The sequence below is a fragment of the Buttiauxella sp. JUb87 genome (assembly GCF_004361975.1).
Lineage (GTDB): Bacteria > Pseudomonadota > Gammaproteobacteria > Enterobacterales > Enterobacteriaceae > Buttiauxella > Buttiauxella ferragutiae.
Window position 1 is genome coordinate 283,809 of sequence record NZ_SNVY01000002.1, and the last position, 57,671, is coordinate 341,479.

A 57,671-nucleotide genomic window follows, 5' to 3' on the forward strand; every position below is an offset into this window, starting at 1 on the left:
CCCAGCAACAATCCTGGTAAAATACCCGCGATAAACAGTGTGGCTATAGAGACCGTACCGCCTGCCGCCAGGGAGTAAATCACCGAGTTATGGCTCGGTGGGATCAAAATCGCCTGCACCGATCCGCTCGCCGTGACCGCTGCTGCATATTCGCGCGGATAACCCTTTTTCTCCATTTCCGGGATCATCACGCTACCGATGGATGCGGTATCCGCCACGGACGATCCGGAAATTGCGCCGAAGAACGTAGAAGCGACGATATTCACCAGTGACAAACCACCACGAATAAACCCAACGAAGATATAAGCAAAGTTCACCAGGCGGCGGGCAATACCGCCTTCCGCCATAATCGCCCCGGCCAGAATGAAGAACGGTATCGCCAGCAGGGTAAATTTATTCACCCCACTGGTGATTTGAATCATGATCGCTTCCAACGGTAAATCTATCCATAACGCCCCGACAATGGCGCTTAGCCCAACGGCAAAGGCCACAGGCATTCCCACTGCAAGCAGCACCGCAAGTGTCGCTAATAAAATAAATGCGTCCATGTTATCCCCTGGTCTTAACCGTGATTACCCAGCAACACGATTGGGCGGTTCTCTTGAGAGCCAAACAGCAAGCGCTCGACAACAAACAGAATGAGTAAGATCGCGCCCACAGGCAGCGGGAGGTAGGTTTGGCCGGAAGTGAGGAGCGGGAATTCAGCAACTGGCTGTTCCCATAAATCGGCGCACAGGTAGAAGCTGTAATAGAACATCACCAGCGAGATAAGCAGCATCAGCAGATCAACAATGCGTGCGCAAAACGTCTGCAACGCCAGTGGCAGACGGTCTGTCAGCATATTCACTGCTATGTGCGAACCGGCGCGGTAACTCACCGCCGCGCCGATGAACGTGAAGGTCACCATGCAGATAATCGCTACCGGTTCCGGCCAGGACTCCCCACGGTTCAGGGCATAGCGCGAGAAAATGCCAATCGGAATAATCACCGTCATCACTAACAGTGAAAACCCCGCAATAATCATCGCCAGCAAATAAACCTTATCCATCAAATCTGAGTAGCGTTGGGACATAAGATCCCCTCCACGCAAGGGTTAGCGATAATAACTACTGAACTTCAGCAATAGCTTTCATCAGGTCCTGATGCTTATCGCCATACTCTTTGCGCACCGGCTCAGTGGCTTTCACAAACCAGGCTTTGTCGATTTCGTGGAACTGAACGCCACCGGCTTTCATTTTTTCCAGCGCTTGTTTGTTGTAAGCATTCCACAGTTCACGCTGTTCCATTTGCGTAGCACGCGCCAGGGTAAGGATTTTTTGCTGCTGGTCAGGCGTCAGTTTGTCCCACTTCACTTTGGAATAAAGCAGCATTTCTGGGGTAATGAAGTGGCCGCTCAACGTGTAGTTTTTGGCGACCGGCATGTAGTTGTGGGCAATAAACGTCGGTGGGTTGTTTTCCGCGCCGTCGATAACGCCGGTTTGCATCCCGCTATACACTTCGCTCACGCCCATCGCCACCGAGTTTGCGCCCATGTCTTTTAGCGTTGCCAGTGCCACCGGGCTACCCTGAACGCGGATTTTCATCCCTTTAAGATCTTCAGGTTTCACCACCGGATTTTTGGTAATCAGGTTACGCGTGCCGGAGTCCATCCAGCCGAGGAACACCAGGCGGGATTTCGGGTTATTCGTCAGCTTAGCGCCAATCTCTTTACCTAAATCGCCGTCAATCACTTTGTGCATATGATCTTCATCGCGGAACACATACGGCAAGGTAAAGACTTCAACATCCGGCAGGATCGCCGCAACCGGTGCCATCGACACACGGATCATGTCGATCGCCCCCATCTGCGCCTGTTCAATCATCTGTTTTTCATCGCCCAGCACACCGCTCGGGAACACTTTGATCTCTAAATCACCATTGGTTTCTTGTTTGAGTTTTTCACCCATATGCTGCACCGCGACCACATTCGGATAACCTTCCGGATGAACGTCGGCAGCTTTAATCACCTGGGCGCAAGCCGTTTGAGCAAACAGAACGGACGCGGTAGACAGACATAAACCAGCAAAAGCAGGCAGAAAGGTCTTCTTCATTGGGTCGCTCCAGCAGAGGTAGAAATTTGAGATAAGAAGTAAAACAATGTTTTAATTTGTAGATTAAAAACTAGACTACGTGGAGAAAAGCGAGGGTGAAGCACTTCACAAAAAGTGACAAAAAATGAAATTGGGGTTCAAAGCAGATGTAAAGCGGGTTCAGAAGCCCGAAGCAAGACGCCAGGGGCTGAAGCGGTTTTATTGCCCTTTACGCAGCAAGTAGCGATAAGGCAATGATTCCACTTGTTTAGCAATAAGCTCGTGTTCCATAAAAACACAAAACCCGGGGATGTCACGCGTGGTCGCGGGGTCATCAGCAATGATAAGTAACGTTTCACCGGCCTGCATATTGCGCACGGTTTTACGCACCATCATCACAGGTTCGGGGCAGCGCAGGCCCAAAGCATCAAGAGTGTGGTCAGGATTGGCAAAAAGATCGGTCATCAGCGGTCTCGTATTTAACAAACCGCGCTAGTTTACCCCCGGCAGATTATCGCGCAAGTCACGTGAACGATTGCGCTAAAATTAACCATTGCAATGCGGGGTTAAAGCAGTATCATCGCCCCCGCTTTAAAAAAGACCAGGGTTCCCTCACCCCTTTCACTAAAAAGGCTACAAAATGACGCAGTTCAATTCTACTCAGCGCACTAAAGCGCTGTTCTGGCTATCGCTATTCCATTTGCTGGTGATTACTTCCAGTAACTATTTGGTGCAATTACCGGTCGCGGTTTTTGGTTTCCATACCACCTGGGGCGCGTTTAGCTTTCCGTTTATCTTCCTCGCAACCGACCTGACGGTACGCATTTTTGGTGCACCGCTGGCTCGACGCATTATTTTTGCCGTGATGCTGCCCGCGCTGGTGATTTCCTACGGTATTTCCGCGCTGTTTTATATGGGTACCTGGCAAGGGTTCGACGCACTTTTGCATTTCAATTTGTTCGTCGCCCGTATCGCTGTTGCCAGCTTTATGGCTTACGCATTGGGGCAGATTCTGGATGTGCACGTGTTTAACCGCCTGCGCCAGAGCCGCTACTGGTGGCTTGCGCCAACGGCATCCACGCTCTTCGGAAATATCAGCGACACACTGTCATTCTTCTTTATTGCTTTCTGGCGCAGCCCGGATGCCTTTATGGCGCAACATTGGGTAGAAATCGCCATCGTCGATTACTGCTTTAAAGTGCTAATCAGCATTGTATTCTTCCTGCCGATGTACGGCGTGCTACTGAATATGTTGTTGAAACGTTTGGCAGATAAGTCTGAAAGTTCGGCGTTGCAGCCGGGTTGACGGTGGTTGAATTATCTTGTGATAAGATGCTGAAATCAGCCGCGAAGGCTTGCTAACGTAAAGGAAGAAGTCATGGGTAATCTGGTAAAATATGTCGGTATTGGCCTGCTGGTATTAGGCCTGGCCGCTTGCGATAACAATGACAGCAAAACAGCCACTGCGAATGAAGCGGCACAAAGCAGCGCAACCGGTCAGCCCGTCAGTTTGCTGGATGGGAAAATCAGCTTTGCACTGCCTGCGGAGATGACTGACCAGAGCGGTAAGCTGGGCACTCAGTCAAACAACATGCACGTCTACTCTGATGCATCTGGTCAGAAAGCGGTGATTGTGATTGTTGGCGATGATACTTCTGAAGAGCTGTCAGCTCTGGCGAAACGTCTTGAAGATCAACAGCGTGCCCGTGACCCACAGTTGCAAGTTGTGACCAATAAATCTATCGAGATCAAAGGCCACACGCTGCAGCAGTTAGACACTATTATCTCAGCAAAAGGCCAGACAGCTTACTCGTCGGTTATCCTGGGTAAAATTGATAACCAGCTGTTAACTATGCAAATCACACTGCCTGCTGATAACCAGCAACTGGCGCAAACGGCTGCTGAAAACATCATTAACACCATCACCATTAAGTAATTATTTTCTGTTACTGCTGTGATGATGACACGGCCTCCGGTTGCTCAATCGGGGGCCGTTTTTTTAACTGCCACGCCATCAGTAATGCGATACAAACCAAAGCCGCCGCGGCCAGGTAAATCACCGAAACACCCGCATACGCCATCACGAACCCCGCCAACGGCCCGGTAATCCCCAGCGATAAATCCATAAACACGGTGTAAGTTGCCAGCGCGCTGCCCTGATTTTGTTGCGGTACCATCTTCACCGCCACCACGCCAAGCGCCGGGAACACCAGCGAGAAACCCGCCCCTGTCAGGAATGTACCGGCTTTTGCCATCCACGGTTCAACCGCCAACCCTACCAGCAGCAAGCCAATAATCTCGACCGAGAAACAAATCATCGCCACGTTCAAACCGCCCATGCGGTTAATCCCATTCGGGAAAAGTAAACGCGTGCCGACGAAAGCACAGCTAAACAGCGTGAGCGCGAAGGCTGCGCCGTCCCAGCCTTTGGCATCGTAAAACAGGGTGATAAACGTGGCGATCACCCCAAAACCTGCCGATGCCAGCGCGAGCGCCATTCCGTATGGCCACACACGCCCAAGCACCGCACGAAATGGCAGTGGTTTGCCTTTACTGGCTTTCACCGCCGGGCGCGGAAGCGCCAGCAGCACGGCTATCAGCGCCACTGCCATAATGATTCCCGCTAACAGTTTAAGGCCGCCAAGGTGATAGAACAGCACGCCAAGCGGTGCGCCCATCGCCATCGCGCCGTAAGTCACAATACCGTTCCAGGAAATCACCCGTCCAATATGCAGCGACCCGACGACACCCACGCCCCAAAGCGTTGAACCGGTACCCGCAAAACTCTGCCCAATCCCTAAAATGACGCGCCCAAGGCAGAGCAACAGCAGGCTAACCAACGGCCATGCGCTACCAAACGCCGCCAGCATGTAGCTCGCACCACTCAGGAAGCAGCCGCACAAACCGAAGATAACGATTTTTTTTGGGCCAAGAATATCGGCATAACGTCCGGCATGCGGGCGGCTCAGCAGTGTGGCGAAATACTGGAGGCTAATCACCAGCCCCGCCCAAAACGCGCTGTAGCCCATCACGTCATGAACGTAACCCGGCAATACCGCGAGCGGCAGGCCAATCGTCATATAGCTGGCAAAGTTGAACATCACTACAGAGACAATCTGTAGGTTAAGACGGTAACTGCTTAATGCGGGAGTGGGGGTGAGATCAGGCATGGTCATTCACTTTTAAAACAGCGTTCCTCAGTATATACACTTCGGGTTTCACATTTCAGCACCAGTATTTCAGAGTTGCCCTGCCGTGAGAAAAAAACGAAGCGCTACACTAAGAAGATTCTCCGCGCATAGGATCTCCCGATGGTCGCTCCTGAACCCGATAAAACCGGGCTACATATTCTGCTAAAACTTGCCGCACTGGTGGTTATTCTCGCCGGGATTCATGCAGCGGCAGACATCATTGTCCAGCTCTTGCTGGCACTGTTCTTCGCCATCGTCCTAAACCCGCTGGTCACCTGGTTTATTCGCCGTGGCGTAAACCGACCCCTGGCTATTTCGATAGTGGTCTTCGTGATGTTGATTGTACTCACCATGCTGGTCGGGGTGCTGGCCGCGTCAATGAGTGAATTCATCGATATGCTGCCGAAATACAACAAGATGCTGACGCAAAAGGTGTTTGAGCTCGAAAAGATGTTGCCGTTTATGCACCTGCGATTATCGCCCGAGCGCATGTTGCAGCGCATGGATTCCGAGAAAGTGATGTCGTACGCCACAACGCTGATGACCGGGCTTTCCGGCGCGATGGCCAGCATTTTACTGCTGGTGATGACCGTGGTCTTTATGCTGTTCGAGGTGCGCCACGTTCCGTATAAACTGCGCTTCTCTCTGGCCAACCCGAAAATTCATATCGCCAGCCTGCATCGCGCACTCAAAGGTGTGACGCATTATCTGGCACTCAAAACGCTGATTAGCCTATGGACCGGGTTGATTATCTGGCTCGGGCTGGAGTTGATGGGTGTGCAATTTGCGCTGATGTGGGGCGTATTGGGCTTTTTGCTGAATTACATCCCTAATATTGGTTCGGTTATTTCCGCTATCCCGCCAATGATTCAGGCATTTTTGTTTAACGGCACCTACGAAATGGTTATGGTCGGCTCACTGTTCCTTGCGGTGCATATGGTGTTGGGGAATATTGTCGAGCCGCGCATGATGGGCCGTGGCCTCGGGATGTCGACCTTCGTGGTCTTCCTTTCGTTACTGTTCTGGGGCTGGCTGCTCGGCCCGGTGGGCATGCTGCTTTCAGTGCCGCTCACCAGCGTATGTAAAATTTTGATGGAAACCACTCAGGGCGGCAACAAGCTGGCCTTGTTACTGGGTCCTGGTCGTCCCAAAACTCGGTTACCGGGATAGGCTCAAAATTAGCCAGGTGGTAAGTTAACGTTTATTCAGGGTAAAGAAAAAGGAGTGACAGACCCATGCCAATTACGCTTGCCACCATCAAACAACCCGAGATTTACCTCAACGTGCCGAGCGTTGTGTTAAATGACCAGACCCTTCAACAACGCCGCAGCAAAATTTTGCAGGCAATGGCGCGACAGAACCTGGATGCGCTGGTCATCTATGCCGACAAAGAACATGGCGGGAATTTTGAGTATCTGACCGGTTTCATCCCGCGCTTTGAAGAAGGTTTGTTGGTGCTGCATAAAAGCGGTGAAGCGGTGCTGGTACTCGGTAATGAAAACCTTAAGCTCGCCAGGCACTCCAGAGTTCCAGCCCGTGTGGTTCACGCTCCGTGGTTTTCATTGCCCAACCAACCGATGGACACCACGCTTTCACTGAGCGAAGTACTGCAACAGGCCGGGCTTCGCGAGCAACATCGCGTTGGCATCGCGGGCTGGAAACTGTTCACCGGAACCCACGATAACAACCCGTCACTGTTTGATATTCCGACATTTATTTTCCAGGCACTTCAGGCCGCACTCACTTCCGAATGTGAGCTGCTCAATGCCACCGGGCTGTTTATTTCACCGCGTGATGGCGCTCGTATCATCAATAACGCCAACGAAATCGCCCATTATGAATACGGCGCAAACCTGGCGTCGAGTGCAGCGCTAACGGCACTGAATGCGGTTGAATTGGGTAAAACTGAAAAGTCGATTGCGGCATTGTTGGCCGCCGACGGACAAGCTAATAACGTTGTGACTATTGCCGCAACTGGCGAGCGTTTTGCCAACGCCAATTTATATCCTGCCGATAAACAGATTCAGGCTGGCGACAAATTCTCGCTCACCGTCAGCTACAAAGGCGGTTTAACCAGCCGCGCGGCATATGTAGTGAACAACGCCAGCGAACTTGCTGAAGAAGTCCGTGATTATCTCGATGTGGTCGCCATCCCTTATTACCACACGGTGGTGAACTGGCTGGAACATATGCGCGTCGGTGTGAAAGGCCACGAAGTCTATGAACTGATTGAAGGTGTTTTGCCGAAAAATGAATACCACTGGCACCTGAACCCTGGCCATTTAGTTGCCGATGAAGAATGGCTCTGTTCACCGATTTACCCGGCATCGGATATTCCTTTATCCAGCGGAATGTTGCTGCAAATCGACATTATCCCATCGCGCCAGGGTTACGCCGGAGCCAGTATTGAAGACACTATTGCTCTTGCCGATGAACCTTTGCGCTTGCAATTAGCCGCACTGTATCCAGAAGTTTGGCAGCGTATTCAACAGCGTCGCACCTACATTCGCGATGTATTAAATATCAAACTTCACGACGATGTGTTGCCGTTATCCAACACAGTGGGTTATTTACGCCCTTATTTGTTAAATAAAGAAATGGCGTTAATTTGCCAATAACACTTTCGCCTGACAATAAAAACCTGATGGATGACGAGTTCACTCTTTATCCATCAGAATAAGATGAATTAAAAAATAATATTATAGCCCTGACAATTGAAGACATTTAAATATGCTTATTTTTAGAATAAAGCAGATAAAACGTTCTATGCTTTAGAAGTAACCATCAGCATTTTAGATCAAACATAATGCATTAAAATACTTTAAAATCAGCTAGTTATATACATTTAACCATAAAAAACATATAAATTTTAACGCTATTTTCTGCAAGGTGACGTTATGCGTAGCGACTCATCAAGAAAGTTTGATGCAATAAAGAATTTCGATTTGAACTTATTAATCGTGTTCGAGATGGTGTATTTACACAAAAGCATGACCAAGGCTGCAACCAAAATGCAGGTTACGCCATCGGCTATCAGCCAATCCTTACAGAAGCTGAGAACCTACTTTGATGATTCATTGTTTATCAGAGAAAATAATCTTCTCAGAGCCACATTGCTTGCCAACGAACTCCATCATCAGATAGAGAAAAAACTCGAACCTTTTATTGATTACGTGGGGCATGTTGTCACTTCTGATACCAAAACCCATTATGTTATTTATTGCTCTAATTATTACTCATGGAACGTCTTCCCATTATTGGTCAATAACATCTATGAAAATAATGAAAACTACAGTATTCAGCACGTCAACCAATATGGCGTAGAAGTCACAGATGACGATATTTTATCGAAACAATATGCTGACATTGTGCTGGATATCAATGAAAACCATAATCCAGCCTATTCCAGCGAGGTGGTTTATCACGACTCATTGATTTTTATTTGCAGTAAAAATCATCATCTTGCCAACGGACCAGTGGACTCTGACTCACTACAAAAAGAAAAATACATATCAATATCAAGCAATTCACTGGCAGCCAGAAAAATTAAAAACACCATCGAAATGCAGCACGGGAAATTTTCCTATCAATTTTCCACACCGTCATTAACGACATTATTTTCCGTGGCAGAAAATTCCTCTTTACTGGCTTTAGTACCCTTTAAAGCTTATGAAAAATTCAAGTCGACTTATAATCTTTCAGCGGTGGCGTTTAAAGATGAGTTTATTATTCCCGATATCACGCTGTATATGACATACAAGAAAAAGTCGCTGAAAAATAAAGCCTTCTCATCGATTATCAAATCGATCAAAGGCTTATTATAACGGGAAATAAAAGGGTGGATGTCGCAGGCGGATTAACGCTGCGACATCCACGTTCTATCAGAAGCTGTATTTCACCCCCACCATGGCCGAGGCATCGCTGTAACCTTTATCCCCCACCTGGACGCCCACATTGCCCCACAGATTGAGCCGTGAGTTAAGCTGCCCTTCCACACCGGTTTTAATTTCCCCGATATTTCTGGCACCGCTTTGCGTCAGGCTCACGCCATCCATACGCGTACCGAAGCTCTGGGTGTTATGTATCCAGTTCACTTCGACAAACGGCTGGAAGGTACGGCCCTTGCCGTCATCGATTTTATTGTGCCCTTTCAGGTAAGTGCGCACACCCAGACGGGTCTGAACGTTGCCGTCGCCTTCACCACTGACGCGTGTGCCGTTGCTTTCACGGTGGTCATCAGCTTCAACACCCATCCAGATGGCCTGCGCCTGCGGCTGGATAAACCATTCATTCAGCGAACCCTGGCTGCCAGCAAATTCACCCAGTTTATGCGTATAACCCATCTCCAGCGACGCCGTGATACCGCTGGATTTGTAGGACTCACCCTTAATGTCCTGGCCATTCACATCGTTGTTGAACCAGCCGTACTGCGCCCAGCTGTCCACATACGCGCCCTGACGGGTTTCATCATTCTGATACCAGGTGGCATACAGCCCGGCACTGTAACCATCCACCGACCCTTCGGCACGGTATCCGGTCACACTCGAGCGGCTTTTACTGCTGCTGGTCCCGTAACCCGCCATCACCCCGAGGTGCAGGCGTTGCAGGCCATCCGGGCTCCACTGGGCGATATCACCACCCAGTTGCGTGACGTAACGGTTGCTCTGGGTTTCGATTTGCCCGCTGCTGTCTTTCCAGCGGTTTTGCCCGCCAAGCTGGCGCAACCACATGCTCGTTACTTTCTGCTCGCCCGTCAGCGCATCGGTGTACTGCGTTTCACCCAGGCGGTCATGCAGGCTGGTGATAAACATAGTGTTGGCTGCCGCCAGATTAGCGGTGTAAGCCGCCGCTTCCGGACGCACCGTCGGCTGGCCTTTTTTCTCAGGCTCTGGTGATGGTTCGCCTGGCTTCGCAGGCTCTGGCGGTTTCGCCGTGGTATCCAGGCTGGTGAGGAACCAGTCAGCGCCTTTTTTCACCAGGCTATAATCATACGCCCCAGCGACAATACGCCCGGATTTGGTGAACGTCCCGTCAGACTGACCTTTCACTTCCACCACGCGGATCCCTTCCACCGTCTGCGCGCCGCTGCCACCCGCATTGTTGACCTTCATAAAGGTGTTGCCGCTGGTATTGCCGTTCACCAGCAGTTTATCGGTGACTGAGTTGTCACCCCCCAGCACGGTGTTCAGCACCAGAGTGCCACCCTGGCCGTTCCAGTTGTTCGCCGTCAGCGTGCGGCCTGCGGCCATTGGCGTGCTGCCCGGTGCCACATAATTCAGCGTACCCGCAAGGTTAACGTCATCAACCAGCGAATCCGCCGTCATGTTCCAGGTACTGGCGCTATCGATGTTCACATCCGTCGGATCAATCCAGCCGGTCAGGCTGGCACCGTTGCGCAGCGACAACGCGGTGTTGTCTTTGGCAATGATGTTACTGACCAGTTGCGCACCGCCCTGTGAGCCGTCGAGCGTCAGCTCGCCCTCATCAATCAGGGTGTTACCCGTCCAGTCGGTTTTACCGGTCATCACCACTTCACCGGCACCGCGTTTAACGACTTCGCCCGTGCCTTTGATGGTGTTATCCATCGTGCCGGTTGCGCCATCCAGCACCAGTTTACCGGTGCTGGTGATTTCGCTGCTGCCCAGACCGTCAACATGATTGAGGCTGACCGTCGCGCCAGTGGCGACAGTCGTTGCCGCCGTCAGCCCATTGTTCGCACCCTGCACATCAAGCGTGCCGCCATTGACGTTGAGTTTGCCGCCACCCGCTAGTGTGCCTGCCGAAGTGCCGCCATTGCTGAGGTCCAGCGTACCGCCATTGAGATTCAGGGTCGAACCCGTTTCACCGTTCAGCGCGCCGAGTGTCTGGGTTTTGCCGTTCAGATCGAACGCACTTGCGCTCGCCAGGTTTAACTTGCTGGTCTGGCCCAGCGCGTTATCACTGCCCGCCTGCAACGTTCCCGAATTAACGCTGGTTTCACCGCTGTAATCGTTGGTGATGTTAGTCAGCGACAGCAGGCCGCCACGGGCGTCGATAGCCAGATTACCGCTGCCGGTGATTTTCGCCGACATGTCCGCTGAAGCGCCGTTCGCCGCCGTATCCTGCGCCAGCGTCAGCGTCTGGTCTGCCTGCAGATCCAGCTTCGTCAGGCCGTAGTTCACATACAGACCATCGCTCTGCGCGCCGGACGTCAGACGGTAGTCATAGGTCCCTTTCGCCACGGTATTGCCGTTCTGGCTGACGTCAATCTCACGTGCCGCCGTGATTTTCACACCGTTCTGATCCACCAGATCCAGGGCGCCGCCGCTACCGGTGACCGCGCCGGATCTGACCAGTTGCACGCCGGTTTCGCCCTCATCCTGCATCAACAGATTAGTGGCATTCGGCGTGTCCGGCGCGCTGGCGGTCAGCGGCTCCGGCAGTTTCACCATCACGGTGCCGGTGCGGTTGATGTCCAGCGCACCCGCGGTGATCAGGCTGGTTGCCACACGCTGGTCCGGTGCCGTGGCGTTGAACCTCAGGGTGCCGCCATTCAGCGTTAACCCGCCAATCTGCTGATCGCCGTCACCCACCGTGGTCACGTTGCCAGTACCGACCTGTAATGTCGCACGAGTTAATGCTGTGGTGTTGTCGCCTGTCAGATCAAAGGTGTTGTTGGTCAGGTTTGCGGTACCGGCAAAGTTTGCGCCCGCACCGCTGCCGAAGCTGAACGCATTCCCGTTGTTTGAGGCATTCAGGGTGCCCGTTCCGGTCAGCACGTTGTCAAAGCTGAACGCTCCGGTGGTCTGTGCATTAACGATGCCGCTGACGGCAATGTCCACGCTGCCGCTGCCCAGATTGGTGGTGCTGCTGGTTGTGGCACTGTCCACCGCCAGCGTGCCGCTGTCGGTCACATTCCAGTTGCCGGTGTACGCGGAGTTATCCGCCGTGACGGTCGCCTGCGCGCCGCTCACGGTGGTGGCTCCGGCACCCGCCAGCTGGTTATCAAAGACACTGGCTGTAGCGAGTGCCAGCTCAAGCCCGGCTGCCGCGTCAACATTCACCACGCCCGTTCCTGCACCATCGGCGTCGGTCAGTTTCAGCATTCCAGCAGAAATCGTCGTACCGCCACTGTAAGTGTTGGCGTGAGCGATGGTCAGCATGCCACTGCCGTTTTTAGTGACGTCACCGCTACCGCTAATCGCGTTATCCAGCGTCCAGTCCGTCGCAGTGTCGACATTAAAGGTACCGGCATTGTTGATAGCCGCCGTACCCAGATTCGCCGCTTGCGTGGCGGTCAGACGGGTAGCAGCATCGGTGTTCCAGCTTCCTGACAGGGTGTTAATACCCGCCAGTGTTACATCGGCGGCGTTGCTCAGTTGCACCGCACCCGCACCGTTGATGACGTTGTCCAGCGCGCCGGTGACTGCATCCACCGCCAGCGTACCAGCGGTGGTAATCTCGCTGCTGCCCAGACCGTCGACATCGTTGATCTTCACCATCGCGCCGCTGGCGATCGCGGTTGCCGCCGTCAGGTCAGTATTCGCGCCCTGCACAGCGAGCGTGCCGCCGTTAACGTTCAGTTGTCCGGCACCGGTCAGTGCGCCTGCGGAAGTGCCGCCGTTGCTGAGATTCAGCGTGCCGTTGTTGATATTTAGCGTTGAACCCGCGAGATCGTTCAACTCGCCAAGGGTTTGCGTCATGCCGTTAAGATCGAATGTGGTGGTATCCGCGAGATTCAGCTTACTGGACTGACCCAGCGCGTTATCAGATTCAGAGCGTAACGAGCCACTGATCACGCTGGTTTCTCCGCTGTAGTCGTTGGTGACGTTAGACAGCGACACCACGCCATCACGGGCGTCAATGGCCAGGTTACCGCTGCCGGTGACTTTGGCAGACATATCAGCAGAAACGCTGCTGGCACCGGTATCTTCAGCCAGGGTCAGCGTCTGGCCCGCGTACAGATCCAGTTGCTTCAGACCGTAGTTCACATACAAGCCATTGTTCTGAGTGCTGGAGGTCAGACGGTAGTCGTAGGTCGCCTGTGCCACATTTTGGTTATTCTGGTTGATATCGAGCTGGCGTGCCGCCGTGATGACCCGCTGGTTCTGGTCGGTCAATACGATGGCACCACCGCTACCGGTTACGCTGCTGGCGCTGACCAGTTGAACGCCAACGTTCGCCTCATCCTGCATCAGCAAGTTGGTGGTATTTGGTGTATCTGGCGGGCTCGGTGTAAACGGCTGCGGCAGGCTCAGGCGCACCGTACCGGTATGGTTGATTTCCAGCGTCCCGGCAGTAATCAGGCTATCCGCGATAATCTGCTCCGGTGCGTTAGCGTTGAACTGCATGGTGCCGTTGTTCAGAGTCAGCCCGCCAATCTGCTGGTTACCATCGCCCACCGTGGTCACGTTACCGGTGCCCACTTTCAGCGTGGCGCGGGTCAGTGCGGTGGTGTTGTCAGCGGAAAGATCAAAGGTGTTGTTGGTCAGATTCGCGGTTCCGGCAAAGTTTGCGCCCACACCGCTGCCGAAGTTAAACGCATTGCCGCCACTGGTAGCATTCAGCGTGCCGCTTCCGGTCAGCAGGTTGTTGAAGCTGAACGCGCCGTTGGTCAGAGCATTAACAGTGCCACCCGCGGCAATAGCCACGCCGCCCGTTCCCAGATTAGTGGTGCTGCTGGTCGCAGAATTCGGCAGTGCCAGTGTGCCGCTACCGGTCACATTCCAGTTACCAGTGTAGGCGGCGTTATTCGCCGTGATGGTCGCCTGCGCGCCGCTGACCGTGGTGGTTCCGGCACCGGCAAGCTGGTTATCGAAGACACTGGCCGTGGCAAGCGCCAGCTCAAGCCCCGCTGCGGTATCGATATTCACCACGCCCGTTCCTGCACCGTCGGTGTGGGTCAGTTTCAGCACTCCACCTGAAATCGTGGTGTTGCCGCTGTACGTATTGGCGTGGGCGATGGTCAGCGTACCGCTGCCTTTTTTGGTCACGGCACCAGTACCATTGATCGCGTTATTAAGCGTCCAGTCGGTGGTGGTATCGACATTAAAGGTCCCGCTATTGTTGATAACCGCCGTCCCCAGATTCGCCGCTACCGTGGCGGTCAGACGAGTACCTGCCGCCGTGTTCCAGCTCCCCAACAGCGTGTTAATACCCGCCAGCGTGACATCGGCGGCATTTCTCAGCTGCACCGCGCCCGCGCCGTTGATGACGTTATCCAGCGAGCCGGTAGCCGCGTCCACCACCAGCGTACCGGCGGTGGTAATCGCACCGCTGCCCAGGCTGTCGACATTATTGATCTTAACGGTAGCGCCGGTCGCAATCGCCGTTGCCACCGTCAGGCCAGTGTTCGCGCCCAGCACATCAAGCGTTCCGCCGTTAACGTTCAGTTGTCCGGCACCGGTCAAGACACCTGCCGACACTCCGCCATTACTGAGATTCAGCGTGCCGCTGTTGATATTTAGCGTTGAACCCGCGAGGCCATTCAGCGCACCGATAGTCTGCGTTTTACCGTTGAGATCAAACGTGGTGGTATCCGCGAGATTTAACTTGCTGGTGTGACCCAGCGCGTTATCACTGCCCGCCTGCAACGTGCCGCTGGTGACACTGGTTTCACCGGTATAGTCGTTGGTGGCGTTAGACAGCGACACCACACCGTTACCCGCGTCAATCGCCAGGCTACCGCTACCGGTGAGTTTGGCAGACATATCAGTAGACGTGCCGTTGGCACCGCTATTCTGCGCCAGCGTCAGCGTCTGACCGGACTGCAACGCCAGCTGGCTCAGGCGGTAAGTGGCGTACAATCCGTCCACGGTGCTGCTGCCTGCGGCGCGGGTTGCCAGCCCGTAGGAATAGCTACCCACCGCCACGGTGTTGCCGCCCTGAACGATGCTGGATGTGCCGCTGGTCAGCACATTACCGGCCTGATCCTTCAGCACCAGGTTGCCTTCAGAGCCTGTCACCGAAGTGGCAGAAATCAGCTGTTGGGTGGTGCCTTCGTCCTGCACCAGCAGATTACCGGAAGTACCGGCGTTTTGCGGGTCAAGCTGAACATTGCCTGAGGTCAGTGCCAGTGCACCCGTTGCCACGGTGCCGGTCGGCAGATTCGCGAACGCCAGGGTGCCGCCGTTGAAGGCCAGGTTGCCCACAGCCTGGCTGCCTGCGCCCACGGTGGTAACGTTACCTGTATTCATGTTCAGCGTGGCGCGGGTCAACGCGGTGGTGTTATTGCCGGACAACGCGAAGCTGTTGTTGGTCAGATTGACGACCCCAGCGAAGTTAGCACCCACTCCGCTGCCGAAGCTGAACGCCTGCCCACCGTTAGAGGCATTCAGCGTGCCACTACCGGTCAGCGCGTTGTTAAAGCTGAATGCACCGGTGGTTTGAGTATTGACGATACCGCCTGCGGCAATAACTACCGCGCCAGTTCCTAGATTGTTGGTGCTGCTGGTTGCGCTGCCAGGGAGTGCCAGAGTGCCGCTACTGGTCACGTTCCAGCTGCCGGTATAAGCCGCGTTATTCGCGGTGATGGTGGCCTGCGCCCCGCTAACCGTGGTGGTGCCGACACCGGCCAGCACGTTATCAAAGACACTGGCGGAGGCTAGCGCCAGTTCAAGGCCAGCCGCCGCGTTAATATTAACGGTGCCTGAACCCGCGCCATCGGTGTTGGTCAGTTTCAGCGAGCCACCAGAAATGGTGGTGCCGCCGCTCCAGGTGTTGGCTGTAGTCAACAGCAATGTGCCAGCATCCGCTTTATTCAGCGCACCGGTACCCGAAATAATGCCATTCATGGTCAGCGTGGTGCCGCTATCAACATCGAACGTCGCCGAACCAGCATTGATCGTCGCACTTCGATCGGACGTCATCGTGGTGGTAGTTTCCAGTGATCCACCATTGAAGGTTAATGCGCCAGTGGCCGCGCCAAGGCCGGCATCGCTGGATACCTGGATTTTACCCGCGTTGAAGTTGGTACCGCCGCTGTAAGTATTAGTTCCTGCCAGCACTAAGGTACCGCTGTCGATTTTGGTCAACGCACCGCTGCCACTGACAGCGCCGTTCAGCGTCAGTGTGGTGCCGCCGTCAACGTCAAGCGTTGCGCCGCCAGTATTGAGGGAGGTCGCCCGGGCGGACGCCATAGTGGCGGTAGTTTCCAGTGTTCCGCCAGTGATACTGAGCGCGCCACTCGCCGCGCCAAGACCGCTGTCGCTGGAGATGCTTACCGTACCGCCGTTGATGTCGGTACCGCCGCTATACGTATTCGTGCCACTCAACACCAGTTTACCGGCATCGGTTTTGGTCAGTTTGCCTGCACCACCGATGGCACCACTCAGAGTCAGTGTCTGGCTTGGGTCGACATTGAACGTTCCACCCTTGGTATTGAGCGTGGTTGTGCGAGCGGTAGCGAATGTGCTGGTGCTTTCCAGCGTACCGCCATTCAGGCTTAATGCGCCCGCCGCCGCGCCGAGGTTACTGTCACTGGAAACACGCAGCGTCCCGTCGTCAATTGCCGTGCCGCCGCTGTAGGTGTTATTCCCCGTCAGCACCAGCGTGCCTTTATCGGTTTTAGTGAGTCGGGTACTGCCTTGCAGAACCGAGCCAATCGTCGCGGTGTAGTTGGCTCCGAGATCGCTATGGTCACCGACGCTTATCGTGGTGCTGTTGGTCCCGGATGCCGTCTGAAGCAGGTCTATCGCCCCGCCCACCAGTGAGTACCCACTAACCGCGAACTGTAAGCCACTCGCTGATATAGCACCGAAACTGTTGTCCACCGTCACGGTCGCAGGCGTTCCCTGGAAAATAACGAATGAGGTCGGGGTGTAGCTTGAGTTAACTGAACTGCTGGCGTTACCCCAGGACTGGTTCGCCAGATTGCGGTTCCAGATACCGGCCCCGCCATCTGCCGCGCCGTTGTTGTAGTTGGCCGAGTTACTGCCGTCCCACACTGCAGTGAGAATACCAGTGGTATTAATCAGGTTGATTTGCCCCGGAACTCCGGTTTGCAGTGCAACAGTCGTTGACGGTGGCATGTTGCCCAGCGCCAGACCGTTGTTGGTCAGCGTGCCGTCATAGTTGAAGATACGGTAGATACCCGGATCGAAAGTACCGCCGGTTGGGATAGTCACGTCCAGACGACCGTCGAGCGTCAGATTGCCGCCCACGTTGGTCAGGCTATTTTGCGCCACACCGTTCACCGAACCGAAGGTATAACGCAGGATAGAGGTGCCATTGAGGGCAAGATTGCCCTTCACGGTTAAAGTGCCGCCAGTGCCACTGGTGCTGCCCGGTGTCAGAATACCGTCATTAGCGATGGTGACATTACCGCCAATAGTGCCGGTGCCGCCCAATACCGCATTGGCGGCGACGGTGGTCGCGCCGGTGGCAGCCGTTTGATCGCCATTCACAATCAGCCCACCCGTCGATACCGTGGTGGCCCCTTTGTAGCTGTTGTTGCCGGTCAGGATGGTGTAACCCGAGCCGTTTTGCTGCAGGCCGCCAGTACCAGAAATGGTATTAGCAAAGGTCACGTTGTCGCTGCGGTTAAAGGCCAGCGTGCCGTTGTTGATGACATTGTCGGTAATGGAACCCGTTGTGCCGCCATTGCCGAGCTGCAAGGTACCGGAATCAATCGTGGTATCACCCGCATTGGTACTGCTGCCGGTCAGCACCGTGGTGCCGGTGCCGCTCTGGTGAATGGTGCCGCTGCCGGTTATCGCGCCCGCGTAGGTATAAACGTCGCTACGCTTGAACGTTAAGTTGGCATTATTGACGATGTCTCCGGCAATCGCTCCTCCGGCCCCGCCATTGCCGAGCTGCAAGGTGCCCGCAGTGATGGTGGTACCGCCAGTATGAGTACTGTTGTTGGCGAGGATCAAGGTGCCGCTGCCTTGCTGTTCCATCGAACCTTCACCAGAAATCGCACCGCTATATATCGAGGTATCACTGCGATTAAAGACCAGTTCGGCACCAGCAGAAACTTGTGACGGTGCCGCCCCAATGGTTCCACGTGTACCACCATCGCCAACCACCAGCGTACCTTGCCGCACACGCACAGCATAACTGTTGCCGTTTCCATAGACGGTATTCGCCAGCACCATAGTACCGGCACCTTGTTTAGCAAAACCGTTCGTTGTGTGGTAACCACCGACGTTATTGATGTTACCCGTCAGCGTTAATGTGGTATCGGCATCCGTAATGAAGTTGAGCGATTGTTGATTATTGCTATTTCCATAAAACGATGTCTCACCTAAATCAATGTTATTTGCCAGCGTCATGGTGGCCGTGGTGCGCAAATTGCCGCCGCCGCCATAAGAGATATCAGACGCCTGTCCGGTGATTTTACCGGTACCGAGGGCATTGGCTGAGCTAATCACCAGGGTGGCGTAATCGGTCAGCAACGTGCCGCCGCTATAAGAATTGTTGGTGCCGTTGATGAAAGTCGATCCACTACCGTGGAACCTGAGCAGCCCGGTTCCAGTGATGTGGCTGTTGATCGTGCCACCGGAACTAATAATGATGCCGTTGCCCGCGCCCACGATGATGTCGCGCTCAAGCGTGGCACTGGTGCGCAGGTTGCCGCCATTGAACGTCAGAGTCCCTGACGCATCGCCAAAGTTGCTGTCCGATGCAACCCGCGTTTCCCCTCCCGCAAGAACGGTGCCGCCCGTATAAGTATTGGCTCCGGAAAGCGTCAGTGTGCCGGAGCGCCGCTCGACGACACCGCTGCCGGAGATCACACCCGCATAGGTGTATGCCGCGTTACGGTTAAAAATGAGCCTGCCGTTATTGGTGACGTTACCAGTAATCGTCCCGCCACCATTGGCAGCACCGTTGCCCAACTGCAGCGAACCAGCGTTGATCGTCGTGCCACCGCTGTAGGTGTGGTTGCCCGAAAGCACGGTGGTACCCGTGCCGTTTTGTGCCACTGAACCGGTGCCGGAAATCGCCCCATCGTAGGTAAGCGTGTCGCTACGGTTGAAGGCCAGCCCGCCAGGGGTGGTTACCGTCACCGCCCCTGTCCCCAACGTGCCTGTGGTGCCGCCATCGCCAATCTGCAAGGTGCCGGATGATATAGTTGTGGCACCGCTGTAAGTATTGGCACCGGTCAGGATCGTGGTCCCTGTGCCTGTCTGTTGAACCGCTCCACCACCGGAAATAATACCGCTGACGGTGGCTGTATCACTGCGCTTAAACGCGAGGTTGCTGTTGTTGAGCACATCACCAACAATCGAGCCAGAAGTGCCGCCATTACCGAGCTGCAAGGTGCCTGCGCTAACGGTTGTGCCGCCAGTGTAGGTATTGGCACCGGTGAGGATCAGCGTACCGCGGTCGGTTTTGGTTACTGCCGTACTGCCCTGTAGCACTGAACCGACGGTAGCAACATAGTTACTTCCTGCGGTGGTCCCATCACCCACACGGATGGTGGTTTGCCCTGAACCTGGCGTAGTTTCGGACAGGTTGATGGCATCGCCAGCGACGGTATAACCGCTGGTGGCAAACTGCATCCCCTCGGAGATCACCGCGCCAAGACTGTCATCCACCGTGACGGTGCCAGGTGTGCCCATGAATGCGGCGTAACCCTGGCTGTAAACCCCATTCGTCGTCCCCGCCGCATTAGACCAGTTACTGTTGGCCCCCGCTCCGCTGTTCCAGATCCCGGTGCCGCCATTCACGGCACCATTGTTCTGGGCAACATCCCAGAAACGCATATTGCCCAGCGAGTTGACCAGGTTGACCTGGCCATTAACTGAGGTCTGCAACTCAGTGTTCGCACCGGCTGGCATGGTTCCAATATTCAGGCCGTTGTCGGTCAGTGTCCCGGTATAACTGATGATGCGGTAAACACCTGCCCCGAAAGTCCCACCGGCGGTAGTGTTGACGTTCAGCGTGCCGTCCAGCGTCAGGTTGCCACCGACCACGGTCTGGTCGTTATATTGCCCGCCAACAACATCAGACTGCCCGAGGTTGTAGTTCAGAATCGAGCCGCCAGAAAGCAGCAGATTACGGCGAATCGTCAGTGTCCCCGCAGCGCCATCAGAAGATCCTGGTGCCAGAATGCCGCCGTCAGCAACCGTCACATCGCCGCCAATCGTACCGCCACCGCCGAGGGTGGCACCGGATTCGACCGTGGTCGCCCCGGTCGCGTTGGTCTGGTTACCGTTGATATACAACGAGCCTGCCGCGACGCGCGTAGTGCCGGTATAAGTGCTGTTGCCGGAGAGCGTGGTGCTGCCGCTGCCATTCTGGGTGAGCGTGCCGGCACCCGAGATCACGCCAGCATAGGAATAATCGCCGTTCTGGCTAAATGCCAGCGCGCTATTGTTGACAACATTGCCCGTTCCCAGCGAGCCGGTAGTGGTACTGCTGCCAACCTGCAACGTACCGCCATCAATGATCACACCACTGTTTGAGGAACTGGTTCCTGACAGAACTAAAGTACCGGTATTGGTTTTGCGCAATGCGGAGCCATTACCGTAGATATCGCCAGTGACGGTCAGTGTGGTAGAGGGAGCCACATCAACAATGGCACCGCCGGTGCTTAGCCCAATCTTGTTGATCGCGAAACTGCCGGTTGTTGCCAGGGTTCCGTTATTGAGGTTGACATCTTTCGCCGTCCCCAGATTACCCGCACTGGAAACGACTGCCCTGACACCGCCTCGCAGGTAGGTGGTGTTGGTGTAAGTATTCGAGCCATTCAGGTAAACCGTGCCGCCGGGAGTACCCGCACTGTTCAAGACCAGAGTGGCACCGCCGGAAATCGTGCCGTTCAGGTTCAGTGTCACACCATTAAAAGATTCAATGGTGGCGGCATTGCTCAGTACAACATTGCGCGAAGTGCTGAAGCTAGTCAGCGCACGCAGCACGCCACCGCTGACAAACCTGATATTTCCGGTTGCCGCGCCGAGGTTGGCATCGTTCGAAACTGACAGATAGCCGCCATAAATGTTTGTCCCGCCGGTATAGGTGTTAACCCCGGTCAGGATCACGTTCCCTGCATCAACGCCTAATGCACCTGCACCGGAAACGACGCCGCCCAACGTCAACGGATCGCCAGCATTCGCACTCCCAACGTAACCGTTAACACCGCTGTCGATGAGGATATTACGTGCCGTAGTGAATCCAGTGGAAGCACGGAAATTACTGCCCCCCGTGAAATGGATTTGGCTTGATGAGGCGCCGAGATTGCTGTCGCTGGCAACTTGCAGCAACCCACTGCGCATCAGCGTTTCACCGGTATAAGTATTGATGCCCGAAAGTATGGTGGTACCACCATTTTGCTGCACCGCACCGCTGCCGGAGATCACCCCCGCCTGGGTGTAAGTATTGTTATGGCTAAAGCTAAGTAAACCGTTGTTGGTGATATTGCCGGTAATTGAACCCGTTGCACCGCCGCCACCAATTTGCAGCGTACCTGCATTAATGGTGGTGCCACCACTATAGGTATTTGCGCCCGTGAGTATGGTGGTGCCGCTGCCGCTCTGCACCAGTTGCCCGGTACCGCTAATCGCCCCCGCATAGGTGTAGCTATTGCTGCGGTTGAAAGTCAGAGTGCCATTATTGGTGACCACACTGCTGCCCAGCACGCCCGTCGTGCCACCGTTGCCAATTTGCAGGGTGCCAGACGAAACGGTTGTTGTGCCGGTGTTAGTGTTCGCGCCGGTGAGGATCAACGTGCCAGCGCCATTTAAGGTGAGTGCACCAGTACCGCTCATCACGCCGCCAACGGTCGCCGTTGCACCCGATGCCACATTGATAATACCGCCGCCCTGAGCAAGCGCGACATTACGGGTACTAATGAAAGGCCCGCCGGTGATAGCCAGCGTGCCAAGAGATGACAAATTACCCAGAGTCAGTAAACCCGCCGCCGCCCCCAAACTACTATCCGAGGAGACTCGCAGAGTACTGTTATTGGTAATGGTGGTGCCGCCGCTATAAGTGTTAGTGCCGCCGAGCACCAGAATACCGCCGCCATTAATATCCACACGGCCAGTACCCGCGATAATAGAATTCACCGTGGCGGTGTTGCCGCTGCCGACATTAATCCCCATGGTGCCTGAAGCCGTATTCAGCGTCCCACCATTAATAATGTAACCATTGACGTTGAATAACAGATCCTGAACGGTTATCGGGTTAGTCACAGTGATGGTGCCCGCCGTGCCGCCAAACAAGGCGCTGTCCCCGGCCAGGTTGTTCCATGGCAGCATCACCGTGCCGTTGAACCATTCGCTATCGATCACATTCCAGGTTCCGCTTCCCCCGGAGCCTTGCCCGGTTGGGGACCATGTCACCGTTGAAGCATGCACCGTTCCGGACAATGCAAATATCGCCAGCACTACAACACCTGGGCCCGTTTTACTGCGAGAGCTTTTGCTGCGGCCTTTGGTCAACTCAGAGACGGCCATCCAGCATTGCTTTGCCACGCTCCATATAATGCGATAAACAGTGTTCATGATTTAATTCACTTTTCGAGTATTTATATTTGTCCGCAGGTCGCGTACTGAAATTAAAGAGATTCGTCAGAAGAAGCCGAGGGATGGGAGTGTTAGCTTGGTTTTTTGATCGCGCGTGCACACAATGCTGACACCGCTTATAACTTCTATTTTATATACCAATTTGATGTTTTTATTTTACCAAACGGTAATAACAAAAAAATAGCTTTCGCATTACGCAAATGCAAACGAGGTGAGTAATATTTTTTGCCAAACTAGCTACATCGCCAAAAGTACTGAACTTAACGCAAACTATTATTTCGCCATACAAAATGGCACTAAATACATAATAAGATAATAAATTAACACCACGCGAAGGTAAGATTTTATTGTATGAACAAAACACACAACCCGTTGATATAATTCACAAACATAGAATCTGCAACAAACCATGCTATGAGTTTAACTTTTTTCTTATCTTATTATCCAAGTCAGATAAATCCTACTAAAATGCCTACGTAAGAAGATATGATAGAATCATTTGTCGGCAATTTTATTTCAACGCCGTGATGTATTGCGATAACGTTACTGTTGCCTTAGACTCTAAAAAATCCAATCTTGTGAATTAACTCATTGAACACTCACGCCTCCGGGAGTATTACAGAGTGGCAGACAAGTATCTGAAAGAGAAGATAGAGATGAAATGGAATAAAAGTTTGCTGGTTAAGTTACCTCTTTGTATTGCGTTGTTGAGTATTGCTGGCTGCGATCAAATGGGTTTGAGCCAACAAAAAATTGCCTATGTGAATATGGCTAAAATTCTGGAAACGTCTCCAATAGGTAAGCAAGAACAAGAATGGGGCGAGAAAGTTAAAGATGTACTGGTTAAAGCCAGTACAGATGCCCAGGCAACCTACGCGAACATTCCTGCGGATCAACAACAGAAAGCCCGCGAAGCTGATGCTATGACCTTAAACCGCCAGTGGGATATCGAGCGCAGCAGTGCGCGGGTTAAAAGCGTGAAAGCCATTGTCGCAGTAGTTGAAACCTACCGTACTGGTAACAAAATCGACCTGGTTCTCGACAGTAGCCAGGTTGTGGCCTCTAATCCGGCTAACGACATCAGTCAGCAGATCATTACCCAACTTGCCAACACCAGGGTAGATTACGGCAAATTGCCGGAAGTTGTCGTCAATAAACAGATGGGCAAAACTGAGATTGAACCAAAAAGTATGGAGCCAAAATAAGCCCATAACATACAGCCGTCAGTGAATCGAATAACACTGGCGGCTGTTTAATTATTCATAATTAATAGATAGAAAATCACAACATTAGTTTTCAGTCACTTTTATTAAAAGTCACCGCATCTTTATTAGATGTCACTGGCTCCATAGTACAATCCGATTGGGGTTTCGAATTGACATTGGTCTTATCGCTATTGAATGAAGAAATATAGAGTTCGCTCTCATGCACCAGCTCTCTTCTTAGCAGAATGCACAATACCAATATCAGTGTCATGGCCGCAGGCAGTACATAAGTCATGAGCACTTTATACTTCTTCTTTATGGTCTGGATATCCTCCGCATCAATATCCATTGTTGAAATCGTGTTTAACGGTTCTTTATTCTGCTCGACCTGAATGTGATTTTTCGGCTGCGTGCTACTGTCTGTCGCTTGCGTCTGAGTATCTGTTTTCACAATATCAATACTCGACGACAAACATAACCCTTTACGAGGTACGGTTATTATGAGTTTTGGCTCGTACTTAATTTCAGAAAAGGAACGGCGCAGGTTCAGAATGCACTGATAAAAAGTGTTATAAGAAACATCGTTATGCGTATCTGGCCATGCAAATAAAAGGAATTCACTCTGGCTAATGACTCTGGATGGATTTTCCAACATAAGAATCAAACAGCGCGTACAGGTAGCATGCATCTTTTTCTTCTTATGTGTAAGAAGGTTATAGATACTTTTATCTTCCGGGTCAAAAACCACCATACCATCTATAATATACTTATCGCCAGGATTGGACATCCTTTAACCTCGTACTGTCAATTGGCACCTGCCAACTCGTATAAAGATTAACCAAAGCAAATTAACTTTTGCTTATAAAGCCATTAAATTTCATTTAACCAACGAGGATTAAATTTATCATGTAAGGATTTTTACTTTTTATATCAATGCACTAGCCATCATAACAAATGAATCACAATTTATACAAACACTTATTATGCTATTCGTCGATATACTACTTATGAGCTATTGTGATAAGAGGATTCCAAAAAAAATGCTCCATAAGATGATAATTAATATCATCAAAGCATTATAAATTTTCTAAACCACGAAGGAACTCCAGCCAACAGCGATAGAAAGTAGTCTTGCGCGATCTGATATAAATAAGTGATTTCAATAAGGGACAAATCCAGGGGAAAGCAGTGCTGGAAAAATGGAGTATTCATCACAATTCACAATAAAATAAGATACATAAGAACTACACAAACAGAAACACTTACCAAAATACAGCGTAACACAATGATCTAAAAGACATTTATTTCACACCTTACTCTGACGGCAGAAAAACTAAATCCTATTAACCTTTCTGCACTTTATGTTAAAAACAGACCATTTAGCGTAGAGTAAAGCTTGTACGGGATTAATATTTAATATGAATTGTTTTTAGATTTATTAACAGGAATGTTTTATGTCAGATTTGAACCCGCCAAAAGATAAAATATTCACCATAGACAATATAGTGATATTTGATCCTCATGCCCGGAGCTTATTCAACCAGCAGACAAATACCAGCAATACCCTGCATGCAACATGTACTCGCTGCCTTGTCCATTTACTGGAGCAACGTGGAAACATCGTTAGCTATGATGATTTGCTGTCTGTTATCTGGCCTGAAAACCATAAAAACATCTCATACAATACTTTTTACCAGTGTATCCTTAACTTAAGAAAAGCCTTTGTACACATTGGCTATAGCAATAAATTTATTATCACAGTACCTAAAAAAGGGCTGTGCATTGCATCAGAAACTGATGTGCAAAAGACAGAACGCAGCCTCTACGATTCAACACCCGTCGTCGCTACGGCTCTTCATGACGAGGAGCAAAGCAATGAGTCTGATGAAGAGCATGACGACGAGTTGTGTGAAATCCTGGTAGAAGGAAAGAATAAGAAAACAATCGCGGCAGTCCACAACACCGACAAAAAAAATAAAATTATCTGTGCTGTCTTAGCCATATTCTTTGTAAGCTCATTAGCCTACCTGTACTCTTTATTGAATGATGATTATTTCAGCGATTATACCGAATATACGTTGATAGATAACAAATGCAGCATCTACATCGACCCAGATACCTTCGATAAAGACAGAATTGATAGCATCCTCAAATCTGAAAATGCGATATGTAAGAGTAAGAGTATTATTTATCTCACTGCGCCAACAAACATAAGCCGGGTATCTGCTTTAGTTTGCAACAAAAAATTCAGTTATTTCTCTGAAGCCAGTTGTGTGTCGTACTATTATCCAATTTACCCACAGGTGCGAAAATGAAAAAAATCATCGCCGCAATGTCATTTGCTTACATCATAATTGCTTCAACGTTACTTGTTATGATTTACAACAAAAACCAAAAGACATCCAACTTCACCTGTGCGACTGATATTGTATTGACAAACAAGGATCGTGTTTTTTCTGGTCTTATTGATTTTAACGTCTCTCCGACTAGCGGTCTGGTGAATATTAATGGTTATTTTACTGCGCCAGATAAGAAAGAATACATGGTCAATCGTAGTATTATCTTCCAGGCCAGTCTGCAAGGTAATGCCCCAGTCTGGATGTCGAAAGAGATCTCGCTGGCCGTCGCAGATACAGCCCCGATAGAGCAACTGCGTGGGCTCGTTCCTCTGGTTTTTCTTGAACCATCGAGGATTGGCAACGTCGAAATCAAGAGACTGAACAAATCAGCTTACCTGCTGACAAAAGAAAACCTGCCTTATGCTTATTGTAAGTTTTAACTGCTAAATTTTAGGCCATGCTCCGCGAGTAACATCACTACTTTCCTCGCGGAGCATGGCCTTAGATATATTTTAAAAGCATCTTTTGAATCATTTTTAAATATTTAACTGCAAACATTAAAATCACGAAATTACGTCAATTAATAACCTTAAGTTAACCATCTTATATTCCATCACGTAAGGTGATATCGATTTAACGCTGTTGAATTTACATACTGCCGAGCCTATAACTAAATATTGACCGCTGTATTAGGCTTTTAATTTATGATTCAACTTATATCAACAGACCATTATTTCATTAATGGTTTCAGAGCATTACTGGACGATATTCCTGCGAGAATTATGCAGAACATGCCGTGCAACGGCAGGATGTGTATCGTCGATGTGTCGCACCCAGGCGCTCTGGATCACTTAGCAAAAAATAACTATTGTCATTTCATCTATGTGGTAAAAAATGACAAGGTTCATGGCATTATTCCATCCCTTCAGTCGCCCTCTCATGATTACACGATCATTAATCGTAAAGCGCCGTACAGACATATAAAAGAACGCCTGCTCAGGACGCTGACGGCAATCATGAGAAAAGAGTGTTTTATGACGGGTGTATCAATGAGTCACCGCAACAAAGCCACTTCTCGTGAATTGCAAATCATTGAGTATGTTGAAACAGGATTAAGCACCAAAGAGATTAAGGACATACTGAAGATTGACTGCAAATCAGTCTATGCTCATCGCCGGTCATTTATGCTCAAAGCCAACGCCCACAGTATTGGAAGACTGTTCTTTGCGTTATCAGAAGTCAGGACTATCGCCAGCATTATGGAGCTTCAGACCAAAATTGAGCCGTCACGTAATGATGAAACCTATTATTGCCGGCGGATAGTACCGGTGGTAAGTGATAAGAAAGTGATACCACTCAACTCCGCTCTTCAACCAGGGCAAAAAGCCTGTTGCTCAGCAAAGGGATAACTTTAGCTAGTGCTCCCTGATTTGCACCGAATTGTCGAGCCGCCTGATAGCAGGCGTGAAACTTGCGGCAACGGTTGCTATCACCACTGCCAGGGCTGAAACCAGTAAGACTCTGGAGTTTCCGTAGTGCATCGCCAGCGGGCCCGCTGCAAGCTCGCCAATCGGAATCGCCACGAAGGAACCTAGCGCGTCATAAGCATACACACGTGCCAGTTTCTCCGGTGGGATATGGGTTTGCAAAGATTGCGCCCAGACCACGCCGAACAACCCAAAACCGACTCCGGCAACAAAGAACGCCGCCATCAGTAGTGCCGTCGATGGTAGTAGCGCCAGAATAACAATCGGCCCGGCGCAAAATATCACCAGCATGGTGCCGATCAATAAATCGCGCCGTGGCCGCCAGCGCAGAGCAATAAAGGAACCGACGATCAAGCCAACGCTTTGCGCAGCAATCGCCATTCCCCAGCCCGCCCGGCCAAATGTGGAATCCGCCACGACCGGGCCGAGCACCATCATCACACCGCTAAATGCCGCATTAACAATGGTAAATTGCACCACGATGGCCCAGACCCAGGTGCGCGAAATGAACTCGGTCCAGCCATCTTTTAAATCCTGAAGAATATTAGATTGCGAACCTTGTGGCTGGGCGAAGCTGGTGCGAATCATCAGGTAAAGAGGTGCCGATGCGGCAAATCCTACGGCATCCACCATCAGGCCCCATCCAGGACCTGTCAGACTGGTGAGAACGCCACCTAACGACGCCCCAATCACCGTCCCGCCGTAGATACCCAACTGAATAAAAGCATTGGCTTCACGCAGACTGTGCACCGGCACAGTTTGTGGAACCATGGATTGTGAAGCGGGCAATGAGGTCCCTGCCGCCGCACCATTTATTGCGCCCAGCACCGCCAGCAACATGATTGTTGCTGAGCCATCCAGCACCAAACAGGCAGCGATCGCCTGAGATATTGCGGCGATAACCGATGAATAGAGCAGAACTTTGCTTCTGGAATAGCGATCGGCAAGCACCCCGCCAATCAGCAAGAAAGCGACGTTAAAGATTGAACGTGCGGCAATAACAATCCCCAAATCGGCCGCCGTTCCGCCCATATCCAGCACCGCGAAAGCCAGAGCAATCGGTGCAATTCCATTGCCCAGAACGGTCAATAGACGAGCAAAAAACAAATGGCGAAACGCAGCGTAGTGAAATGCCCGCCTGGAATGTATCGCTGCCGACACTTTATCCACCTTAATTGCCCGCCAATGTAGAGTGACAATAAAGTTGTATACTTAAAATTGAAAATAACATTAAAGTTGCATACTTAATCTTGGGATACAGGTAAAGGTCAACCTGGATTTTACAACGTGCATAACTGTTTGTCCCAAATCCTGCCGACCATTCCATATCTGGGCCCGCTTGCAGAAGGAAAATATCCTACATCATAAAAAAACAGCATATTACCTGTTAAGAATCAGCGCCCTATATTGCTAAGCTTTCATCTGGCACATGAATAAGACTGAGGTTTTTGATCATATTAAAATCATCTACATGCATATTTTGTTCTAAAATTATGACCGTGGTGTTTGAAAAATTGATCGCTAAGAAGCGATTTCCAATACCCTTCCCTTTATGATGACCTATACGGGAAAAATCTTCCCATGCAACAAATGTTTGTTTAAGGTCAAAGAGTCGGTATTGAGCATCGTAGAGATTGAAAGTGAGCCCTTCTTTATAGATGTCAATGTAAAAACCATCCTGACCAGCTTCAGCTATTTTCATGCGCTCAAGTTTGGCCGCTTTGCCTGCTTGTATATATGCATATATTATTCCGGCCAAAGTTAGCAGAACTAATAATATTAGCAGTATGCTGATGATATTTTCTTCCAAAGAGTTACTTGGTGAAGGCGGGATCTGCATAATTCCACTGAATCCCATAAGAGGAAGTATCAGCAGAAATATGAACCCGGTTTGTTGGCTACTAATGTTCTGATGGAATGCACAGCGCCGGATAAACTCGTTCGGATTTTCTTTCATTACGAACACTCTCAATAAATACAGGGAGGACATAAGGTGAGGAATTTATCATTTATGTTCTGTGTTTCCCATTTTACCAGGTCTTCTTCTTGTATCTTCATACTAAAAATCCTCACTACGCCACATTGAATGGTTCACTCACCAGCCAAATCCTGAGCACAAGCCCAGGCGGAACTCCACGCCCACTGGAAGTTATAGCCACCTAACCAGCCGCTAACGTCCATCACTTCACCAATGAAATAGAGACCAGGCACATTACGCGCTTCCATGGTGCGCGAACTGAGTTCTTTAGTGTCCACTCCGCCCAGCGTCACTTCCGCAGTGCGATAACCTTCGGTGCCGTTCGGTTGTACACGCCAGTTTTGCAGGGTGTCGGTCAATTCGCTTTGTTGACGGGTGTTGAGTTGTTTTAGCGTAACGTCCGGAATTTGCCCGAGCTGTTGCAAACATTCCACCAGACGTTTTGGTAGCACCATACCTAAGGTGTTTTTCAGGCTTTGATTCGGGTGCGCGTTGCGCTGCTCGTTGAGAAGCTCGTCGAGATCGGTATCAGGAAGTAAGTTAACGCTCACAAACTCGCCAGGTTGCCAGTAACTGGAAAGCTGCAATACCGCAGGACCAGAGAGGCCGCGATGGGTAAACAGCAAGCTTTCACGGAAGCTGACCCCGTTTTCTGCCGTGATCACTGACGGTACAGAAACGCCAGACAGTACCTGTAATTGTTCGAGCAGAGGTTTGTGAAGGGTAAATGGCACCAGACCGGCGCGAGTCGGTAACACTTTCAGCCCAAACTGCTCGGCAATTTTATAGCCGAACGGTGTGGCTCCAAGGCCAGGCATTGACAGCCCACCGGTCGCAATAACTAATTTTGCCGCTTGAACGGTATCGCCATTTAATTGGATGGCATAGCCGTTTTCGTCACGTTCGATGCCTAACACCTCGCTGCGCAGGCGCGTGATGACTTGCCCTTTCTCACATTCGGCCACCAGCATATCGACAATTTGCTGCGCGGAATCATCGCAAAAAAGTTGGCCGAGCGTTTTCTCATGCCAGGCGATACCGTGCTTACCAACCATGTCGATAAAATCCCATTGGGTATAACGCGCAAGGGCAGATTTGCAAAAATGAGGGTTTTGGCTGAGATATGCCGCAGGCTCGATATAAAGATTAGTAAAGTTGCAGCGCCCGCCTCCGGACATCAGGATTTTACGGCCTGGCTTTTTACCGTTATCGATAAGCAAAACACGGCTTCCTGCCTGTCCCGCCATCGCTGCACAGAACATTCCTGCGGCACCTGCACCAATAATAACGGCATCAAACTTTCCCACGACCTACTCCCGACTATGCTTAATGAAAGGAATTGTAAAGATAGCGGGCAGGTCGCACCAGCTAAATGCGTCTTAACAATTGCAGGTGATTGAAAACAAATATGTAAATCTTTTCAATGTTTGACGTTCAACTAACAAACATCAAGAAAAGGCCATATTTCTGTTGGCGCATTACGGAGTTGTCTTACATAATGCGCCGCGTTCATGTCCTCACAATGGCGTAACGTCTATGGAATTTCTGTTTACCGGCCTGGATCTACATACCGGGCTCTTGTTATTACTTGCCCTGGCATTTGTTCTCTTCTACGAAGCGATCAATGGCTTCCATGACACTGCGAATGCAGTGGCAACTGTTATCTATACGCGTGCAATGCGATCGCAACTGGCGGTGGCAATGGCTGCGTTATTTAACTTCCTCGGCGTTCTGCTCGGCGGATTGAGCGTGGCGTATGCGATTGTGCATATGTTGCCAACCGATCTGCTGTTGAACGTAGGGTCCGCTCATGGCCTCGCCATGGTGTTCTCTATGTTGTTGGCCGCTATCATCTGGAACCTCGGCACCTGGTATTTTGGTCTGCCGGCATCCAGCTCCCATACGCTTATCGGTGCCATCATTGGTATTGGTTTGACGAACGCGTTGATGACCGGTACTTCGGTGGTTGATGCGCTGAATATTCCGAAAGTAATTGGAATTTTCATGTCGTTGATCCTGTCGCCAATTGTGGGTCTGGTGGTTGCGGGCGGGTTAATCTTTTTGCTACGTCGCTACTGGAGCGGCACCAAGAAGCGCCGCCGTATTCACCTGACACCTGCTGAACGTGAAAAACAAGACGGCAAGAAAAAACCACCATTCTGGACCCGTATCGCCCTGATTATCTCCGCTATTGGCGTGAGCTTCTCTCATGGTGCTAACGATGGTCAGAAAGGCATTGGTTTGATAATGCTGGTGCTGATTGGTGTGGCGCCTGCGGGCTTTGTGGTGAATATGAATGCTTCCGGTTACGACATCGCTCGTACTCGTGATGCCATCACCCACCTGGAGCAATACTACGCGCTGCACAGCGATGCGATTAAGCACGTGATTGATCTCAACCCGGCCATTCCTACTCCTGAAGAAACGCAGGACCAGGGTAAACCGGCTGAGTTCCATTGCGATGCCAGCCGCGCCATGATTGCAGTACAGCGTGCCAAAGAGTTGCTGGGCAATATCGACAGCTACGATAAGCTGAATATTGAACAGCGCAGCCAGATGCGCCGTCTGTTGCTTTGTATCTCTGACACTTCAGAAAAAGTCGCTAAGCTGCCGGAAACCAAACCGGACGATAAGCGCTTCCTGAAAAAGCTGAAAACTGACTTGCTGTATACCATCGAGTACGCACCAATCTGGATTATCATGGCGGTCGCTCTGGCGCTCGGCATCGGTACCATGATCGGCTGGCGTCGTGTGGCAACAACTATCGGTGAGAAGATTGGTAAGAAAGGCATGACCTATGCGCAGGGTATGTCCGCGCAGGTGACCGCCGCCGTCTCCATTGGTATTGCGAGCTACACCGGTATGCCGGTTTCTACCACTCACGTACTTTCTTCTTCCGTAGCGGGGACGATGGTGGTTGATGGTGGTGGTTTGCAGCGTAAAACGGTAACCAACATCCTGATGGCCTGGGTGTTCACTTTGCCGGTGTCGATTGTACTTTCCGGTACTCTTTACTGGATTTCACTGCACTTCATTTAACCGTGAAGCAGTGAGATAGAAACAACAAAAAGCGGGTCAGAATACTGGCCCGCTTTTTTATGCGCTATTTTCAAACCCCTAATGCCAAATCATCAAACCGATCAGGCTAATCATCACAAGCCCACACAACGCGCTGGTCAAAATAAACTGGCGGCGCAGGCGTTCACAGCGGCGGATAAACTCGTCGTCGTGATGATCGAGATAACGCTGGGCGTAGATATAACTCACTAAGCGAATCTGTTTGCTAGGCTGCCCGTGAGAGGTAAAAAAACCGCCTCCATCGACATATTGATACAACAGCGGATCGCATCCGCGCAGTACCACCAGCAATGCGCGCAAAGATGAGTAATAACGCGCCATATTCACCACACAAACTACACAAAGCGCCCAAAAAAGCGCGACGGTGCTGATCATCATAATTCCCCTCCCGGTGAAGCCCCAGTACATCACTCCAGGGCAACCTCTCACCCCGAAAACCAGAAAGACCGTTCAGCGAGCCCAAAAAACCGATCCAGTTCACATTACTATTTCGGAACGGCTTATTTAATAGTGTAGGAGATCCGTTAATTTTTTTGCCACATCGTTAACCTTTATCAAAGCGATAAAGGCCATATAAAGCTTAAATGTATACGGCGATGACACATTTACGATATCTATCGTTCGCTATAGGGTAGAAATATCATCTACAATTTAGGTCTTTACACGCGGGTAACGTTATTTAGCGGCATCGTGTTACCCGGCCAGGCTGGTCATCGACAACTTATGGAAGGAGTAAAATTATGGCTTACAAACACATTCTGATCGCGGTAGACCTCTCCCCGGAGAGCAAAGTACTGGTGGAAAAAGCAGTTTCTATGGCTCGTCCATACAACGCTAAGGTTTCCCTGATTCATGTCGATGTAAATTACTCCGATCTCTATACCGGATTGATCGATGTAAATTTGGGTGATATGCAGAAACGCATTTCTGAAGAAACTCACCACGCACTGAGCGAGCTGTCTACCGGTGCGGGTTACCCAATCACTGAAACCCTGAGCGGCAGCGGCGATCTTGGCCAGGTTCTGGTGGATGCGATTAAGAAATACGATATGGATTTAGTGGTCTGTGGTCACCACCAGGATTTCTGGAGCAAACTGATGTCTTCCGCTCGTCAGCTGATCAACACCGTTCACGTTGATATGTTGATTGTTCCATTGCGTGACGAAGACGAAGATTAAGCTTAAAACTTTTTAGCCCTCACCCTAACCCTCTCCCCCAGGAGAGGGAATAGTATGGTTTCCCCCTCGCCCTCAGGGAGAGGGTCGGGGTGAGGGTTGTTTAAACAGCCGTACCCGAATAAATATCAAAGCGATGGCCTTTGGTGACCACCGCGTTATGCGTTTCCACACCCGCCAGCGGCGGCGCGTAATCCGGGCGTTTCACGACCACGCGTTTTGTTGCAAGCCTCCTTGCAGGTTCCAGCAAACCATCAGCATCTTCGTCCGGCCCCACCAACGACTGGAACACGCGCATCTCTTTCTTCACCAGCGCACTTTTCTGCTTATGCGGGAACATCGGGTCGAGATAGACCACTTCCGGGCGCGGAGTAATATCACTTAATGCCGTCAGACTTGAGGCGTGAATCAGCTGCAAACGTTCCTGCAACCAGCCGCCGATTTCGGCATCCTGGTAACCACGGCGCAAACCATCATCCAGCAACGCGGCAACCACCGGATTGCGCTCCAGCATCCGCACGCGGCAGCCAACGGACGCCAGCACAAACGCATCGCGCCCCAACCCCGCCGTAGCATCCACCACATTGGGCAGATAACCGCTCTTAATTCCCACCGCTTTCGCTACCGCTTCGCCGCGCCCACCGCCAAACTTACGACGATGTGCCATCGCTCCCGAGACAAAATCGACAAAAATACCGCCGAGTTTTGGCTCATCGCGTTTACGCAGCTCAAGGTGTTCAGCCGTTAAGACCAACGCCATCAGGGACTCTTCATCATGCTCGAGCCCCCAGCGTTCACTCAAAATAGATAAGGCGCCGGAGTCGGCGCCTGTTTCAGTTATCAGGCAGATTTTCACAGAATAAATCAGCCCTTGATGCCGTAATGAGCCAGCATCGCATCCAGCTGCGGTTCGCGGCCACGGAAGCGTTTGAACAGCTCCATTGGTTCCTCAGAACCGCCACGGGTCAGGATGTTATCGAGGAAAGACTGCCCAGTTTCGCGGTTGAAAATACCTTCGTCTTCAAAACGTGAGAACGCATCCGCCGCCAGCACATCGGCCCACAGATAGCTGTAGTAACCCGCTGCATAACCGCCAGCAAAGATATGGCTGAACGCATGTGGGAAACGGCCCCACTTCGGTGACGGCACAACCGCAACCAGCTTCTTGATTTCGTACAGCGTTTCCAGCACTTTCGCGCCCTGCTCTGGGTTAAATTCCGCATGCAGCCGGAAGTCGAACAAGCCGAACTCAAGCTGACGCAGAATAAACAGCGCGGCCTGGTAGTTCTTCGCTGCCAGCATTTTATCCAGCAGCTCTTTTGGCAGTGGCTCGCCGGTTTCGTAATGGCCGGAGATAAACGCCAGCGCTTCCGGCTCCCAGCACCAGTTTTCCATAAACTGGCTCGGCAACTCGACCGCATCCCACGGCACACCGTTAATGCCAGAAACGCCCGCGGTTTCGACTTTAGTCAGCATATGGTGCAGACCGTGGCCGAACTCATGGAACAGGGTGATCACTTCATCGTGAGTGAACAGCGCCGGTTTGCCATTGACCGGGCGATTAAAGTTACAGGTCAGGTAAGCGACAGGTTTTTGCAGCGAGCCATCAGCTTTGCGCATCTGGCCGACGCAATCATCCATCCACGCCCCGCCGCGCTTGTTTTCACGGGCATACAAGTCGAGGTAGAAGCTACCGCGCAACTCATTTTTCTCGTCGTACAGCTCGAAGAAACGCACATCAGAATGCCAGACGTCGATATCTTTACGCTCTTTGGCGGTGATGCCGTAAATGCGTTTCACCACTTCGAACAAACCGTTTACCGCGCGGTCTTCCGGGAAGTACGGGCGCAGTTGCTCGTCGCTGATGCTATACAAATGCTGTTTCTGTTTTTCGCTGTAATAGGTGATGTCCCACGGTTCCAGCTCGGTGACGTTAAATTCTTTTTGGGTGAACGCACGCAGTTGCGCCAGTTCCGCTTCGCCCTGTGGACGCGCACGTTTCGCGAGATCGGTTAAGAACTCCAGCACCTGCTGCGGGTTTTCAGCCATTTTGGTGGCGAGGGATTTTTCAGCGTAGTTACCAAAACCCAGCAGTTCCGCCAGTTCGTGGCGCAGCGCCAGAATCTCTTCCATTACCGGCGTGTTGTCCCACTTACCGGCATTCGGGCCTTGATCGGAGGCGCGAGTCGCATAGGCGCGGTACATTTCTTCACGCAGTTCGCGGTTGTCGCAGTAAGTCAGCACCGGCAAATAGCTTGGGATATCCAGCGTCAGCAACCAGCCGTCTTGTTCTTTGGCTTCGGCCTGCGCACGAGCAGCCGCCATGGCGCTCTCCGGCATACCAGAAAGCTCGGCATCATCGGTAATCAGCCTGGTCCAGCCCTGAGTCGCATCCAGCACGTTGTTGCTGTAGGTCGAACCCAGTTCAGACAAGCGCGCCGCGATTTCGCCATAACGCTTCTGTTTTTCTTCTGGCAAACCAATGCCAGACAGCTCGAAGTCACGCAGTGCGTTATCCACGGCCTTCTTCTCTGCAACGCTAAGATCCGCGTAATACGCGCCATCACGCAGGTTGCGGTATGCCTGATAAAGCCCTTCGTGTTGACCCACCCAGGTGCTGTATTCGGACAGCAACGGCAGCGTCTGCTCGTAGGCTTCACGCAGTTCTGGACTGTTTTGTACTGAATTCAAATGGCTGACCGGCGAGAAAATACGCCCCAGACGGTCGTCCACTTCAGCCAGCGGCTGGCAAAGATTATCCCAGTTATAAGGTGCGCCCTGCGCCACCACACTTTCGACTTTCGCACGGCAATCATCCAGCGCTTGCTGCACGGCAGGGACAATATGTTCAGGTTTCAAAGCGGAAAATGGCGGCAGGTCGAAAGGCGTCAACAATGGATTGGTCATAAGCGCGGTTCCTGATGTCTGATAAGTGAAGCGCGCCAGGCGCGCTAAAAAGCAATACCTTTTAACATGAGGCTTAGTGTAGTTAATTTCAATGCCAGGCGGTGAGCATAAGGCTGTATACTGTGCAGAATAGTTGTTCTTCTTTTGTCTTTGGAAACCCTTCAAGCCATGCTCAGTTATCGCCACAGCTTTCACGCCGGCAACCACGCCGACGTACTGAAACACACCGTTCAAAGTCTGATTATTGAATCCTTAAAAGAGAAGGATAAGCCTTTTCTGTATCTGGATACTCACGCAGGCGCTGGCCGATACAAACTGAGCAGCGAGCACGCCGAGCGTACCGGTGAGTACCTGGAAGGTATCGGCCGCATCTGGCAACACGATGATTTGCCTGCTGAACTTGAAGCATACATCGGTGCGGTTAAAGCTTATAACCACAGCGGCCAACTGCGTTACTACCCAGGCTCCCCGCTGATTGCGCGCCAGCTTTTGCGCGAGCAAGACAGCCTGCAACTGACCGAACTGCACCCATCAGATTTCCCGCTGCTGCGTTCTGAATTCCAGAAAGACAACCGCGCTCGCGTTGAACGTGCGGACGGTTACACCCAGTTGAAGTCAAAACTGCCGCCAGTTTCACGCCGTGGTCTGATTCTTATCGACCCGCCGTACGAGATTAAAACCGACTACCAGGCCGTTGTGACAGGCATTAACGAAGGCTATAAGCGTTTTGCTACAGGGACTTATGCGCTGTGGTATCCGGTGGTTATGCGCCAGCAAATCAAACGTATGCTGCGCGAACTGCAAGAAACCGGTATTCGCCGTATTCTGCAAATCGAGCTGGCCGTTCTGCCAGACAGCGACCGCCGCGGCATGACAGCTTCAGGCATGATTGTTATCAACCCACCGTGGAAACTCGAGCAGCAAATGGCTAATGTACTGCCGTGGCTGCATAAAACCCTGGTTCCGGCTGGCACCGGGTCTACCACTCTGAGCTGGGTTGTGCCTGAGTAAACCGGCTATTACAGCTATCGGTGGAACCTTCGCTCTAAAATTTCTCGGCGCGCTACAATCGCGCATATTTTTCGACTCAAAAGGGAAACATCATGACCAAACATTATGACTACCTCGCCATTGGCGGCGGCAGCGGCGGTATTGCCTCCATTAACCGTGCGGCAATGTATGGAAAGAAATGCGCACTGATTGAGGCGAAAGAGCTGGGCGGTACCTGCGTCAACGTGGGTTGCGTACCGAAAAAAGTCATGTGGCATGCGGCGCAAATCGCCGAAGCTATCCACAACTACGGTCCGGATTATGGTTTTGATACCACCGTCAATAAGTTCGACTGGGACAAACTGATCGCCAGCCGTACCGCGTATATCGACCGCATCCACACCTCTTACGACAACGTGCTGGGTAAAAACAACGTTGACGTGATTCGTGGCTTTGCCAAATTTGTCGACGCGCACACCGTGGAAGTCAACGGCGAAACCATTACCGCAGACCACATCCTGATTGCCACCGGTGGCCGTCCAAGCCGCCCGTCGATTCCAGGTGCAGAATTTGGTATTGATTCCGATGGTTTCTTCGCACTACCCGCGCTGCCAAAACGCATTGCTGTAGTGGGCGCAGGCTACATCGCGGTTGAAATCGCTGGTGTGGTGAACGCGCTGGGTTCCGAAACTCACCTGTTTGTGCGCCAACACGCGCCGCTACGTACTTTTGATCCGCTGATTGTCGAAACGCTGCTGGAAGTGATTAACACCGAAGGCCCGACGCTGCACACCCAGGCGGTGCCAAAAGCCATTGAGAAGAATGCCGATGGCAGCCTGACTCTGCATCTGGAAGATGGCCGTTCCGAAACGGTAGATTGCCTGATTTGGGCGATTGGCCGCGAACCAGAAACGGACAACTTCAACCTGGCGGCGACCGGTGTGAAAACCAACGCCAAAGGTTATATCGAAGTCGATAAATTCCAGAACACCAGCGTGCCGGGCATTTATGCCGTGGGCGATAACACCGGTGCGGTGGAACTGACGCCAGTTGCCGTAGCGGCAGGCCGTCGTCTGTCTGAGCGTTTGTTTAACAACAAGCCGGATGAGCATCTGGATTACAGCAACGTGCCAACAGTAGTGTTCAGCCACCCGCCAATCGGCACGGTCGGTTTAACCGAGCCACAAGCGCGTGAGCAATACGGCGACGACAACGTGAAAGTCTATAAATCGTCCTTCACCGCGATGTACACCGCTGTGACTTCGCACCGCCAACCATGCCGCATGAAGCTGGTTTGCGCAGGCCCGGATGAGAAGATTGTTGGCATTCACGGTATCGGCTACGGTATGGATGAAATGCTGCAAGGCTTTGCGGTGGCACTGAAAATGGGTGCGACTAAGAAAGACTTCGATAACACCGTGGCAATTCATCCGACTGGTTCGGAAGAATTCGTGACTATGCGCTAAATTACGCTTTCGTCTTGCAAAGACGGGAAAAAAATAATCAGGCTGTGGATCTTAATATCCACGGCCTTTTTAATGCCTGCATCAGCCCACCTCGCAAAAAACCAGCTCAAATAATCAAAACGCTAACTCATTAATTCTTATTTGGAAATGCAATAAAACCCGTATAAGTGCAAAATAATATATATTTCAAACTATTTGGTTACATTTAGACATAACTGACGAACTTATACTGCTTAGGTTTTTTTTTGCTTCAATTTTGATTTATTCGGATCGTATCACTTATATTCCAGGAATTATCTAATGAACAAGACATATACCCTCGTTGGTATACTGACCGGCATAGTGCTTATGTCAACACTATCTATTAGTGCTGCAAATGCAACAACCCAAGGCCAGCAACGCCGCGAAGCTCGGGATACTCGTCAGGACACGCGTCAAGATGCACGGCAGGATAAACGTTCTTGTGTGGTCAGTAATGATAAAAGCAATCATGATTGTCGCCAGGATAAACGCCAAAGCAAACAAGATGGCCGCCAGGAAGCACGCGATATTAAATATTAAAACTGGCAATTTCCAAGGCTGAGCAGAATAAAATCGAAGCGCGAGTGAATGCGCATATTTATGTCCAGGAGGACAAGTTAGTGAAAAAATATATTCCAGGTTTATTGATTTTATCTTTCGCTTTTTCAGGCAACGTATTGGCTCTTGATAAAACATCGGGTGGCGCACTCGCCGGTGCTGCAATTGGTGCCGCGACTGGTAAAAGCGTGAAAAGCACCGTGGGTGGCGCGGTTGTCGGCGGCGGTACAGGTGCTATGTTCAAGAGCGGAGACACCGGTAAAGCAGCTCGCAAAGGCGGCGCAATTGGTGCTGCTGTGGGTGGCGTTGCGGCAGCCGCAACCGGCAATAGCGTGTTGAAAGGTGCGGCAGTAGGTGCAGGCGGCGGTGCGCTGATCGGCGAAGCGTCTCACTGATCCTGAAGCCTGAGATCGGGTGTTAAAGGGTGGATAATTGATAGCGTCACCCACCCTTTGTGCCCGTTGTTACAGATAAAAGTGTCGGATGACGCTATCGCTTATCCGACCTACAAAATCGGTCCGTTGTTTTCAACGTATCGCATCGTAAATCGCTTTCTGAATCTCCACAGCACGTTTTGCGTCGCTTTCGGCTGGCTCAGAATTGCGTTGTTGTTGCGCACTTAACCGTTGTTTTGCTCGTTCTAAATCTTCTTTCTGCCACTCGATAACCTCAGGGTTACGGCAAAACGTTTGCAGAAATTGTTTACGTAGCGAAGTGAGACTTTGCCCGTCGTTCATCGCCTGGCTGATAGTCCTTACCATGCGCCGGCACGGGCGTTCTTCATCCATTTGCGAACGGTATTGCAGCAAAGCGTAGAGTGCATCGCGGTAATCTGCGGCCAGCGCGGATTCGGTGTAATAGACTTTCCAGTTCATGCCGCTTTGCATGAACAAACGCACCACAGTAGAATCGCCACGCTCAATGGCCGATCGCAAATTACCCTCTTCCCATGTGATGCCAATATTCGCCAGCTTTTCACGCGCACTCTCGCTTAGCGGCAGTGAATCAATTGCGGTCACTTTCGCCGCCTCACGTTGTGCCAGCGCGGGGTCATTTGTAAGATCACTCAGAAAGTACATGCCGAAAATAGCGATGCTAATCACCGCGATACCTGGCACGCACCACATCATCATGCGTAGCGTTTCACCGGTATCCTGCTTTTTTTTGCTATGCCGCAAGTCGGGGTGATCAATGGTGTCACGCACTTCTTCCGTATCACGCCCCGCTTCGCGATATTTTTTCTGCGCCAGCTCAATAAATGCTTGTAACTGAGCGTCATCAGCAGCCATCAGTGCGGATGGGTTTACTGTTGTCCGCCCTTCATCAAAGGCACGCTGAACCGCCGCACTACATTCGTGGTAATAGCTATCCAGTAAAACGAGTTGCACAGAAGTGAGTGGCGGTTGTTGAATGAGGTTATTGCGAATTTCACGCACGTCGTCGAGGAAGGTTTGTAGTGTTTTACGTTGATCAATAAATAGATTCAGCTGCGGTGAGCTGTGAAGTATTTCGGCATAGTGATTGGCTGGGATAACATTTATTAATCATCCCTCGCAGCATTAATTCCAGCGCGCGCATCTGGCGTAACGCTTTTTGTTGCTGCGCTTCACTATGGGTGTCGAGATCGGTTGAATAACCCAGTAGTGGCTGCCTCAGGCGTACCAGCTCGAGATAACTGACGAAACGCAGTGCGGAAATAAGTTGGTTATGGCTGATTTCCTGGCCGCTTTCATATTGCGGCACCAACTGCTGGAAATGGCGCAACAGTAGGGTGAACTGCGAAAGCTCCGCATCGTTAAGGTTTAACCGCTTTGCTACCTCCATCCAACTACCCAGCGCCAGGCGAGCCTGCTCAAGCTGTTGAAAAAACCATTGCGGATCTTTGCCTTCAGAGGCTTTGATAGAAAGCAGTGGCAGGATTTGCAATGACGCCTGGCGGCAAACGCTCAGGCAAGTCTCAAATTTATCCCGCATCAGCAACTGTGCAGTGCTGGTCATGGTTATCCTTTATTGGGTACGAGCGCCTGACTAGAAAGGCGCTATTACGCAACAGACTAACGCAACAGTTACCTGCACAATGGCCATAAAAGAGAGGGAAAACTACGCGTTTTCGACTACCTGATTTAACGCTTCACCCGTTTTACGCAGCGCCGCTTCGGTGGCTGCATCACACGGCATGGCGTAATTGAGGCGCAAACAATTACGATACTTCCCGGATGCTGAAAGCAAAGACCCCACCGCAATATGAATATGCTCTTCGCGCAGTGCACAGCAAATCGGCACAATATCGATATTTTCCGGTAGCTCAACCCACATCATAAAGCCGCCCTGTGGGCGACTGACGCAGATACCGCACGGGAAATAGTGCCGCACATGGCAGGTAAAATCCTCGAGATTACGTTGATAAAGTTGGCGCATCCGCCGCAGGTGGCGATGGTAGTTGCCGTTACGAATAAACTCCGCCACCGCGAGTTGTGCAAAGGTCGAAGTGCTGCCGGTGACGATGTATTTCATGTGCAAAGCACGGTCAAGATAGCGGCCCGGTACAATCCAGCCGACACGCAAACCTGGCGCCAGCGTTTTAGAAAAAGAGCTACACAACAGCACTCGGCCATCGACATCCATCGACTTGATGGTCATCGGGCGGGGATATTCATAGGCCAGCTCGCCGTAAACATCATCCTCAATGATGGCAATATCAAAACGTTGCGCGAGATTCAGCACCGCTTTTTTACGAGCATCCGGCATGATAAACCCGAGTGGGTTATTGCAGTTTGGCACCAGTATTACCGCTTTAATCGGCCACTGTTCCAGCGCTAACTCTAGTGCTTCCACGCTGATCCCTGTCACAGAATCCGTTGGTATTTCAACAACTTTAATACCAAATGCCCGCAGCATCTGCATGGTGCCATGAAATGATGGAGACTCCACCGCCACGATGTCGCCCGCCTCGCAGACCGCTCGGATGGCAATCGACAAGGCTTCATGACAACCGGTGGTAATCAGAATATCGTCAGCCGATGCCACACAACCGCTATCCAGCATCAGGCGGGAAATTTGCTCGCGCAGCGTGCGCATACCATGAATGCTGTCATAGCCGAGCAATTCGGGTTGCTGATATTGCGCAATACGGCTGAGTTCACGCCATAACGGTTTGATGGTTGGTTGTGTCACATCCGGCGCACCGCTACCAAAAGCGACAATATCGCCTGCCTCACGGGCAACAAGTTGCTCAAGCACAGCGTCCCACTGCGTGATCTCAACCGGCCTCTGTACCGGGCGAGTCAGTTGTGGAACGGGCGGTTGTGCTTTGCGTTGTGTGACGAAATAACCGGAACGTGGCTGCGGTGAAATCAGCTGTTTGTCTTCAAGAAGATGATAAGCCTGCTGTACGGTGCTAATACTGACGCCATGTTCACTGCTCAGGCTGCGCACCGACGGTAAGCGCTCGCCACTGCGATACAGCCCTTGTTCAATACGTTCGGCCAGTAAAGTGGCCAGATGTTGGTAGCGCGTCATGCTGTATCCTCTTAATCAACCATACAGACAGTAAAACCAGTACAGAGTGACGATAAACTTGCCATTCAGTTCATGTTTTAGCGCTTCTGTATGTTAAATAAAAGTAATATTTGAATCTGTCGGCTATCTGTATGGCGGCGCATGATGAACCTCGAACTGACAAGAGGAGCAACATCATGGGCTTTGAAGAAAACCGTCCGCGCAAACCGTTTTATGGTTTTGTGATGATTTATCATTATTTCCGGCAACGCTGGTTACAACGCCAGACGGCGCGCGTACTAAAAGGGCTGAATAAGGAACAATTACGCGATATTGGACTGACAACGGATGATTTATCACGCTGGCAATAACACTTAATAACGGTGCTAAATATTGGCGCCGTTATTTTTTGCTATGCCCAAAATAATTCAAGATGCATCGCGACGGCAAGCGAGCGAGTCCCGATGAGCTAACACAAGTAAGTGATGCGGGTGAGTAAGCGTAGCCAACAAAAATGCAACTTGAAGTATGATGGGTATATGTAATGTTTATGTGTACCCACATAGCAGAGCGATCAACATGCTTTCACTCTCCACACCACGACTGAACTTAACGCAAATCAGCGAGCAGGACTGGTCGAGCTTTTTACGGCTACAACAAGACCCCGTCGTGATGCGTTATGTCTCTGATAACCGCAAAGAGGCGGAAATCCGCCAGATATTTAATTCACGCCTGGTGCGCTGGGAATTACACAGCCGCCATTGGTTGTGTCTTGCGATGCGCGATAAACATGACGGGACGCTGATTGGCTTCACCGGTTTTGTCCGCGGTGACGACGACATGGCGGAGGTGGGCTTTATCCTCGACCCGCTCTTTCACGGGCAAGGTTACGGTTATGAATCGCTGCATACCGTGTGCCGGTTTGCCTTTGAAAAATGCGCGATGCGCAAACTGACCGCGACAGTAACGGTAGGCAATATAGGTTCAAAGAAGGTGCTGGAAAAAGCAGGTTTTCAGCCAGAAGGGATACTGCGCGAAAATTACTTTCTTGGCGGGATCTGGCAAGACGACTGGATTTTTGGCTTGTTGCGCAGCGAGTTCCAATAAAACACGGTGGATATCGCTTGCGCTAATCCACCCTACGAAAGCGGTTTTGTAGGTCGGATAAGCGTTAGCGTCATCCGACATAACCGCGGCCCAGGCTTACAAGAACATCCCGCCAGAAACCTCAATGCGCTGCGCATTCATCCAGCGGCTTTCATCACTCAGCAGCACCGCAATCGCATCACCAATATCATCCGGTTGCCCAACGCGGCCCAGAGCGGTTTGTGAAGCGATAGCATTGGCCACTTGTTCATTGTCACGCACCACACCGCCGCCAAAGTCGGTGGCAATCGCGCCAGGTGCAATGATATTGACCGCAATTCCGCGCGCACCCAGCTCTTTAGCCTGGTACTTCGTCAGCACTTCCATCGCCCCTTTCATTGCGGCGTAAGCCGCTTTTCCCGGCAGTGTAAAACGCGTTAACCCCGTCGACACATTCAGGATGCGCCCGCCGTTTTTAATCAGTGGCAGCAACTGCTGAGTCAGGAAGAATGGCCCCTTCAAATGGATGTTCATTAAATCATCAAATTGTTGCTCTGTTGTTTTTTCGAACAGCGTATCGATACCCGTTCCAGCATTGTTTAATAAACAATCAAACGAGTCGCGCTGCCAGACATCATGCAACTGTTGCTTTACTTCAGTTGCAAAAACGCTAAAGCCAGCACTTTCGGCGACATTCAATTGAATTGCCACCGCTTTCACGCCAGTTAGCTCAATTTCACGCACCACATTGAGCGCTTCTTGATGCTGGCTGTTGTAAGTCAGAATTATATTCACGCCGCGCGCCGCTAGCTTCAAAGCTGCGTTTTTACCTAATCCACGGCTGCCGCCGGTCACTAATGCGATTGGTTGACTCATGATTTACCCCTTCGATGACTGTTCGGTGATTGAGATACAGCTTATTAGCTGCTACAAAATCAATAAAGAGTGCAAATTGCGCATCACTGTTTCACTGACAACAACAATGCGAGAAAAAAGTGGATAAAATACAAGCAATGCAGTTATTCATTAGAGTGGCTGAACTGGAGAGTTTTTCTCGCGCAGCAGATACTCTGGGCCTTCCTAAAGGTAGCGTATCGCGGCAAATTCAGGCGCTAGAAGGCATGCTGGGAACAAGGTTATTGCATCGCACCACGCGGCGTGTGCAGTTGACGCAAGACGGCATGGTTTATTACGAGCGTTGCCGTGATCTATTAGCCAATCTTGACGAACTCGACGGGCTATTCCTGCATGACCCCAGCAGTGTTAGCGGGCGCTTGCGTGTGGATATGCCCGTTGGGGTGGCAAAAAATTTGGTGATCCCCAAACTTCCCGCCTTCTTACAGCAGTATCCTGGTATTGAACTTGAGTTGAGCAGCAGCGATCGCATAGTGGATGTGGTGCGCGAAGGGTTCGATTGCGTGGTGCGCGTGGGGCAGCTTAAAGATTCAGGCCTGGTTGCACGGCCATTGGGGAAACTCTCTTTAATTAACTGCGCCAGCCCCGATTATCTGGAGCGTTTTGGTTATCCGGAAAACCTTGACGATCTCGCGTCTCACGCGGTGGTGCATTACGCGCCAAACCTCGGTAGCCGTCCGCAAGGCTTTGAAGTTTTTCTCGATAAAACTACCCGCTGGATAAAAACCGGTGGCGTCATCACCGTGAATAGCACCGAAACCTATCAAGCGGCGTGCCTTGCCGGGCTTGGGATTATTCAGGCACCGCGCATCGGCGTTAAAGACCAGCTCAAGAGTAAAAAACTGGTGGAAATCCTGCCGCAATACCGCGCCGAACCGATGCCTGTTTCGCTGCTTTATCCCCATCGCCGCAACCTCTCTCGCCGTGTTCATTTGTTTATGGAGTGGCTGACCGGGCTGGTGAAAGGGTATGTTGATTAGCATCCCCGCTATACTTTCTTTAAGATCCTGCTAAAACAAAAGGAAAAATCACCTGATGACAGTGCCGGATAACACCGAAAAACGCCCAACGGAAACACTCGACTATGAGCCGATAGTCAAAATCAAAACCAGTAATGAGAAGGTCAATAAAACCATCGACAGCGTGAATAACACTGTCGGGCGTGTCGAGCGTAACCCTGTTGTTGCGCACCTGATAAGGGCAGCCGAACGGTTTAATGACCGCATGGGGAACCAGTTTGGCGCGGCAATTACCTATTTTTCGTTCCTGTCGCTCATCCCAATTCTGATGGTGGCGTTTGCTGCCGCCGGTTATATCCTCGCCTCGCACCCCACGCTGCTGGAGGAGATTTTCGAAAAAATCCTCGCCAACGTTAGCGAGCCAACACTTGCCGCGACGTTGCAAAACACCATCAATACGGCGGTGCAACAGCGCACCACAGTCGGCCTGGTCGGCCTGCTGATTGCGCTCTATTCCGGTATTAACTGGATGGGCAATTTGCGTGAAGCAGTGCGCGCGCAATCGCGGGATAAGTGGGAGCGGACAGCGCAAGACCAGGAGAAATTCTGGACCAAGTATCTGCGTGATTTGGTGTCATTGATAGGTTTGCTGGTTGCGCTGGTCGTGACGTTATCCATCACTTCCGTTGCCGGTTCCGCGCAAACCATGCTGATTGGCCTGCTGCATCTCGACGGCATCGAGTGGTTAAAACCGGTCTGGCATCTGGTCGGGCTGGTTATTTCTATTTCTGCTAACTACCTGCTGTTCTTCTGGATTTTCTGGCGACTGCCACGCCACCGCCCGCGTAAAAAAGCGCTGATGCGCGGCACATTGATTGCAGCCATTGGCTTTGAAGTGATCAAAATCATCATGACTTACAGCCTGCCTGCGCTGATTAAATCCCCTTCTGGCGCGGCGTTTGGTTCGGTCTTAGGTTTAATGGCATTTTTCTATTTCTTCGCCAGATTGACGCTGTTCTGCGCCGCGTGGATTGCCACCGCCGAATACAAAGATGACCCGCGTATGCCGGGCAAAACGCATAAATAATTCTGTCATTCTTTCCTGTCATGATTAGGGTTTGCCCAACGCGGGCAATCCCTAATCCCGATACCTGACCAGGAAAGAAAAGCATGACCGCCGCCACAGCCAAACTTCAGCAAACGTATATCGCCCCCAGCGTCCGCCTGCGTGAAACCCAGATTGGTGAACAATGTGAAGTCCTCGCGCACAGCGTGATGGAATACAGCACGCTCGGGGACTTTTCCTACATAGGCGAGCATTGTTGTGTTGCAGATAGCGTGATCGGCAAATTCACCGCCATCGCCAATCAGGTACGCATTGGTGCACCTAATCACCCAATGGACAGAGCCTCACAACACCGTTTTACCTATTGCCCGGAGTATTACGACGCTAATGCCCGCCGCGATCGGCAGTTTTTTGCCGATCGTCACGATGCGAAGGTGCTAATTGGCAATGATGTCTGGATTGGCCACGGTGTGATTGTGCTGCCTGGCGTGACAATCGGTGATGGCGCAGTGTTAGCCGCCGGTGCGGTAGTGAGCAAAGATGTCGCGCCCTACACCATTGTTGGCGGCGTGCCTGCCAAAATGATCCGTTCGCGCTTCCCGGTAGAGATAGCCACCAGCCTGCAGCGTATTGCCTGGTGGGATTGGCCACTGGAAAAACTGATGGCGCATCTTAGCGACTTCCAGGCGGGCGATATTGAGCGCTTTTGCGCACGCTGGGAGCATGAAGCGTAATCCGCTATCTCCGTGAATGTGGCGGATGACGCTAGCGCTTATCCGCCCTACGAAAGCCCCCATCAGCACATAAATCCAACCTGTAACTTTTATTTAACCTAAAAGCAGTTTTATTAACTGATTTTTTAAATATGAGAAGCATGACATGGACATTTATTTTCTGGACTAAAAATTATCCTCTTATTGCTTATTAATCGCACAGGACGTTGCGCAAGCGCGCGTTGAAATACGCCTTTTGCTGTGCGTAATATGGCCTTTCGTTCGATATAAATAAGAAAATAATATGCAGGCCACCATCGCTAATTCAATCAATACCGAAACTGACTCCACGCCGGTCAACTCACGCGGAAAAGTTGTCGTTGCCTCGCTTGTCGGCACCGCCATCGAGTTTTTCGATTTCTATATTTACGCCACTGCGGCGGTGATTGTTTTCCCGCATATCTTCTTCCCGCAAGGTGATCCAACCGCGGCGACACTCCAGTCGCTAGCCACGTTCGCCATCGCCTTTGTGGCTCGTCCGATTGGCTCCGCGCTGTTCGGCCATTTTGGTGACCGAGTTGGTCGCAAAGTGACCCTGGTGGCATCACTTTTAACGATGGGTGTTTCAACCGTCTTAATTGGCCTGTTGCCGGGCTACGAAACCATCGGTGTATTAGCGCCAATGCTGTTGGCACTGGCACGCTTCGGGCAAGGTTTAGGTCTGGGTGGTGAGTGGGGTGGTGCTGCGTTGCTGGCTACTGAGAACGCTCCGCCGCGCAAACGTGCGCTATACGGTTCATTCCCACAGTTGGGTGCACCAATCGGCTTCTTCTTTGCCAACGGCACCTTCCTGCTGCTCTCCTGGTTGCTGACTGACGAGCAGTTCATGTCATGGGGCTGGCGCGTGCCGTTTATCCTGTCTGCGGTGCTGGTGATTATCGGCCTGTATGTACGTGTTTCGCTGCATGAAACGCCGGTGTTCGCCAAAATTGCCAAAGCAGGCAAACAGGTGAAAATCCCGCTCGGTACACTGCTGAGCAAGCACCTGAAAGCGACGATTATTGGCACGTTTATCATGCTGGCGACTTACACGCTGTTCTACATCATGACGGTTTATTCGATGACCTTCAGCACCGCTGCGGTGCCAAAGGGTCTCGGCTTCTCACGCAACGATGTGTTGTGGATGCTGATGATGGCGGTAATTGGTTTTGGCGTAATGGTGCCGATTGCCGGTTATCTGGCGGATAAGTTTGGTCGCCGTAAATGCATGATTGTCATCACCAGCCTGATGATTGTGTTTGCGTTAGCCGTGTTCCAGCCGCTGTTGGGTTCCGGTAACCCGACGCTGGTGATGGCGTTCTTGCTGATTGGCCTGAGCCTGATGGGGCTGACATTCGGCCCAATGGGTGCGCTGCTGCCAGAGTTATTCCCAACCGAAGTACGTTATACCGGAGCATCGTTCTCGTATAACGTGGCGTCGATTCTGGGGGCATCGGTTGCGCCGTATATTGCCACCTGGCTGCAGGCGAATTACGGTTTGTTCTACGTCGGTTTGTATCTGGCGGCGATGTCAGCGATTACGCTGGTTGCGTTGCTGGTGTCTAAAGAGACCCGTCATTTGTCGCTTTAGTTTTTTCACCCTCACCCTGGCAATCTTGTCAGGGTGAGATCTGTAAGCCTCGCTGATTTTCCGTTCACCCGTGCGTTCAGTTATCTCTTTAATTCCAGAAAATGGTGAACGTATCAATGGGTTAACGCCAACCCCTTGATAATCCAGGCGCCCGGCAAATCAATCGCCGCTAAAGCGGTAAACACCGTTTTTCACCCAACATTCGGGGTCGTTCGCGATTCGTTTATTCGGCACATCCCTGTGCCGAACCACTTCGTGGCCAACGCAAGCGTTGTTCAAAAATGTTCCTGACATTTTTAGTCAGACGATCGCTCTCTCACGTGGTTCCCGACCACGTGACCCCAACTGAAGGGTGAAAAACGGCGCGATTGAAGCCGGGGACAAGGTCAAAACCGCTCTGGCTTTTGACTTTGAATTTCGGGTCCGGCTTAAATCGCCTCCATTTTGACCCCAGGTGGCAGGGTCCAGCCGTCGGGAACGACTGGAGGGCGCGATCGTCGGGAACGAATCGCAACCGACCCTGACACGGAGGCAAAATGGAGGTTTACCGCTTGCGGCGATTTATTTGCCGGGAGTCCGGGTTCTTAGGGTGGCGACGGTGGCCACCCTAAGACGTTCACCGGTTCCGTGGCGACATAAATACACTTTCGCCTGGTGAACGGAACCTGCGCCGGCTCGGCAGGAAGCTGCCCTCAAAGATGTGACTAAGAGACAGCTCAGTCCGAGAGGGGAGAAAACTATTTCTGCCGAATCTGCCAAACCCACAACCCAGTAATGGCCAGCGCAAATACCGCTCCGAAACCAATACCGATGCCGACAATCGATGCACCGGTTTTAACCGCCAGTGAATAAAGCCCTAACATCAGCAGCATCGCGGCATTTTCACCGAGATTTTGTACCGCAATGGCATTCCCGGCACCTACCGAATGTTTACCCCGCTCCTGCAGTAGCGCATTGAGCGGGACAACGAAGAACCCGCCCAAAATACCAATCAGCACTAACAACATGTAAGACGGTAGCAACGCGTGTTGCATGGCAAAGAACAACACGCCAACGCCAATCAAAATCCCTGCAGGCATGCACCGCGCCACGGTTTTAAGCGTCACCAGTTTAGCCGCAGCCCCGGCTCCCACCACAATGCCCACTGCGACCATCGCGTTCAGGTAAGTTGGCGTCGCGTTATCGGTAATGCCCAGCGCTACCGGTACCCATAAAACCAACAAGAAACGCAATGTCACACCAGCGCCCCAGAACAAGCTGGTTCCCACTAATGAGAAACGAGTTTCACCGTTCTGCCACAACGTGCGGCAAGCATTGAAGAAACTTCGGGTCATGGGAGTAAAGCGCCATGACTGACCAGGACGCGCCGGTGCAAGTTTCGGAATAAACATATTAGCGACGACCGCCCCGGCATACACCAGCACGCAAACGCCCAGTGCCGCAACAATATGCCAATCAGCCAGTACACCACCCGCCATAGAACCTAGCAGAATCGCAGCAATGGTCGATGACTCCATCAAGCCATTTGCCTTCACCAGGCGGTCACCGGTCGTGAGTTCACCAAGAATCCCGTATTTAGCCGGTGAATATGTCGCAGCACCTATTCCCACCAGCGTGTAACCGACAAAGGGATTAAGTCCAAAACAGATAACCGCCGCGCCGATGAGCTTGAGGCAGTTGGCAAACATCATCACTCGCCCTTTGGCAAAGCTATCCGCCACCTGGCCGACAAACGGAGCAAACAAAATGTAAGCACCGACAAACACCATCTGCAAAACCGGTTGGCTCCAGTCGGGATAGAACTGCTGTTTGAGTACCGCCAGCGTGGCAAATAGCAAAGCATTGTCACCAAACGCCGATAAAAACTGCGCGCCTGTTACTGCCATCATACCTCTGGACCAAATAGAGGTATCGTTCACGGCGCTATCACGCATTCTCTGTCTCCGGTTGGTCTACCAGCACTTTCAGGCTGACAAAATCAGGTTTGCCGCTGCCGAGTAAAGGTAACTGTTTGAGGAAGCGAATATCACGGGGAACCGCCAGCTCAGGTACGCCGTTTGCACGCGCATGTTGCAACAATTTTTCACGGCTGAGTTCATTATCCGTGGTGAACATCACCAGAGCTTCACCTTTTGCTGCGTCAGTTTTGATAACCGTTGCGTGCATTTTCTCAGGCGAAACACCCAGTGCCAATTGCTCGACCATTTCCAGCGAAACCATTTCACCGGCAATTTTGGCAAAGCGTTTAGCGCGCCCCTGAATCACACAAAAGCCGTGCTCATCAAACCGGACAATATCACCCGTGTCGTACCAACCCGGCTCCATTTCCCCCTGCGCATTTTCAGCACACGGCGCTTCCAGCACACCTGGATTTTCGACACGCAGATAGCCTTTCATGATGTTCGGCCCTTTCAATTGCAGCCGCCCACCCTCTTCAATACCAGGCACCGCCATCAGACGGGCATCCATCGCGGGCAGAATACGCCCAACGGTGCCAACTTTTGCCGCCATCGGGACGTTAATTGAAACCACTGGCGCACATTCCGTCACGCCATAACCTTCCAGAATGCGCAGGCCAAATTTATCCTGCCAGAGCTGTTTAGTGCTTTCCTGGAGCTTTTCTGCTCCCGCCACCACGTAACGCAGACGGTAGAAGTCATAAGGATTAGCGAAACGGGCATAGTTGCCGAGGAAGGTGGATGTGCCAAACAATACGGTGCAGTTACGGTCATAAACCAGTTCCGGCACAATGCGGTAATGCAGCGGGCTTGGATAGAGGAAGACTTCGGCACCGGTGAGCAACGGCGTGAATAAGCCGACGGTCAGGCCAAACGAGTGGAATAACGGTAGTGCTGACATAAAACGGTCGTTGGCGGTGAAATCCGCGATAGTGCGAATTTGCTCAACGTTCGCCAGTAAACTTTTATGGCTATGCACCACACCTTTTGGATTGCCCTCAGAACCAGAGGTAAACAACACCATCGCGGCGTCTTCGGGTTGCTGTTTAACCTGTGCCAAACGCGGCATTAATAAATGGCTAAAAATCCAAAGTTTATCGGCAAGCGTGACATCAGCTTTTAAATCTTCCAGAAACACCCAGCGCACCTGCGTGAGTTGCTCCGGCAAATGCCATAACTTGCCTTTGTCGAGGAACTGACGGGAGGTGAAAATGGTTTTGAGTTGCGCCGCGGTAATGGCACTGGTCAACCCTTTCACACCTGCGGTGTAGTTCATCATCGCCGGAATTCGCCCGCGAGAAGAAGCACCAAAAATCACCGCGGCACTAATCGCCGCATTCGGCAACATCAGGCCAATAGTTTCTCCTTGTGCGGTGTATTTATCCAAAATACGCCCGACAAACAGCGTTTTAGTTAACAGGCTACGGTAGGTATCCGGTTTGAAATTGATATCTTCAATACAGTTTTTGCGCTCACCGTAACGACGCTGCGCGGCAAGTAGCGCTTCGTACAATGTTTCACGAGGACGTATCGCCATCCGCGCTTCCATCATAATTTGATGCAGCATTTCACCCGCCATTTTACGGCGGTCACGGGCGCGCGGCGCATCCGGCATCGCAATCGAAGTCGGTGGCAGAATATGCAGGTTGATACGAGGGAATACGCGGCGTTTTACCAGACCTTTCAGGCGGCTAAAGAAGCTCAGCTCAGCGCCATCAATACGAATCGGGATAACCGTCGCATTCGATTTAGCGGCAACAAACCCCGCCCCTTCATAGATTTTCATCAACGAACCGGTCACCGAAATGCGCCCTTCCGGGAAGATAACCACCGGTCGGCCCTGTTCCACCAGGCGAACCAGATGCTTAATCGACATCGGTTTGGTTGGGTCGAGCGGTACAAAATCAATCAGTGATTTCAGCCAACGCATGTACCACTGCTGGCTGATAGAAGAATAGACGGCGAATACCGGGCGTCCGGGTAAAAACAACGCTAACAAAATTCCATCAATGAAGGATACGTGGTTAGGGACGATCAGAACGCGCGATTGGGAGAGAACTTGAGGATCACCATAAAGACGCACTCTGAACAGAATACGAAATAACGTACGGAAAAAACCAAATAGCATAGCAACTCCCTTTGTCATGAATAAACCGCAGGCACTTAAGTGTAGTGGCAGATTACATGACTAACTTCAAAGGAGCGATAGTTTCGAGGAACACGAACTCTGAAAATAAAGCAAAAAAAAACCTGCGCATCTGCGCAGGTTGGTGCAAAAGAATGGTACTCAACAACGTACCTGGAATTCTCACCAATCAATACCTCTGGGATTTGAATTGTGGCGCACTCCTGGCAGGCTCACCAGCGAGAAAGAGCAAGGGAATTAGCGGAAAGTGCAACCAGGTGTTTAAAACATTGAGTCTTGTTACAGGCAGGCAAATTTTGGGCAAAAAAAACCTGCGCATCCGCGCAGGTTGGTGTAATTCATGTGATCAGCAATTAGAAGCTGACATCACCTATCAATACCTCTGGGACTTCAAATGTAGCAGTGGCGAGTCAGTCTTCGCCATGTCGAAATAGCAACAGCGCGATGCAAACTGTAAGCAAAGATTTAGTCTGAAATCATTAAAAATCCAGAACATGACAATCACTCCCGTTGCGCTTAAATTTCAGCGGCAAATAAGTGTAACGATTACACTAAAAATGGCCGTTTTTTGCATGAGTTTGCGACGATGAATACAGTTGCGCGCTTGAAGTAGCACGACTTTTCCGTAACACTTAAAATTGTGTAAACGCTTACCCACTCAGGAACACTTTCGATGGCGACAATAAAGGATGTAGCAAAACTGGCAGGCGTTTCTGTCGCCACGGTATCTCGTGTCATTAATGATTCACCAAAAGCCAGCGAGGCGTCACGTCTGGCGGTGACCAGTGCGATGGAAGAACTGAATTACCACCCTAACGCAAATGCGCGAGCGCTGGCTCAGCAAACTACTGAAACTATTGGTTTGATAGTGGGTGATGTATCCGATCCCTTCTTCGGCGCGATGGTCAAAGCCGTCGAACAAGTCGCCTATCGTACCGGCAACTTTTTATTGATTGGTAACGGTTACCACAACGAACAAAAAGAACGCCAGGCAATTGAGCAACTCATCCGCCATCGTTGTGCCGCCCTGGTGGTTCATGCAAAAAAAATCCCTGATAGCGAACTGATTTCATTAATGAAGCAGATGCCGGGCATGGTAGTTATCAACCGCATTATTCCCGGTTTCGAGCAGCGCTGTGTGGCGCTGGATGACCGCTACGGTGCCTGGCTTGCCACACGCCATCTGATTCAACAAGGCCATACCAAAATTGGCTACCTCTGTTCCAACCACCAGATTTCAGATGCAGAGGACCGCTTGCAAGGTTATTACGACGCACTAACCGAACACGGTTTACCGGTTAACGAGCGGTTAGTGACTTACGGTGAACCTGATGAAAGCGGCGGCGAGTTGGCAATGACAGAGTTGTTAGGTCGTGGAAGACATTTCAGCGCCGTTGCGTGTTACAACGACTCCATGGCCGCAGGAGCGATGGGCGTGTTGAACGACAACGGGATTGATGTACCAAAAGAGATTTCACTGATTGGCTTCGATGATGTGTTGATCTCACGCTACGTACGCCCGCGCCTGACAACCGTTCGTTACCCAATCATCACCATGGCGGCGCAGGCCGCAGAACTGGCCCTGGCGCTGGCTGAAAAACGTGAGTTACCTGAAATCACGCATATGTTCAGCCCAACGCTGGTACGCCGCCATTCGGTGATTACTTATTCAGGAGAGTAATGATATTAATCATCACTCAACTGTTTGATTCTCGAAAGGTTCATTTCGATGATTGTTTGGTAAGCGGCAAGACCGCCGCCATTACCTGAACCGTAGGACGTCAACACGCGATGGCTTTCGGCAGTGCGAAACTCACGATACGCACGCTCTGCATTGTCGAATGCCTTAACAGGCTGCAGTGACTTGCTCCCTTCGCTCATATTCTCAAGTTCGACCAGATCCGCCCGCGTCTTTTTCTCAATTGCGACCAGTTCGGCCTCAGATTGCTTCACCACGGCCGGATAACATTCACGCTGCTCGGCAGTCGATTCTTTCGCTTCGCATTGTTTGTAAAGCGCCTGGGCAGACTCAGCGGCAACCGCTGGCAGCGAAGTCATCGCAACTAACACCGTTCCCGCTACCATTGACTGAATTGAGTTAAGCTTCATTTCCGCTCCTTGTTGTTGATATAAGGCCACCAAACCTCGGCCCTCACAGATGTGAGAATAATGTTACTGATTTTCAGTAGTGCAGGCGAGGTTTCGGTCGTATTACGATGGTGATGGGCAACAATTCAGACAATTGGTGAGTGAGCACTCAGGGAAGAGAGATTTAAAGAGTAAACCGATAAAGGTGCACAGACTTGCTCGGGTAGTCTAGTCCGTCGCCGATATACTGCCAGCCAAAACGCTCGTAGTAATCTTTACAGGCCGAATAGAGATACAACTGGGGGTAGCCGAGCGTACGGGCATATTCAATAACGTGCTGTTGCAATTGTGCGCCTAACCCGCGGCCACGCTGCTTTTCATCAATGTATAACGCCGCGAGCCACGGATAGAGATCCTGGCGGCTAATTAAATCACAGCGCCACAACCCTACCGTTCCTACTAACTTGTCCCCCTCTACAGCGACAAATGTCAGCGGCATTTCCCCTTCTCGCTGGCTGGTTGCCACAATTGAGGCGAAAAAGTCACGGCTATCAGAGGTGCCAAACGCTTGCCATAGCCAGTCCGTCACTTGCGGCCCATATTGTGGTACGGCGTAGAGTGGCAGAATCTTCACATCAACTTCCCCTGGAAAATGGGAACCGACTCGAATAAGTAGCCATCAAAATCTGGTGCATCGGAGTCAGACTGTTCAAGCAGGCTGTTTTTAACGTTTTCTAAATGCTGCCACATCGCCTGCCACGAACCCATCACATCGCGGCGGCGCAGCGCTGCCAGAATGGTTTGCAGGTCACCCAGCCATTTCAGGCGATAGCTACGGGTGTCGATATGCGCACGTAATTGCTGCCACATCGGGCTGCTATCAAGATGACGCCAGATACTTTCTACCGTCGCCAACAACATCTGGTTTTGCGACGCCCCTGCCAGAACCAGGTGAAACATCTTGCAGTTGTCCTGGCTCAGGTCATTCATCGCAATGGCACGTTGTTCTTGTTCAAGGATACGTTTGAGGTTATCGATATCCGCTTTGGTGGCCATTTTTGCGGCAAAGGCCGCAATATTACTTTCGAGCAACTGGCGTGCTTGCAGCATTTCAAAGGGACCAATATCGCTACTGAAAAAAGCTTCTTCTTCCGCTTCATTTTCTGCCGGAACGCGCGTCACATACACACCCGATCCCTGGCGAATATCGACCGTGCCCTGCAATTCCAGCATCAGTAATGCTTCACGAACAATGGTGCGACTGACACCGTACGTTTCGGCAATGTTACGTTCAGGCGGCAAACGCGAACCGACCGGATACAATCCCTGCATGATTTGCGCGCGCAGATCCTCACCAATTTCCTGGTATTGTTTTTTTTCTGGCGAAAGCACTACCTTGTCCACGATATCACCCGTATTTGTCGATTCTCAGCGGCATCACGTACTGCCGCTGATTAATGCCTGCTAGCTTATCAAATTAAGCTGCTGAATGATTATTTCCATTCATCATCAATATTGAGCTGTAAAGTGCGCGACTCACTTAAAGAGCGATACCAATGGGCTGACTTTTTCGCCCTCCGCGCACGATTATTTTGCAGATCAATTTCAATCAAACCATAGCGGTTTTTGAAAGCGTTCATTGGCGAAACGTTATCGGTAAAGGCCCACAGCATGTAACCCTGGCAGTTTGCGCCATCT

Annotated in this window: 45 protein-coding genes and 1 pseudogene (2 of these 46 cut by a window edge); 23 read left to right on the forward strand and 23 right to left on the reverse strand. The window is 51.4% G+C overall.

What is annotated here, in order from left to right; translation table 11 throughout:
- The 4 genes from EC843_RS09665 to tusA form a co-directional block, all read right to left on the reverse strand.
- Nucleotides 1–548 carry the start of a TRAP transporter large permease gene (locus EC843_RS09665; RefSeq protein ID WP_064542309.1) on the reverse strand. Its footprint begins 739 nt before the window's first position, so only the first 548 of its 1,287 coding nucleotides appear in the window; its start codon is at nt 546–548; its stop codon lies off the left edge, out of view.
- A 14-nt stretch (nt 549–562) separates the two neighbouring features.
- The gene (locus EC843_RS09670) at nt 563–1,072 is read right to left on the reverse strand and encodes a TRAP transporter small permease (RefSeq protein WP_064542306.1); all 510 of its coding nucleotides are present in this window, start codon (nt 1,070–1,072) and stop codon (nt 563–565) included.
- Between the two features lie 34 nt (nt 1,073–1,106).
- Nucleotides 1,107–2,090, reverse strand: coding sequence for a TRAP transporter substrate-binding protein (locus tag EC843_RS09675; protein ID WP_064542303.1), 984 nt, complete (start codon nt 2,088–2,090; stop codon nt 1,107–1,109).
- Nucleotides 2,091–2,288: 198 nt separating this feature from the next.
- On the reverse strand, nt 2,289–2,534 hold the full coding sequence (gene tusA, locus EC843_RS09680; RefSeq protein ID WP_064542301.1) for a sulfurtransferase TusA: 246 nt from the start codon (nt 2,532–2,534) through the stop codon (nt 2,289–2,291).
- A gap of 175 nt (nt 2,535–2,709) precedes the next feature.
- On the opposite strand from tusA, the gene EC843_RS09685 reads away from it, so the two are divergent.
- Both EC843_RS09685 and EC843_RS09690 read left to right on the forward strand, forming a co-directional pair.
- Nucleotides 2,710–3,375, forward strand: coding sequence for a 7-cyano-7-deazaguanine/7-aminomethyl-7-deazaguanine transporter (locus EC843_RS09685; RefSeq protein ID WP_064542299.1), 666 nt, complete (start codon nt 2,710–2,712; stop codon nt 3,373–3,375).
- A gap of 72 nt (nt 3,376–3,447) precedes the next feature.
- Complete coding sequence (locus EC843_RS09690; RefSeq protein WP_064542296.1) at nt 3,448–4,005, forward strand: DcrB family lipoprotein; 558 nt, start codon at nt 3,448–3,450, stop codon at nt 4,003–4,005.
- 10 nt (nt 4,006–4,015) lie between these two features.
- Here the strand turns inward: EC843_RS09690 and EC843_RS09695 are convergent, their stop codons facing one another.
- Nucleotides 4,016–5,239 carry an MFS transporter gene (locus tag EC843_RS09695; RefSeq protein ID WP_064542547.1) on the reverse strand — a complete coding sequence of 408 codons (1,224 nt, stop codon included), beginning with the start codon at nt 5,237–5,239 and terminating at the stop codon, nt 4,016–4,018.
- Nucleotides 5,240–5,380: 141 nt separating this feature from the next.
- Here EC843_RS09695 and EC843_RS09700 point away from each other — a divergent pair, with 141 nt between their 5' ends.
- The 3 genes from EC843_RS09700 (at nt 5,381) to EC843_RS09710 (ending at nt 9,084) form a co-directional block, all read left to right on the forward strand.
- On the forward strand, nt 5,381–6,430 hold the full coding sequence (locus EC843_RS09700) for an AI-2E family transporter (RefSeq protein WP_064542292.1): 1,050 nt from the start codon (nt 5,381–5,383) through the stop codon (nt 6,428–6,430).
- A gap of 65 nt (nt 6,431–6,495) precedes the next feature.
- Nucleotides 6,496–7,878: a M24 family metallopeptidase gene (locus tag EC843_RS09705; protein ID WP_133522161.1), complete on the forward strand. Its 1,383-nt coding sequence runs from the start codon at nt 6,496–6,498 to the stop codon at nt 7,876–7,878.
- A 279-nt stretch (nt 7,879–8,157) separates the two neighbouring features.
- On the forward strand, nt 8,158–9,084 hold the full coding sequence (locus EC843_RS09710) for a LysR family transcriptional regulator (protein ID WP_133522162.1): 927 nt from the start codon (nt 8,158–8,160) through the stop codon (nt 9,082–9,084).
- 57 nt (nt 9,085–9,141) lie between these two features.
- On the opposite strand, the gene EC843_RS09715 is transcribed toward EC843_RS09710, so the two are convergent.
- Nucleotides 9,142–22,689, reverse strand: coding sequence for an autotransporter outer membrane beta-barrel domain-containing protein (locus EC843_RS09715; RefSeq protein ID WP_133522163.1), 13,548 nt, complete (start codon nt 22,687–22,689; stop codon nt 9,142–9,144).
- 644 nt (nt 22,690–23,333) lie between these two features.
- On the opposite strand from EC843_RS09715, the gene EC843_RS09720 reads away from it, so the two are divergent.
- Complete coding sequence (locus EC843_RS09720; protein ID WP_133522164.1) at nt 23,334–23,915, forward strand: OmpH family outer membrane protein; 582 nt, start codon at nt 23,334–23,336, stop codon at nt 23,913–23,915.
- A gap of 91 nt (nt 23,916–24,006) precedes the next feature.
- Here the strand turns inward: EC843_RS09720 and EC843_RS09725 are convergent, their stop codons facing one another.
- Nucleotides 24,007–24,702 (reverse strand): winged helix-turn-helix domain-containing protein, encoded by a 696-nt coding sequence (locus EC843_RS09725; RefSeq protein ID WP_133522165.1) that lies wholly within the window; start codon nt 24,700–24,702, stop codon nt 24,007–24,009.
- A gap of 667 nt (nt 24,703–25,369) precedes the next feature.
- Between EC843_RS09725 and EC843_RS09730 the strand changes: the two genes are divergently transcribed.
- From EC843_RS09730 to EC843_RS09740, 3 genes are all read left to right on the forward strand, one after another.
- Nucleotides 25,370–26,230, forward strand: a complete 861-nt coding sequence (locus EC843_RS09730; RefSeq protein ID WP_064542277.1) for a winged helix-turn-helix domain-containing protein — start codon at nt 25,370–25,372, stop codon at nt 26,228–26,230.
- Complete coding sequence (locus EC843_RS09735; RefSeq protein ID WP_064542274.1) at nt 26,227–26,694, forward strand: hypothetical protein; 468 nt, start codon at nt 26,227–26,229, stop codon at nt 26,692–26,694. Before EC843_RS09730 ends, EC843_RS09735 begins: the two co-directional genes overlap by 4 nt.
- A gap of 264 nt (nt 26,695–26,958) precedes the next feature.
- Nucleotides 26,959–27,663 carry a LuxR C-terminal-related transcriptional regulator gene (locus EC843_RS09740; protein WP_064542271.1) on the forward strand — a complete coding sequence of 235 codons (705 nt, stop codon included), beginning with the start codon at nt 26,959–26,961 and terminating at the stop codon, nt 27,661–27,663.
- A 6-nt stretch (nt 27,664–27,669) separates the two neighbouring features.
- On the opposite strand, the gene EC843_RS09745 is transcribed toward EC843_RS09740, so the two are convergent.
- The 3 genes from EC843_RS09745 to EC843_RS09755 all read right to left on the reverse strand — a co-directional run bounded on the left by EC843_RS09745 (nt 27,670) and on the right by EC843_RS09755 (nt 31,026).
- Nucleotides 27,670–28,902, reverse strand: a complete 1,233-nt coding sequence (locus tag EC843_RS09745; protein WP_232886991.1) for an MFS transporter — start codon at nt 28,900–28,902, stop codon at nt 27,670–27,672.
- 241 nt (nt 28,903–29,143) lie between these two features.
- Nucleotides 29,144–29,698 carry a hypothetical protein gene (locus EC843_RS09750; RefSeq protein WP_064542544.1) on the reverse strand — a complete coding sequence of 185 codons (555 nt, stop codon included), beginning with the start codon at nt 29,696–29,698 and terminating at the stop codon, nt 29,144–29,146.
- A 134-nt stretch (nt 29,699–29,832) separates the two neighbouring features.
- Nucleotides 29,833–31,026 carry an NAD(P)/FAD-dependent oxidoreductase gene (locus EC843_RS09755; protein ID WP_121814684.1) on the reverse strand — a complete coding sequence of 398 codons (1,194 nt, stop codon included), beginning with the start codon at nt 31,024–31,026 and terminating at the stop codon, nt 29,833–29,835.
- A gap of 229 nt (nt 31,027–31,255) precedes the next feature.
- Here EC843_RS09755 and pitA point away from each other — a divergent pair, with 229 nt between their 5' ends.
- Nucleotides 31,256–32,758: an inorganic phosphate transporter PitA gene (pitA, locus tag EC843_RS09760; RefSeq protein ID WP_064542262.1), complete on the forward strand. Its 1,503-nt coding sequence runs from the start codon at nt 31,256–31,258 to the stop codon at nt 32,756–32,758.
- 78 nt (nt 32,759–32,836) lie between these two features.
- On the opposite strand, the gene uspB is transcribed toward pitA, so the two are convergent.
- On the reverse strand, nt 32,837–33,172 hold the full coding sequence (gene uspB, locus EC843_RS09765; RefSeq protein WP_064542541.1) for a universal stress protein UspB: 336 nt from the start codon (nt 33,170–33,172) through the stop codon (nt 32,837–32,839).
- A gap of 365 nt (nt 33,173–33,537) precedes the next feature.
- Here uspB and uspA point away from each other — a divergent pair, with 365 nt between their 5' ends.
- On the forward strand, nt 33,538–33,975 hold the full coding sequence (uspA, locus tag EC843_RS09770) for a universal stress protein UspA (protein ID WP_034460563.1): 438 nt from the start codon (nt 33,538–33,540) through the stop codon (nt 33,973–33,975).
- A 100-nt stretch (nt 33,976–34,075) separates the two neighbouring features.
- On the opposite strand, the gene rsmJ is transcribed toward uspA, so the two are convergent.
- A complete protein-coding gene (gene rsmJ / locus EC843_RS09775) occupies nt 34,076–34,828 on the reverse strand; it encodes a 16S rRNA (guanine(1516)-N(2))-methyltransferase RsmJ (RefSeq protein WP_121814683.1) in 753 nt (250 codons plus the stop codon).
- 8 nt (nt 34,829–34,836) lie between these two features.
- Nucleotides 34,837–36,879, reverse strand: coding sequence for an oligopeptidase A (gene prlC / locus EC843_RS09780; RefSeq protein ID WP_064542256.1), 2,043 nt, complete (start codon nt 36,877–36,879; stop codon nt 34,837–34,839).
- Between the two features lie 168 nt (nt 36,880–37,047).
- Here prlC and EC843_RS09785 point away from each other — a divergent pair, with 168 nt between their 5' ends.
- The 4 genes from EC843_RS09785 (at nt 37,048) to EC843_RS09800 (ending at nt 40,309) form a co-directional block, all read left to right on the forward strand.
- The gene (locus EC843_RS09785) at nt 37,048–37,890 is read left to right on the forward strand and encodes a 23S rRNA (adenine(2030)-N(6))-methyltransferase RlmJ (protein WP_064542254.1); all 843 of its coding nucleotides are present in this window, start codon (nt 37,048–37,050) and stop codon (nt 37,888–37,890) included.
- 92 nt (nt 37,891–37,982) lie between these two features.
- Nucleotides 37,983–39,335 carry a glutathione-disulfide reductase gene (gene gorA / locus EC843_RS09790; RefSeq protein ID WP_064542251.1) on the forward strand — a complete coding sequence of 451 codons (1,353 nt, stop codon included), beginning with the start codon at nt 37,983–37,985 and terminating at the stop codon, nt 39,333–39,335.
- A 300-nt stretch (nt 39,336–39,635) separates the two neighbouring features.
- Nucleotides 39,636–39,896 (forward strand): hypothetical protein, encoded by a 261-nt coding sequence (locus tag EC843_RS09795; protein ID WP_133522166.1) that lies wholly within the window; start codon nt 39,636–39,638, stop codon nt 39,894–39,896.
- 80 nt (nt 39,897–39,976) lie between these two features.
- Entirely contained in the window at nt 39,977–40,309 is a 333-nt protein-coding gene (locus EC843_RS09800) for a hypothetical protein (RefSeq protein ID WP_064542246.1), read from the forward strand.
- 132 nt (nt 40,310–40,441) lie between these two features.
- Here EC843_RS09800 and EC843_RS25000 read toward each other — a convergent pair whose 3' ends face one another.
- From EC843_RS25000 to EC843_RS09810, 3 genes and pseudogenes are all read right to left on the reverse strand, one after another.
- Nucleotides 40,442–41,350, reverse strand: coding sequence for an STY4199 family HEPN domain-containing protein (locus EC843_RS25000; RefSeq protein ID WP_347813644.1), 909 nt, complete (start codon nt 41,348–41,350; stop codon nt 40,442–40,444).
- Nucleotides 41,262–41,912 (reverse strand): annotated as a pseudogene (locus EC843_RS25005) (STY4199 family HEPN domain-containing protein). Before EC843_RS25005 ends, EC843_RS25000 begins: the two are co-directional and overlap by 89 nt.
- 102 nt (nt 41,913–42,014) lie before the next feature.
- On the reverse strand, nt 42,015–43,433 hold the full coding sequence (locus EC843_RS09810; RefSeq protein ID WP_064542240.1) for a PLP-dependent aminotransferase family protein: 1,419 nt from the start codon (nt 43,431–43,433) through the stop codon (nt 42,015–42,017).
- 176 nt (nt 43,434–43,609) lie between these two features.
- Between EC843_RS09810 and EC843_RS09815 the strand changes: the two genes are divergently transcribed.
- On the forward strand, nt 43,610–43,783 hold the full coding sequence (locus EC843_RS09815) for a DUF1127 domain-containing protein (RefSeq protein WP_074388507.1): 174 nt from the start codon (nt 43,610–43,612) through the stop codon (nt 43,781–43,783).
- 208 nt (nt 43,784–43,991) lie between these two features.
- Nucleotides 43,992–44,519 carry a GNAT family protein gene (locus EC843_RS09820; RefSeq protein ID WP_121815718.1) on the forward strand — a complete coding sequence of 176 codons (528 nt, stop codon included), beginning with the start codon at nt 43,992–43,994 and terminating at the stop codon, nt 44,517–44,519.
- A 96-nt stretch (nt 44,520–44,615) separates the two neighbouring features.
- On the opposite strand, the gene EC843_RS09825 is transcribed toward EC843_RS09820, so the two are convergent.
- Nucleotides 44,616–45,374: an SDR family oxidoreductase gene (locus tag EC843_RS09825; RefSeq protein WP_133522167.1), complete on the reverse strand. Its 759-nt coding sequence runs from the start codon at nt 45,372–45,374 to the stop codon at nt 44,616–44,618.
- A gap of 119 nt (nt 45,375–45,493) precedes the next feature.
- Here EC843_RS09825 and EC843_RS09830 point away from each other — a divergent pair, with 119 nt between their 5' ends.
- The 4 genes from EC843_RS09830 (at nt 45,494) to EC843_RS09845 (ending at nt 49,781) form a co-directional block, all read left to right on the forward strand.
- On the forward strand, nt 45,494–46,393 hold the full coding sequence (locus EC843_RS09830; RefSeq protein ID WP_064542234.1) for a LysR family transcriptional regulator: 900 nt from the start codon (nt 45,494–45,496) through the stop codon (nt 46,391–46,393).
- A gap of 55 nt (nt 46,394–46,448) precedes the next feature.
- On the forward strand, nt 46,449–47,459 hold the full coding sequence (gene yhjD / locus EC843_RS09835) for an inner membrane protein YhjD (RefSeq protein ID WP_064542232.1): 1,011 nt from the start codon (nt 46,449–46,451) through the stop codon (nt 47,457–47,459).
- 83 nt (nt 47,460–47,542) lie between these two features.
- Entirely contained in the window at nt 47,543–48,172 is a 630-nt protein-coding gene (locus EC843_RS09840) for a DapH/DapD/GlmU-related protein (RefSeq protein WP_064542229.1), read from the forward strand.
- A 283-nt stretch (nt 48,173–48,455) separates the two neighbouring features.
- The gene (locus EC843_RS09845) at nt 48,456–49,781 is read left to right on the forward strand and encodes an MFS transporter (RefSeq protein WP_064542225.1); all 1,326 of its coding nucleotides are present in this window, start codon (nt 48,456–48,458) and stop codon (nt 49,779–49,781) included.
- 737 nt (nt 49,782–50,518) lie between these two features.
- Here the strand turns inward: EC843_RS09845 and lplT are convergent.
- Together lplT and aas are read right to left on the reverse strand one after the other, a co-directional pair.
- A complete protein-coding gene (gene lplT / locus EC843_RS09850) occupies nt 50,519–51,715 on the reverse strand; it encodes a lysophospholipid transporter LplT (RefSeq protein WP_133522168.1) in 1,197 nt (398 codons plus the stop codon).
- Nucleotides 51,708–53,867, reverse strand: coding sequence for a bifunctional acyl-ACP--phospholipid O-acyltransferase/long-chain-fatty-acid--ACP ligase (gene aas, locus EC843_RS09855; protein ID WP_064543770.1), 2,160 nt, complete (start codon nt 53,865–53,867; stop codon nt 51,708–51,710). Before aas ends, lplT begins: the two co-directional genes overlap by 8 nt.
- A gap of 56 nt (nt 53,868–53,923) precedes the next feature.
- Between aas and EC843_RS24540 the strand changes: the two genes are divergently transcribed.
- Nucleotides 53,924–54,319, forward strand: coding sequence for a hypothetical protein (locus tag EC843_RS24540; protein WP_064543768.1), 396 nt, complete (start codon nt 53,924–53,926; stop codon nt 54,317–54,319).
- 239 nt (nt 54,320–54,558) lie between these two features.
- Complete coding sequence (gene galR / locus EC843_RS09860) at nt 54,559–55,566, forward strand: HTH-type transcriptional regulator GalR (protein ID WP_064543766.1); 1,008 nt, start codon at nt 54,559–54,561, stop codon at nt 55,564–55,566.
- Nucleotides 55,567–55,571: 5 nt separating this feature from the next.
- Here the strand turns inward: galR and EC843_RS09865 are convergent, their stop codons facing one another.
- The 4 genes from EC843_RS09865 to EC843_RS09880 all read right to left on the reverse strand — a co-directional run.
- Entirely contained in the window at nt 55,572–55,994 is a 423-nt protein-coding gene (locus EC843_RS09865) for a lysozyme inhibitor LprI family protein (protein ID WP_064543764.1), read from the reverse strand.
- A 163-nt stretch (nt 55,995–56,157) separates the two neighbouring features.
- On the reverse strand, nt 56,158–56,607 hold the full coding sequence (locus EC843_RS09870) for a GNAT family N-acetyltransferase (RefSeq protein ID WP_064543763.1): 450 nt from the start codon (nt 56,605–56,607) through the stop codon (nt 56,158–56,160).
- Nucleotides 56,604–57,377 carry an FCD domain-containing protein gene (locus EC843_RS09875; RefSeq protein ID WP_064543761.1) on the reverse strand — a complete coding sequence of 258 codons (774 nt, stop codon included), beginning with the start codon at nt 57,375–57,377 and terminating at the stop codon, nt 56,604–56,606. The genes EC843_RS09870 and EC843_RS09875 overlap by 4 nt, the downstream gene beginning before the upstream one ends.
- A gap of 89 nt (nt 57,378–57,466) precedes the next feature.
- Nucleotides 57,467–57,671, reverse strand: partial view of a glycoside hydrolase family 1 protein gene (locus EC843_RS09880; protein WP_133522169.1) — the end only. It continues 1,223 nt past the right edge of the window; the window shows 205 of its 1,428 coding nt (coding positions 1,224–1,428); the start codon falls outside the window, past its right edge; the stop codon is at nt 57,467–57,469.

Coding starts and splice junctions, on each gene's coding strand:
- EC843_RS09695 (WP_064542547.1), bottom strand. CDS start 5,239: ATGCCTGATCTCACCCCCACTCCCGCATTAAGCAGTTACCGTCTTAAC.
- EC843_RS09670 (WP_064542306.1), bottom strand. CDS start 1,072: ATGTCCCAACGCTACTCAGATTTGATGGATAAGGTTTATTTGCTGGCG.
- uspB (WP_064542541.1), bottom strand. CDS start 33,172: ATGATCAGCACCGTCGCGCTTTTTTGGGCGCTTTGTGTAGTTTGTGTG.
- EC843_RS09820 (WP_121815718.1), top strand. CDS start 43,992: ATGCTTTCACTCTCCACACCACGACTGAACTTAACGCAAATCAGCGAG.
- prlC (WP_064542256.1), bottom strand. CDS start 36,879: ATGACCAATCCATTGTTGACGCCTTTCGACCTGCCGCCATTTTCCGCT.
- EC843_RS24540 (WP_064543768.1), top strand. CDS start 53,924: ATGACTAACTTCAAAGGAGCGATAGTTTCGAGGAACACGAACTCTGAA.
- EC843_RS09705 (WP_133522161.1), top strand. CDS start 6,496: ATGCCAATTACGCTTGCCACCATCAAACAACCCGAGATTTACCTCAAC.
- EC843_RS09810 (WP_064542240.1), bottom strand. CDS start 43,433: ATGACGCGCTACCAACATCTGGCCACTTTACTGGCCGAACGTATTGAA.
- EC843_RS09730 (WP_064542277.1), top strand. CDS start 25,370: ATGTCAGATTTGAACCCGCCAAAAGATAAAATATTCACCATAGACAAT.
- EC843_RS09750 (WP_064542544.1), bottom strand. CDS start 29,698: ATGAAAGAAAATCCGAACGAGTTTATCCGGCGCTGTGCATTCCATCAG.
- EC843_RS09700 (WP_064542292.1), top strand. CDS start 5,381: ATGGTCGCTCCTGAACCCGATAAAACCGGGCTACATATTCTGCTAAAA.
- EC843_RS09865 (WP_064543764.1), bottom strand. CDS start 55,994: ATGAAGCTTAACTCAATTCAGTCAATGGTAGCGGGAACGGTGTTAGTT.
- EC843_RS09685 (WP_064542299.1), top strand. CDS start 2,710: ATGACGCAGTTCAATTCTACTCAGCGCACTAAAGCGCTGTTCTGGCTA.
- EC843_RS09690 (WP_064542296.1), top strand. CDS start 3,448: ATGGGTAATCTGGTAAAATATGTCGGTATTGGCCTGCTGGTATTAGGC.
- EC843_RS09675 (WP_064542303.1), bottom strand. CDS start 2,090: ATGAAGAAGACCTTTCTGCCTGCTTTTGCTGGTTTATGTCTGTCTACC.
- EC843_RS09785 (WP_064542254.1), top strand. CDS start 37,048: ATGCTCAGTTATCGCCACAGCTTTCACGCCGGCAACCACGCCGACGTA.
- pitA (WP_064542262.1), top strand. CDS start 31,256: ATGGAATTTCTGTTTACCGGCCTGGATCTACATACCGGGCTCTTGTTA.
- EC843_RS09735 (WP_064542274.1), top strand. CDS start 26,227: ATGAAAAAAATCATCGCCGCAATGTCATTTGCTTACATCATAATTGCT.
- EC843_RS09715 (WP_133522163.1), bottom strand. CDS start 22,689: ATGAACACTGTTTATCGCATTATATGGAGCGTGGCAAAGCAATGCTGG.
- EC843_RS09840 (WP_064542229.1), top strand. CDS start 47,543: ATGACCGCCGCCACAGCCAAACTTCAGCAAACGTATATCGCCCCCAGC.
- aas (WP_064543770.1), bottom strand. CDS start 53,867: ATGCTATTTGGTTTTTTCCGTACGTTATTTCGTATTCTGTTCAGAGTG.
- tusA (WP_064542301.1), bottom strand. CDS start 2,534: ATGACCGATCTTTTTGCCAATCCTGACCACACTCTTGATGCTTTGGGC.
- EC843_RS09845 (WP_064542225.1), top strand. CDS start 48,456: ATGCAGGCCACCATCGCTAATTCAATCAATACCGAAACTGACTCCACG.
- uspA (WP_034460563.1), top strand. CDS start 33,538: ATGGCTTACAAACACATTCTGATCGCGGTAGACCTCTCCCCGGAGAGC.
- EC843_RS09710 (WP_133522162.1), top strand. CDS start 8,158: ATGCGTAGCGACTCATCAAGAAAGTTTGATGCAATAAAGAATTTCGAT.
- galR (WP_064543766.1), top strand. CDS start 54,559: ATGGCGACAATAAAGGATGTAGCAAAACTGGCAGGCGTTTCTGTCGCC.
- EC843_RS09825 (WP_133522167.1), bottom strand. CDS start 45,374: ATGAGTCAACCAATCGCATTAGTGACCGGCGGCAGCCGTGGATTAGGT.
- EC843_RS09815 (WP_074388507.1), top strand. CDS start 43,610: ATGGGCTTTGAAGAAAACCGTCCGCGCAAACCGTTTTATGGTTTTGTG.
- gorA (WP_064542251.1), top strand. CDS start 37,983: ATGACCAAACATTATGACTACCTCGCCATTGGCGGCGGCAGCGGCGGT.
- EC843_RS09725 (WP_133522165.1), bottom strand. CDS start 24,702: ATGTCCAATCCTGGCGATAAGTATATTATAGATGGTATGGTGGTTTTT.
- yhjD (WP_064542232.1), top strand. CDS start 46,449: ATGACAGTGCCGGATAACACCGAAAAACGCCCAACGGAAACACTCGAC.
- lplT (WP_133522168.1), bottom strand. CDS start 51,715: ATGCGTGATAGCGCCGTGAACGATACCTCTATTTGGTCCAGAGGTATG.
- EC843_RS09740 (WP_064542271.1), top strand. CDS start 26,959: ATGATTCAACTTATATCAACAGACCATTATTTCATTAATGGTTTCAGA.
- EC843_RS09795 (WP_133522166.1), top strand. CDS start 39,636: ATGAACAAGACATATACCCTCGTTGGTATACTGACCGGCATAGTGCTT.